At 49.6% G+C, this 57,671-nt stretch carries 40 protein-coding genes (1 of these 40 running past the window's edge); 28 read left to right on the top strand and 12 right to left on the bottom strand.

The features are described 5' to 3' along the window. Positions 1–3,200, top strand: the 3' portion of a protein-coding gene (locus Q0W37_RS10080) for a fibrobacter succinogenes major paralogous domain-containing protein (RefSeq protein WP_297701229.1). The gene continues 745 nt to the left of window position 1, outside the view; 3,200 of the gene's 3,945 nt are visible here — the last part of the coding sequence; its start codon lies beyond the left edge, outside the window; its stop codon occupies positions 3,198–3,200. A gap of 167 nt (positions 3,201–3,367) precedes the next feature. On the opposite strand, the gene Q0W37_RS10075 is transcribed toward Q0W37_RS10080, so the two are convergent. Further along, a complete protein-coding gene (locus Q0W37_RS10075) occupies positions 3,368–3,844 on the bottom strand; it encodes a hypothetical protein (protein WP_297701227.1) in 477 nt (158 codons plus the stop codon). A 96-nt stretch (positions 3,845–3,940) separates the two neighbouring features. Here Q0W37_RS10075 and Q0W37_RS10070 point away from each other — a divergent pair, with 96 nt between their 5' ends. From Q0W37_RS10070 to Q0W37_RS10055, 4 genes are all read left to right on the top strand, one after another. Next, entirely contained in the window at positions 3,941–4,696 is a 756-nt protein-coding gene (locus tag Q0W37_RS10070) for a hypothetical protein (protein WP_297701225.1), read from the top strand. Between the two features lie 57 nt (positions 4,697–4,753). Next, positions 4,754–5,563 carry an amino acid ABC transporter substrate-binding protein gene (locus Q0W37_RS10065; RefSeq protein WP_297701223.1) on the top strand — a complete coding sequence of 270 codons (810 nt, stop codon included), beginning with the start codon at positions 4,754–4,756 and terminating at the stop codon, positions 5,561–5,563. A gap of 70 nt (positions 5,564–5,633) precedes the next feature. After that, positions 5,634–6,293, top strand: a complete 660-nt coding sequence (locus tag Q0W37_RS10060) for an amino acid ABC transporter permease (protein ID WP_297701221.1) — start codon at positions 5,634–5,636, stop codon at positions 6,291–6,293. Positions 6,294–6,301: 8 nt separating this feature from the next. Further along, positions 6,302–7,090, top strand: a complete 789-nt coding sequence (locus tag Q0W37_RS10055) for an amino acid ABC transporter ATP-binding protein (RefSeq protein ID WP_297701219.1) — start codon at positions 6,302–6,304, stop codon at positions 7,088–7,090. Positions 7,091–7,186: 96 nt separating this feature from the next. Here Q0W37_RS10055 and Q0W37_RS10050 read toward each other — a convergent pair whose 3' ends face one another. Further along, positions 7,187–8,002 (bottom strand): hypothetical protein, encoded by an 816-nt coding sequence (locus Q0W37_RS10050; protein ID WP_297701217.1) that lies wholly within the window; start codon positions 8,000–8,002, stop codon positions 7,187–7,189. Between the two features lie 16 nt (positions 8,003–8,018). Next, on the bottom strand, positions 8,019–8,990 hold the full coding sequence (gene floA / locus Q0W37_RS10045) for a flotillin-like protein FloA (protein ID WP_297701215.1): 972 nt from the start codon (positions 8,988–8,990) through the stop codon (positions 8,019–8,021). A gap of 149 nt (positions 8,991–9,139) precedes the next feature. Here floA and Q0W37_RS10040 point away from each other — a divergent pair, with 149 nt between their 5' ends. Continuing rightward, on the top strand, positions 9,140–10,486 hold the full coding sequence (locus Q0W37_RS10040) for a hypothetical protein (RefSeq protein ID WP_297701213.1): 1,347 nt from the start codon (positions 9,140–9,142) through the stop codon (positions 10,484–10,486). 2 nt (positions 10,487–10,488) lie between these two features. Here Q0W37_RS10040 and Q0W37_RS10035 read toward each other — a convergent pair whose 3' ends face one another. Together Q0W37_RS10035 and Q0W37_RS10030 are read right to left on the bottom strand one after the other, a co-directional pair. Further along, on the bottom strand, positions 10,489–12,045 hold the full coding sequence (locus Q0W37_RS10035) for a nodulation protein NfeD (RefSeq protein WP_297701211.1): 1,557 nt from the start codon (positions 12,043–12,045) through the stop codon (positions 10,489–10,491). Positions 12,046–12,140: 95 nt separating this feature from the next. Next, the gene (locus Q0W37_RS10030; RefSeq protein WP_297701209.1) at positions 12,141–12,881 is read right to left on the bottom strand and encodes an RDD family protein; all 741 of its coding nucleotides are present in this window, start codon (positions 12,879–12,881) and stop codon (positions 12,141–12,143) included. Between the two features lie 81 nt (positions 12,882–12,962). Between Q0W37_RS10030 and rapA the strand changes: the two genes are divergently transcribed. Together rapA and proB are read left to right on the top strand one after the other, a co-directional pair. Further along, a complete protein-coding gene (rapA, locus tag Q0W37_RS10025; RefSeq protein ID WP_297701206.1) occupies positions 12,963–15,944 on the top strand; it encodes an RNA polymerase-associated protein RapA in 2,982 nt (993 codons plus the stop codon). 3 nt (positions 15,945–15,947) lie between these two features. Further along, entirely contained in the window at positions 15,948–17,087 is a 1,140-nt protein-coding gene (gene proB / locus Q0W37_RS10020) for a glutamate 5-kinase (RefSeq protein ID WP_297701205.1), read from the top strand. A 56-nt stretch (positions 17,088–17,143) separates the two neighbouring features. Here the strand turns inward: proB and Q0W37_RS10015 are convergent, their stop codons facing one another. After that, positions 17,144–18,292, bottom strand: a complete 1,149-nt coding sequence (locus tag Q0W37_RS10015; protein ID WP_297701203.1) for an ATP-binding protein — start codon at positions 18,290–18,292, stop codon at positions 17,144–17,146. A 229-nt stretch (positions 18,293–18,521) separates the two neighbouring features. Between Q0W37_RS10015 and Q0W37_RS10010 the strand changes: the two genes are divergently transcribed. Together Q0W37_RS10010 and Q0W37_RS10005 are read left to right on the top strand one after the other, a co-directional pair. Further along, positions 18,522–22,532, top strand: coding sequence for an InlB B-repeat-containing protein (locus Q0W37_RS10010; RefSeq protein ID WP_297701201.1), 4,011 nt, complete (start codon positions 18,522–18,524; stop codon positions 22,530–22,532). Between the two features lie 42 nt (positions 22,533–22,574). Beyond that, the gene (locus Q0W37_RS10005) at positions 22,575–22,871 is read left to right on the top strand and encodes an SMC-Scp complex subunit ScpB (protein ID WP_297701199.1); all 297 of its coding nucleotides are present in this window, start codon (positions 22,575–22,577) and stop codon (positions 22,869–22,871) included. 104 nt (positions 22,872–22,975) lie between these two features. Here Q0W37_RS10005 and Q0W37_RS10000 read toward each other — a convergent pair whose 3' ends face one another. Beyond that, positions 22,976–24,772 (bottom strand): FISUMP domain-containing protein, encoded by a 1,797-nt coding sequence (locus Q0W37_RS10000; RefSeq protein ID WP_297701197.1) that lies wholly within the window; start codon positions 24,770–24,772, stop codon positions 22,976–22,978. Beyond that, positions 24,769–25,587 (bottom strand): TIGR02147 family protein, encoded by an 819-nt coding sequence (locus Q0W37_RS09995; RefSeq protein ID WP_297701195.1) that lies wholly within the window; start codon positions 25,585–25,587, stop codon positions 24,769–24,771. The genes Q0W37_RS10000 and Q0W37_RS09995 overlap by 4 nt, the downstream gene beginning before the upstream one ends. Positions 25,588–25,832: 245 nt before the next feature. On the opposite strand from Q0W37_RS09995, the gene Q0W37_RS09990 reads away from it, so the two are divergent. The 8 genes from Q0W37_RS09990 (at position 25,833) to Q0W37_RS09955 (ending at position 36,492) form a co-directional block, all read left to right on the top strand. Continuing rightward, positions 25,833–26,981, top strand: coding sequence for a fibrobacter succinogenes major paralogous domain-containing protein (locus Q0W37_RS09990; protein WP_297701193.1), 1,149 nt, complete (start codon positions 25,833–25,835; stop codon positions 26,979–26,981). A gap of 18 nt (positions 26,982–26,999) precedes the next feature. Continuing rightward, positions 27,000–28,826, top strand: a complete 1,827-nt coding sequence (locus Q0W37_RS09985; RefSeq protein ID WP_297701191.1) for an FISUMP domain-containing protein — start codon at positions 27,000–27,002, stop codon at positions 28,824–28,826. A gap of 32 nt (positions 28,827–28,858) precedes the next feature. After that, positions 28,859–30,019 (top strand): fibrobacter succinogenes major paralogous domain-containing protein, encoded by a 1,161-nt coding sequence (locus tag Q0W37_RS09980; RefSeq protein WP_297701189.1) that lies wholly within the window; start codon positions 28,859–28,861, stop codon positions 30,017–30,019. Positions 30,020–30,037: 18 nt separating this feature from the next. Then, the gene (locus Q0W37_RS09975; protein WP_297701187.1) at positions 30,038–31,300 is read left to right on the top strand and encodes a fibrobacter succinogenes major paralogous domain-containing protein; all 1,263 of its coding nucleotides are present in this window, start codon (positions 30,038–30,040) and stop codon (positions 31,298–31,300) included. A 159-nt stretch (positions 31,301–31,459) separates the two neighbouring features. Beyond that, a complete protein-coding gene (locus Q0W37_RS09970) occupies positions 31,460–32,890 on the top strand; it encodes an ATP-binding protein (RefSeq protein WP_297701185.1) in 1,431 nt (476 codons plus the stop codon). 206 nt (positions 32,891–33,096) lie between these two features. Beyond that, on the top strand, positions 33,097–34,224 hold the full coding sequence (locus tag Q0W37_RS09965) for a fibrobacter succinogenes major paralogous domain-containing protein (RefSeq protein WP_297701183.1): 1,128 nt from the start codon (positions 33,097–33,099) through the stop codon (positions 34,222–34,224). Positions 34,225–34,308: 84 nt separating this feature from the next. Beyond that, the gene (locus tag Q0W37_RS09960) at positions 34,309–35,478 is read left to right on the top strand and encodes a fibrobacter succinogenes major paralogous domain-containing protein (RefSeq protein WP_297701181.1); all 1,170 of its coding nucleotides are present in this window, start codon (positions 34,309–34,311) and stop codon (positions 35,476–35,478) included. 18 nt (positions 35,479–35,496) lie between these two features. After that, on the top strand, positions 35,497–36,492 hold the full coding sequence (locus tag Q0W37_RS09955) for a fibrobacter succinogenes major paralogous domain-containing protein (protein WP_297701179.1): 996 nt from the start codon (positions 35,497–35,499) through the stop codon (positions 36,490–36,492). A 41-nt stretch (positions 36,493–36,533) separates the two neighbouring features. On the opposite strand, the gene rhuM is transcribed toward Q0W37_RS09955, so the two are convergent. Next, the gene (gene rhuM / locus Q0W37_RS09950) at positions 36,534–37,922 is read right to left on the bottom strand and encodes a RhuM family protein (RefSeq protein WP_297701177.1); all 1,389 of its coding nucleotides are present in this window, start codon (positions 37,920–37,922) and stop codon (positions 36,534–36,536) included. 318 nt (positions 37,923–38,240) lie between these two features. On the opposite strand from rhuM, the gene Q0W37_RS09945 reads away from it, so the two are divergent. After that, positions 38,241–38,867 (top strand): hypothetical protein, encoded by a 627-nt coding sequence (locus Q0W37_RS09945; protein WP_297701175.1) that lies wholly within the window; start codon positions 38,241–38,243, stop codon positions 38,865–38,867. A 112-nt stretch (positions 38,868–38,979) separates the two neighbouring features. On the opposite strand, the gene Q0W37_RS09940 is transcribed toward Q0W37_RS09945, so the two are convergent. Then, positions 38,980–40,572: an FISUMP domain-containing protein gene (locus Q0W37_RS09940; protein WP_297701173.1), complete on the bottom strand. Its 1,593-nt coding sequence runs from the start codon at positions 40,570–40,572 to the stop codon at positions 38,980–38,982. Between the two features lie 258 nt (positions 40,573–40,830). Here Q0W37_RS09940 and Q0W37_RS09935 point away from each other — a divergent pair, with 258 nt between their 5' ends. The 7 genes from Q0W37_RS09935 (at position 40,831) to Q0W37_RS09905 (ending at position 52,963) form a co-directional block, all read left to right on the top strand. Next, positions 40,831–42,483, top strand: coding sequence for a fibrobacter succinogenes major paralogous domain-containing protein (locus tag Q0W37_RS09935; RefSeq protein ID WP_297701171.1), 1,653 nt, complete (start codon positions 40,831–40,833; stop codon positions 42,481–42,483). A 379-nt stretch (positions 42,484–42,862) separates the two neighbouring features. Beyond that, the gene (locus Q0W37_RS09930; RefSeq protein WP_297701169.1) at positions 42,863–44,287 is read left to right on the top strand and encodes an ATP-binding protein; all 1,425 of its coding nucleotides are present in this window, start codon (positions 42,863–42,865) and stop codon (positions 44,285–44,287) included. A 178-nt stretch (positions 44,288–44,465) separates the two neighbouring features. Next, positions 44,466–46,643: an FISUMP domain-containing protein gene (locus Q0W37_RS09925; RefSeq protein WP_297701167.1), complete on the top strand. Its 2,178-nt coding sequence runs from the start codon at positions 44,466–44,468 to the stop codon at positions 46,641–46,643. An 85-nt stretch (positions 46,644–46,728) separates the two neighbouring features. Next, positions 46,729–47,436 carry an SMC-Scp complex subunit ScpB gene (gene scpB / locus Q0W37_RS09920; protein ID WP_072797100.1) on the top strand — a complete coding sequence of 236 codons (708 nt, stop codon included), beginning with the start codon at positions 46,729–46,731 and terminating at the stop codon, positions 47,434–47,436. Beyond that, positions 47,436–50,048, top strand: coding sequence for a DNA mismatch repair protein MutS (gene mutS, locus Q0W37_RS09915; RefSeq protein WP_297701165.1), 2,613 nt, complete (start codon positions 47,436–47,438; stop codon positions 50,046–50,048). Before scpB ends, mutS begins: the two co-directional genes overlap by 1 nt. A 153-nt stretch (positions 50,049–50,201) precedes the next feature. After that, a complete protein-coding gene (locus tag Q0W37_RS09910; protein WP_297701164.1) occupies positions 50,202–50,705 on the top strand; it encodes a hypothetical protein in 504 nt (167 codons plus the stop codon). 47 nt (positions 50,706–50,752) lie between these two features. Further along, on the top strand, positions 50,753–52,963 hold the full coding sequence (locus Q0W37_RS09905) for a hypothetical protein (RefSeq protein ID WP_297701162.1): 2,211 nt from the start codon (positions 50,753–50,755) through the stop codon (positions 52,961–52,963). Between the two features lie 3 nt (positions 52,964–52,966). On the opposite strand, the gene Q0W37_RS09900 is transcribed toward Q0W37_RS09905, so the two are convergent. Both Q0W37_RS09900 and Q0W37_RS09895 read right to left on the bottom strand, forming a co-directional pair. Continuing rightward, positions 52,967–53,473: a RidA family protein gene (locus tag Q0W37_RS09900; RefSeq protein ID WP_297701160.1), complete on the bottom strand. Its 507-nt coding sequence runs from the start codon at positions 53,471–53,473 to the stop codon at positions 52,967–52,969. A gap of 140 nt (positions 53,474–53,613) precedes the next feature. After that, positions 53,614–56,466: a glycoside hydrolase family 2 protein gene (locus tag Q0W37_RS09895; RefSeq protein WP_297701158.1), complete on the bottom strand. Its 2,853-nt coding sequence runs from the start codon at positions 56,464–56,466 to the stop codon at positions 53,614–53,616. 222 nt (positions 56,467–56,688) lie between these two features. On the opposite strand from Q0W37_RS09895, the gene rplU reads away from it, so the two are divergent. Then, positions 56,689–57,174, top strand: coding sequence for a 50S ribosomal protein L21 (gene rplU, locus Q0W37_RS09890; protein WP_072978219.1), 486 nt, complete (start codon positions 56,689–56,691; stop codon positions 57,172–57,174). Between the two features lie 3 nt (positions 57,175–57,177). Next, positions 57,178–57,438, top strand: coding sequence for a 50S ribosomal protein L27 (gene rpmA / locus Q0W37_RS09885; protein ID WP_297701156.1), 261 nt, complete (start codon positions 57,178–57,180; stop codon positions 57,436–57,438). The last annotated feature ends 233 nt before the right edge of the window (positions 57,439–57,671 follow it).

Here is a 57,671-nt window from a genome sequence, read left to right as displayed (position 1 = left end):
CACAGAAGGGACCGTTCAAGTTCAACTCTCCGCTACAACTCCGCGAAGTCCTTCTGCGCAACGATTCCCTCGTGTATTCTGGTCGCGTGTACAATGACGAAATTTCCAGCAACAAGGGCGACTTTGTGATTCCAAAGGTGAATCTTGTTTATCCTTACGCGGTGCTTGAAGTTCGTGGACTGTGGCGCAACGAAGTCAGTGGCGAATATTCCAAGGATTCCATGACGCTCCGTGTGCTGACCGATTTGAGCAAACGAACGGAAGTGAATATCAATCTGCTTACACACTTGGAATATGATCGCGCCGCAAAGCTTGTCAACGATGGCTATAGCGTTTTTGCGGCCAAGAAACAGGCCGACTTTGAAATTATGACGGCGCTCGGTTTTGCCACTTCGGTGGAGTATTCTGAGGACTTGAAGACATTCGTGCCTTCTACCAGCGAAAGTTATGGGGAGAACGCCACCCTGATGGCGATTTCGTTGCTTTTCATTGGCGACAGGACTGAAACCGAAATCCAAAATGCGATTGGCAGTTTCAAGAGCGATTTGGCTGAGGACGGAGAATGGAACAACGGGCAGATGAAAGCGGACATGGCGGACTGGGCGGAAGGCTTTGACGGCGGTTCGATCCGTGCGAACGTGAAGAGTTGGAACATTCTTGACATTCCTGCCTACGAAAACTACCTGACTATTTACTGGAACAATGCCTACGAACTGGGCGGCTGCTCTTCGACAAGGTCCGGCGTAATTGCGCAAAACAAGAACTCAAAGAGCAAGAACTACAATGTCCACTACATCTGTAAGGGAACCAGCTGGCAGAAGGCAACGGATATCGAAAAGGATACCTACCAGTGGAAAGACGGTAAAGAAGGCGATGTCAAGAAAGGCGATGTGACGGCTACGTATTATGTGTTTGAAGATGGCAAGTGGACTGTCGCGAAGAACGAGACTGCCTTGGGACTCTGCACCTCAAAACGTACAGGGGAGATTGCAAAAATTGATACGACGTACTTTATCTGCGAAGACAATAGCTGGCGTACTGCGACTGTGCTTGAATACGATACCGACGGGTTCGGCAAGGGTGATGATGGCGAAGTTCGCGCGGGTAAGGTTAACAAGGATAAGTTCTATGTCTATGAAAATGGTGCCTGGCGTGCAGCCAAAAACGCCGTTGAAGAAATTCTCGGCGCCTGCGTCGAAAGCCGCGAAGGTGAAGTTGCGAAGCCCGTGACTGCCTATTACATCTGCAAATCGAACAACTGGAGAATTGCTACTGCTCTTGAATATGATACCTACGGCTGGAAGGCTGGAACCGAAGGCGAAGTGAAAGAAGGCTCCGTCACTGCAACAAACCACTACGTGTATGTAGATGGCGCATGGCGTGCTGCAGCTGACGATATGGAATATGAGTTTGGCGCATGTGTGACGAAGAAAGACGGCGAAAAGCATTTGCAAAATGGCAAGTATTACATCTGCGAAAATAAGAGCTGGAAACAGATAACCGCAGAAGAATATGGCCTTGGGTATTGCACCGCTTCAAACAAAGGGGTTGTTGAAAAGTTGAACGATGTGTATTATATCTGCAAATCTGGAAGTTGGACTGAAGCGACTGCCATTGAGTATGATACCTATGGTTGGAAAGCCGGAACCGAAGGCGAAATGAAAGAAGGGAGCGTTGTTGCAACTAACCATTATGTTTATGAAAACGGAGTATGGAGAGCAAGCGCTAATGAAATTGAGTATAATTTGGGCGTGTGTGTGACTAGTCGGGAGAATGATAAGGGTACATTTAATAGTGAGTATTATGTTTGCCGGAATAAAATTTGGAACAGCGTTGATTTGCTTGCTTATGAAACTCTAGGTTGGTCTGCCTCGGCAGATGGCGAAGTTAGAAAGGGCGAACTTGGCAATTATTATGTCTCTGTTGATGGTAAATGGCGAGCATCTGCTAGCGACATTGAAAATAATATAGGGGCATGTGTCAAAAGTCGAATTAATGTGGTTGCTAAATCAGGAGCCATTTATTATACATGTAAAGCGAAAGGATGGGTAGAATCTACAGAACAGGAGTATGATACTTACGGCTGGAGCTCCGGAAAAGATGGTGACGTGAAAAAAGGAAATGTAAATTCTGATAAGTATTATGTTTGGGAAAATAACGTGTGGCGCGCAAGTCGAGGTCGAATTGAAAATGATCTTGGAGCATGTACCCAAAAAAGATATAAAACGGTAGGGAAATCTGGTGATACGTGCTACATATGTAAGCGAAAAAGCTATTATAACCAAGGCGAGTGGGAGTATGACTACTATTGGGGTCTTGCGGATACTCTGTCTTCTGATACTTATGGTAAAGTTTGTACAAAAGATGGTGCAATTGTAGATGGAGAAGTTGTTGCCGAAAATAAGTATGTGTGTGATGCAGATACATTCAGAATTGCGAATTCTCTAGAAATATCACTTAATAAAGGATGTGTCAGCTACACAACGAGGAGTGAAATAAGAAAACACCTATCTGCGACGCAAGATTCTTTATATCTGTGTAATAATAGCTTGTGGAAAGCAAAAATTGAGTTTGTTGGTGAATATGGATCAATGATTGATGAAAGGGACCTCAAGACCTACAAAATCGTGACCATAGGGACACAAACCTGGATGGCAGAAAACCTAAACTATTCAGACAGTACAACCTACCCGAGTATGCGAAAAGGAAATTGGTGCTATAATAACGATTGGAATAATTGCACAAAATATGGTCGCCTTTATTCCTGGGCGGCAGCTATTGACTCGGTGAAGCTTGCGTCTGATGCGGACAATCCGCTAAATTGCGGTAATGGCAAAAACTGCGGCCTGACTGGTCCGGTTCAGGGCATTTGCCCCGAAGGCTGGCATTTACCAAATAAAGATGAGTGGGAAAGCCTACTCTCTGCCGTAGGAGGAAAATCAGTGGCTGGAAGAATGCTCAAATCGACAAGTGGTTGGTCCTCTACGAACGCCTCTACTAACGAAAATGCATTCGGCTTTTCCGCTTTGCCTGCTGGATACAAGGACGGTAGCTATTTCGATTACAGAGGCTACTTCGCGTTCTTTTGGAGTTCTACGGACTATAATAATTTCAACGCATACCATATGGATCTCGGCGACGGTGACTTGTCCCGCGACAGCAAGTATCGTGGGTTTTCTGTTCGCTGCGTAAAGGACTAGAATCGGTTTTTCCTAATGGGTGCTGTAAAATTGCGTTAGGGATAGTGACCCGTAGGGCGAAGACTTGCGGGCCTTTTTTATTTGACTTTTTAGGGAGCAAGGCTTCGTGAGCGAAGCGAGTATAGCCCGACCCACGAAGTGGGAAACGCCCAAAGAAAAATGCCGCGTTAGCGGTATGAATTGTACTGCTCGCCTTCTTCTACGGTGCGGGTGCGCCCGTCGGGGCAGATGTAGCCTGTGAGCGTGGTGTCTGCCTTGAGGTGCTTCATGTCGCAGGTTACCGCGATTTCGCGTGCGTTGGCGATGGCCTCGTTCCAGGCTTCGATAGTGGCGCTGGAGCTCTTGTTGAAATTGTCTTGGATGTCTTTTGCAATCACCAGCTGGTCGACGATATCTTGTTCACAGTTGGAGTAGCTTTTGTCGGATTTCTTTTGCAGGGTAAATAGAGGCTTGCACAGATAAATTTGTCCGCCGTAGCCGTCTTCACCACCGTAGGCGCAGGCGATGGCCTGTATGGCGATGGATGAAAGAGCCAGCTGAGCCCAGTATTTTCGGATAAAACGAATGGGGTTGCATGGCCTTATGTTATTGCTCCAGAAGAACGAGCAAATGAATACGGTAATGCGCCTGAACAGATTTCTCATATAAAATTCCTTGACCCTTTAATCTAAAATTAGTATAAATTCACTGAAAAGGGTATCCTGTTGCGCAAAATGATTATATTTATTGCAGGAGACGAGATGAAAAGTGTGAAAAGATATTTCTTTGTTTTGGGGCTCATGTTTGCTTTGGCCGGACATGCCTTTGCGACGCCGCAGACTGTCGAAGGGTCTCCGGCGGAAGCTTCTTCGAAATCGCTTTATTGGGGGCCCCGGTTATCCGTTTTGCTGTCGAATGCCTGGAATAACAAGCGCGTGAAAGGCGTTTTCGATTCCTATAGCAATGAAGTGTGGGAAAACTCGGTTTTACGTACCGGCTTCGGAATGGAATTCGGTGTTTGCGCCTGGTATATGTTGAACGATTATTTTGGACTTGCCGCTGAGGCCGATATGCGTTTTGTGGAACACCGGCTGAACAAGCAGGTATATTCGCGACAAGAATGGAAAGGTTATGGTACTTACGATATCGAAGAATACTATTTGTATGTTTACAGCGCCTCGTTTCCGTTGTTGATGCGCCTGAGACCTGTTCGTTATATGTATCTAGAAGCGGGCGCTCAGATTGTCTTTAATTTCGATGGCGAGATAACGGATAAGGATGGCGACGACGAGCATGAATTTGAACAAGAAAAACTCGGTTATTCCGTGTTGGGTGGTGCGGGTATCACGTTTCCCGTTTTCCGCCGGCACATGATAGGGGTTGGCTTTAGACTTACATTCGACATGACCCGCATTGAACATTCGGGCGTCGTTGAAATTAAGGAAGGAGAGACGTACAGGATGGCGACCCCTGCAAGGCTATGGAATATTCAGTTTGGAGCGTCCTATTATTTTTAGCGGATGAGTGGATTGCGGTAGAAATCTTTCTATATTCTCTGCAAAAAGGAGCTTCTTATGAAGAAAATCTTTACGATGCTTGCTGCGGTCGCTTGTGCCGCTTTTCTTTCTGCCTGTAACGAGGCGAAAAATGAATCGGCTCAGAATGAACCTGCCAAGGTTCAGGCCGATGAATCCCTGAACAAGGTGAAGGCTGCAGGCGAGTTCGTGCTCGGCCTCGACGATTCTTTCCCGCCGATGGGCTTTAGGGACAAGGACAACAATATCGTGGGTTTCGATATCGACCTTGCGACTGAAGTTTGCGCTCGCCTGGGCGTAAAGCTTAAGACGCAGCCGATTTCCTGGGACGCGAAGGAGCAGGAATTGAATACCGGCAAGATTGACTGTATCTGGAACGGTATGAGCGTGGACAGCGCACGCGCTGCTGCGATGAACTTGAGCGACCCGTACCTCAAGAACCGTATGATTTTCACCGTGAAGGACAAGTCGCTTGCGAACCTCGAATCGCTCAAGGGCAAGAAGATTGCCGTGCAGAATGGCTCTACCGCCCAGAAATTACTCGATGCTTCCGAAGCGGGTAAGGCTGCCAAGGATATCGTCCCGTTTGACGATAACCAGACGGCCCTGATGGATTTGGACAAGGGCGGTGTCGATGCCGTGTTCCTCGACGAAATTGTCGCCAAGTACTGGATTGTGACGAATGCCAAGGATTACGTGGTGCTTGAAGAAGGCCTGTCGGATGAAGTCTATGCAATCGGCTTCCGCAAGAAGGATCAGGCTCTGCGCGACGCCGTGAACTCGACTTTGGCTGCAATGAAGGCCGATGGTAAGTTCGACGAAATCTTTGCCAAGTGGTTCGGTAAATAGGTATGGGGCTCGCTCCCTACGGGAGGGAGCTTTGAGGTTTGAGGTCGGCGCAGTGCGCCTCTGAGTTAATATGTCTGATTTGAGCAATTTACTCCCGATTCTTTGGGGCGGATTTTGCACGACGCTCGCTATATTCGGGCTGACGCTTCTTTTCTCGATACCGCTTGGGCTCCTGATAGCGGTACTCAAGATGAGCAAGTGGCGCGTGGTGCGTTACCCGGTGTCGTTCTATATTTCGGTGATGCGCGGAACGCCGCTCTTGTTGCAGATTGTGGCGATTTACTTTGGTTCGTACTACCTGAGCGAATATTCGGGAATCGGATTTTCGTTTGACCGTTTCCCGGCGGTGATTGTGGCGTTCTCGATAAACTATGCGGCGTACTTTGCTGAGATTTTCCGCGGTGGAATCCAGTCTGTTCCGAAGGGACAGTACGAAGCTGCTTACATGCTCGGCATGACCCGTTCGCAGACGTTTTTCCGCATTATCCTCCCGCAGGTGGTAAAGCGTGTGGTGCCCGCGAGCGCGAACGAGGTCATCACCCTGGTAAAGGATACTTCCCTTGCGCAGGTGATTGCGGTGACGGAACTTTTTGCGCTGGCCAAGAAACAGCAGGCCGCCTACGCGAGCATTTACCCGCTGTTCGTGGCGGGCGTATTCTACTATGTGGCAAACCTTTTGCTGAGCGTTCTTTTTGCTTATCTGGAACGCAAGCTTAACTACTATAAGTGAGGCGTGGAATGGAAAATGTGAATGATACTGCGCCGATCCTGAAAGTGGAACATGTCAAGAAATCCTTTGGCGACTATAATGTGCTTAAGGATATTTCGTTTGATTTGAATGCAGGTGAGGTGCTTTCGATTATTGGCCCGAGTGGCTCCGGCAAGAGCACTTTGTTGCGCTGTATTACCCAGCTCGAAACGGTGGACGGTGGCCTGGTGCAGGTGGACGGCAAAGACATGGTGTTGCCTGGTGAAAAGGGTGCTCCCGTCAAGTATGCGTCGGCGAAGGTGCTGCGCGAAATCCGCCTTTCGACGGGGCTCGTGTTTCAGAACTTCAACTTGTTCCCGCACCTGACGGTGCTTCAGAATCTTTGCCTGGCTCCGGTGCGTGTGTTGGGAGACTCCCGTGAAGAAGCTCGCGCTATGGGGCGTTCCTTGCTCAAGCGTATGGGACTCGAAGGGAAGGAAAAGGCGTACCCTTGTGAACTTAGCGGTGGCCAGCAGCAGCGTGTGTCCATTGCTCGTGCCTTGGCGATGAACCCGAAGATTCTTTTCTTTGACGAGCCGACCTCTGCGCTGGATCCGGAGCTTACCGGCGAAGTGCTCAAGATTATCAAGAAACTTGCCGAAGATAAGATGACGATGGTTATCGTGACGCATGAAATGGCTTTTGCCCGCGATGTTGCGGACAAGGTCATCTTTATGGATGGCGGTGTTATCGTGGAACAGGGAACCCCTGATTTCGTGTTCAACCAGTCCGGAAATGAACGCCTGTCGCAATTCTTGTCGAGATTCTCTAAGAATTAAACTCTTGAGTTTTCTTGCGTCGGTGTAAAAAATCTCTTGCAACGTAAAAAGGGCCTCTTTAGAGAGGCCCTTTTCGTATATGAAGATGATTTGATTTTATCGGTACTGCGCACTCCAACGGCGCTTGAAGCGGGGTTCGTCCAGGACTTTTGCCCAGATGAACCCTTTGCGCACGTCGGCTAGGCTCCTAGCTGAAACAAGGGGCGCACGGCGCGGTGCCGGAATTCCTGCAGCGGATGCTTCGGCGGCATCCATGTTGGAAATCGCTGCGGCAGATTCGCGGGCTGTCTTGGCGCGTTCTTCGAGTGCGTTGAGTTCCCGCTGCCGGTCCAGTTCCTGGCGGCGGGCTTCAATGCGTTCGCGTTCCGCGTCGTTGTCATGTCGCTCGCGATTTGCGGATTCCCGTTCTTGCTTGGCTCGTTTCTCGTGGCTTAAGAGATTGTCGAGTTCGTCCAGGTCGTGCACGAGTACGTCGCAGTCGCCTTCGCCCATGTCGTGACCGACGATGCGGTGGTCTTGCAGGTCCATCAGCATTTCGGCGGCCGTATTTTCGTCAACGTCGAATTCTTCCATCAGAAATTCCAGGTTGATGAAATCCACCCCGATGACGACTTCGGCAATGTCGCGAAGTGTCAGCGGCTTGTTGGGATCACGCTTTTGTACGGGTGGTGTCGGCGGCTCAATGTTGCCCTGTGAAGCCTGACGCTGTGCATTTTCGAATTGACGAATCAGGTCCTGCAACGAACGCGGGGGCAGGTGTTCGGCTTCCTGCGTATCATCATCTGATTCTCCGTTTTCGCGATGCTGTTCCTGGTGGCGGGGCAACTGGTTCTGTTGCTCCTTCGTCTTTTCCAGCTTCTTCTGGATGATCGTGATGACGACCGCGATGGCTATGAAAATGAGGGTTTCCATAATGCCCTACAGTCGGTTACTTCGCCTCGGGTGCGCTGCCGATTTCCTTGCGCATCTGTGTGTCGGCTTCGATATTTTTCAGGTTGTAGTAGTCCATCACGCCGAGCTTGCCGTCGCGAAGGGCAGATGCCATTGCCATCGGAATCTGGGCTTCGGCTTCGACGAGTTTCGCCTTCATTTCCATGACCTTGGCCTTCATTTCCTGTTCGGCGGCGTATGCCATGGCGCGGCGTTCTTCGGCCTTTGCCTGAGCAATCTTCTTATCAGCTTCGGCACGGTCGGTTTCGAGGATAGCTCCGATGTTCTGGCCCACGTCCACATCTGCGATATCGATAGAAAGAATTTCGAATGCGGTACCGGCGTCAAGGCCAGAGGCAAGCACCTTCTTGGAAATCATGTTCGGGTTTTCGAGCACTTCCTTGTGGCTCTGAGCAGAACCGATGGAAGACACGATGCCTTCACCCACACGGGCGACGACCGTTTCTTCACCGGCGCCACCGACGAGCTTCTGGATGCTTGCGCGCACAGTGATACGGGTAATGGCATGCAGCTGAATACCGTCGAGAGCCACGGCGGAAACCTTCGGGGTTTCGATGACCTTCGGGTTCACGGACATCTGCACGGCTTCGAGCACGTTACGGCCGGCAAGGTCGATGGCGGCTGCTTCCTTGAAGTCGAGCTTGATGTTTGCCTTGTTGGCGGCGATCAAAGCCTGGATCACGCGGAGTACGTTACCGCGAGAAAGATAGTGGGCTTCGAGCAAGTTTGTGTCGACCGGGAGACCTGCCTTGCAGCTGAGGATTCGCGCTTCCACGATAACCTGCGGCGGCACCTTACGCAGACGCATACCGATGAGCTGGAAAATGCTCACGTTCGCCTTTGAAAACAATGCCTGAAGCCAAAGGCTAAAGAACTTGCCGATAAAGGCGAGCAAAACGATAACGGCAATCGCCGCGACGATGATTCCAGTGATCAAAAGAGTGTCCATTTGTTTTTCTCCATTAAGTTTTCTTTGCTCAATATACCATTTTTTAGCTGGAAAGGGCCGTTTCTAGGTGAAATTTGCGTTTTTTTATGGGGTTTCTTCTTTTCTCTTGAAAATGAGATTATATTGAAAAGGAGAAGGAGTTTGATTTCATGAAGTATAGAGCGAATTTGTTCGTTGCACTATTGGCTTTTTTTTCTGTATTCGTTGTTGGCTGTTCGCAGGTCGCATCGGGTTCTTCCATAGACGATGATATCTGGATGCGTGCGGATGAAATTGAGTATCGAGACGGGGACTGGAAATTTGAAAAATGGAATTCTAGTCTGAGTAGTCTTCGCGGCTATTTCGATTCGGGAAAGTATACCGTTCCAGAAGAGGGAAAATTCTCTTTTGTGCGTAATTCCAATAGACTTGTAATGGTGAATTCCTGGGAACCCGGTATCCCACAGTATGGAAATTTTTCGTTTGGTCCGGTAGAAAATTCTCAGGGATACCTAGTGTGTTTCGATAAGCCGGATAATCAAAAGTATTTGTTAGGGTTTGTTGAAGAATCTTATCTCTATGATGAAAACTCTGAATCGTTTGAGGAAGTGCAAAAGGTGATTCGCGTGATTGAGCCGATTGAAAAGGGAAATCGGCTGTATTTCCCCTTGGAATCCGACCTGTTTGAAGATGTTAATGACGGTTCGTATGATTTGAAAATGGTTCAACTGTATTATGAAAACGGCTCACTGTACAAGGGGGCGTTAAAGAATATTGTTGTCGCCAGTACAGATGGAAAAGATTATCCGCTGAGCTTTAACGTCAATTTGATTGTTGCCGGATCGTATCGGGGAACAAAAGATGACCTGTCTGAAGAAGAATTGGCTGACAAGATTCTCTTTCGCTTGAATCGTGCTATGAATCCGGGAGGAATAACCGTCAAAAAAGTGAATGTTTTATACGCGAAAGATCACCCTGTGATAGGTTCAGAATTCCCTGATTCGAAAGATGTGATTTTCAAGAGGACTTCGGGGGGCCACGGCTTGCTAGATTCGCTCGCGCATTGGCCTGGGCACGAGGGTGAAATCAATTTCGTGTTGGGTTATTACATTATCGATGAAATCGGTGGATCGGAATCGGTGGGCGGTTTTTCTCCGCTTTCTGGACATATTTATAATGGATTGGAAGAGGATCAACTTTATTTTTCGAACGACTATATATCCATGGCGACTCATGCCCTCAAGGGCGAATTTCAACATTCATCCGACATGATTGCAAGTACGGCGCTACATGAATTGGGGCATTTCTTTGGAATGAAACATACTTCGGATGAAGGCGGCTTTGATGATTACGGAGATACTCCGGAATGCATGAATTATGGGCACAATAGTGACTCGTGCCCAGACCGCCATTATGTGATGTTCCCGATAGGAGTCAACGACTGGGAATATTCGACCTTTACGCCGCAACAGATGGATGCAGCCCGCTATTACCTGACCTGGACTCCGCACAAGTAGTGCTAGGCGTCTAGTCCGACCCAGATGTGGCCTTCTTGAATAGATTCAATCTTGACTTTCTGGCCGGCTTCTATGATTTCGCCATGCGTCTGTACGTCAAACAGCTTGGTGGAGCCGTCGGGCAGCGTGAAGCTTGCCTGGCCTACGGGGCGCAGGAATGTCTTTGCGGTGCCAGTGTCGCCGACGGAGACTTCTTGCACTGCTTCGGTGGGTGAGGCGGCGGTTTCCAAATCGGTCTTGAGCATGGGCGTCCAGCCTTCGGGCAGAAGCGGAATCAGGTACTTGCTTGCCGCAATCGGGAACACGAGTGCGATGCCCGCGCAACAGAGCATGTAAAGGAGTCCGAGTAGCCAGGGGGTGGCGTCAAAGGTGGTCTCGATGGTTTCGGGAACGTATTCGGGCATTTCCGAGGGTTCGAACGAAAGCGCGAGCGCAAGGATCATGCATACGATACCGCCGATGCCGAACAGGAATGTTCCCGGCATTACAAATATTTCGACAAGGAACAGCACTACGCCTGCCACGAGCAGGATGGCGGGAATGTAGCCGTCGAGCTGCGGGGCGAACTGTCCGAGGAATACGATGCCGATGAGGATGATGCCGATGATTCCGAACAGGCCAAATCCCGGCGTCTTGAATTCGATGTAGAGTGCGCCGAAGCCGAGAATCAGGAGAATGCCCGAAATGGCGGCGATGGCGGAGGCGATGTCTTCGCCGAGGGTGGTTTCGACTTCGCTGCGGCTTTCGATGGCAAGCCTCGTTTCGAATTCTCCACGGTCCTTGAAGGTCCCCTTGGAAAATCCGAGTTCCTCGGCTTCCTTGTCGGTCATTGTCAGCAGTTCGCCTTCTTTCACGAGGATTTTCGGGGTGCCCCAGAAGGCCTTGGCGGCGCTGTCGAGGACGGCGTACTTTTCACCTTCGATAATGAGCACCGTGTCGCGTTGCGATTTCTTGCCTTTGTCGAGCGTGGCGGTGAGTTCGAGGATTTCGAGTTCCGGTGTCACGAAGGCGGAACTCAGCAGCTCCGGGTAGCCGTTGCGCTGGGCAAGGTTCCTGAATTTGGCGCGGAGCGGGGACTGGATTTTTTCGCCGACAATCTGCGGAGTGCCATCGCCACCCTGCACGATGGGGGCGCAGTCGCCGATGGTTGTCGCTTCGAGCATGTAGAGTTTCTTGCAGGCGAGAGCGATCAGGCTACCCGCGCTGATGGCTTTCTTTTTCACGAGGGCGATGGTTTCTGGCCCCTTGACGGCCATGATGGTGTCCACCAGGTCGAAGGCTGCATCGAGGCGACCGCCGAAGGTGTTGATTTCAAAGATGATGTAGTCCGGATTTTCCTGGAGCGCATCGTCGATGGCTCGGGCGCAGAAATCGTACATGGAAGGTTCCACGTCGCCTTCCAGCTTGATCCAGACGGCATGTTTTTTGCCTTCGACCGTTTTAGTGGCGGTGTCAATTGTGCTTGCAGAGGTGTCTGCTGGGGCAATCGTCGTGGTGTCGGCACTTGCGAACGCCACTAGCAATAAAAGGACAGATAAAATTCTTGCAAATAACTTCATACTACCAATATATGAAGTTTTTGGTCGAAAGGCTAAGGAATGTTAAATTTTTGACTGAAAATAGATGCCTAGATTTTGTTGCAGAAGGCCGCCCGTTACTTCTTATTGTCGTAGATGACGCGGGTTCGTGCAATGTGGTCGTGCAGGGCGCGACGCTTGGGGTCTATCATCACGATGAGGTACCCGAGTCCGTAGAACATCAGGGTGCTCTGCGTGAGGATGCTTGCAATATAACGGAGCGACGAAGTCACCCAGTTCATTTTTTCGCCATTAGCGGTTTCTACATGGATCTTCAAGAGCATTTTGCCGGGGGTGGCGTATTTGATTGTCGTGAAGGTGATAAAGTAGATGGCCTGGAGGATTCCCCAAATGATAAGGAACAGGTGTACGCCAGGAACGTCGAAAACCTTAGAAAGAGCCTCTTCGGAAGTCGGGGTTGCGACATAGGCGTTCATGGCTTCGGAGAGGGTGTTCAGGTCGATAAGCTGTAAACTGCTCATCAGCATCACGATTAAAACACCGATTGCGGATAAAATAATATTGTCGATGAGGTAGGCAATACCCCGGACAAGGAATCCGGCATAGCGCTTTCCCTTGTTGTGCTCGGCGATGATCGCTTCTAGCGCGGCCTTGATCTGTTCTTCCTCGGAAAGTAGTGTTTCCTTGGATTCTTCGGTGTCCTTCCACTGGACCCAGGCTTCCATTCCCGAGTGCCAAACCAAGGTTTCGTCTTTTATAGTCTCGTTCTTGACAAAATCCCTAATCTCGTCGATATTATAAGGACCCTTGCGTCGTTCGCCGTCTGTGACGGATTCATCTATGTAGTACCAAATCATACGAGGTAAATGTAGAAATAGACGAGAGAACGGGCTTCGCCCTACAGACGAGAGGCGAGAGAAAAACTAAATTTGGGAGGTATGATGAATTTCAAGATTGGCCAACGCTATGTAAGTCAATCGGAACCTGCACTCGGACTAGGCATTGTGACCGAGGTGCAAGACCGTATTGTTAAGATTTCTTTCCCCGCTGTAAGTGATGTCCGTTGTTACCGTTCCATGGGAGCCCCTGTGGACCGTTTCGAGCTTTCGGTGGGTGATACTGCCAAAAGTGAAAAGGGTTTGTCCTTTACCGTGGAATCGGTGAAAGAGGTGGACGGACTGCTTGTCTATTCGGGACGTGCGGGACGTTCGATGAAGGAGTCCGAACTGAGCGGAAAGATTTCGATTGCGCGCCCTGCCGACCTGTTCAAGGCGCTTATGGAAAACCGCGTGTCGAACAGCGTGCAGTTTGGTCGCCGCGAATCGGCCATGGAACTTTCTTGCAAGTGGATTTCGTCGCCGGTGCGTGGCATGATTGGCCCGCGTACTTCGATGATTCCGCATCAGTATTACCTGTGTAGCCGCGCCTGCGATAGTTCTACGCTCCCGCGCCTGATGCTGTCTGACGAAGTGGGCCTCGGTAAAACGATCGAAGCCGGTATGATTTGGCATGCGCTTAAGGCTCGCGGTCGCTTGACTCGAACCCTGATTATTGTGCCCGAAACGTTGAAGCATCAGTGGCTGGTCGAAATGAAACGCCGCTTCAACCACCTGTTTACGTTGGTGGACGAAGGCTTTATCCGAAGCATCATTCTGGATGACGACGAACGTCCGAATCCGTTCAGCCAGGCAAACGATATTATCTGCTCGATCGACTTCCTGATTAAGCAACCCGCACTGATCGAAGACTTGCTCAAGACCACCTGGGACATGGTGATTATCGACGAAGCGCATCACCTGGTTTGCGAAGATGGATTCACGAGCCATGAATATCTGCTGGCGAATGCGGTCATCCAGCGTTCCAAGGGTGTGCTGCTTTTGACGGGTACGCCGTTGCAGTTCCATCCGGAATCGCAGTTCAACCGCCTCAAGATGCTCGACCCCGTGCGCTTTGCGGACTACAACAGCTTTATCAAGGACCAGGACGCTTACCGCAAGTTGGTGAACGAACTTTCGAAACTGCCGACGGACCCCGGTGAGACCATGAGCTGGGACGACTTGAACGAATGCGTGCCGAAGAAGTCGATTATCCGTCCGTGGCTTGAACAGGAAAGCGCAAAGAGCATGCCTGCCGACGAATGGATTCGCCGCATTGTGGATGCCGTGGGTACGGGATCGGTGGTGTTCCGCAATACCCGTAAGGGCGTGGGCGGATTCCCGAAGCGTGTGCTCGACGAAATTCCGTTGGAACCGAATAAGAATTACCGCGACATGGTGAACGTGGCTGCCGAAAACGATTTGGACATGTCCACCGACATCCAGGAAAACGGCCTGCTTTGTACGAGCTATTCCGACGCCTGGGCGCTTGACGAACGCTACGTGTGGCTCAAGGGCTTCTTGAAGGAGCACGCAAACGACAAGGTGCTCCTGATTTGCGAATCGATTCAGGTGGTGCAGGCTCTTGAATCGCTCTTGAACGAATACATGGGCGAGGGCGCGTTCTCGATGTTCCACGAGAACATGACGATTATGGCCCGCGACAAGGCCGCCGCGAACTTCAGCAAGGAAAACGGCGCGAACCTGTTGATTGCCTCTGAAATCGGTTCCGAAGGTCGCAACTTCCAGTTTGCCCACCATTTGATTCTGTTCGACCTGCCGCTCGATGCGGCCCTGGTGGAACAGCGTATTGGCCGCTTGGACCGTATCGGTCAGACCGAAAACATCATTATTCACGTGCCGTATGTAAAGGGCTCCGGTCAGGAAGTCATGTTCCGCTGGTACCACAACGGCTTGAATGCCTTTGGTACTCCGATGATGAGCGGCGGCGAACTCTTCCTCAAGTACACCGACGAACTGATTGCCGCTTTGGCCGAACCGCAGGCATTGCTCCAGAACTTTATGGATACGGTGATTCCGCAGGTCAAGAAAGACTGCGATACCATGCGCAAGAATATTGAAAAGGGCCGCGACCGCCTGCTGGAATTCAATTCCCGCAACCCGGCGAAGGCTAAAGAAATCACCGATGCCATCTTGAAGATTGATGCCGACAAGGATTTGGAAACGCTGGTGTTCTCGTCGCTGATGGACCGTGGCCTTGAAATCGAAAAGAGTAAGATTAAGGGCTGCTACATCATTAGCATGGGCACGCAGGTGGAATCGGGCTCGATTCCTGGCATGCCCGAAAGCGTTGGCATGGCGGGCGCCGGTGGCGGTGGCCGCGTGGAGCAGGCCGTTGGATCTTTTGCCGATAGCTCGGATGCCGGTGACGAAGATGCCCGCTTCTGCGATACGTCTAGCTTGACTGTGACCTTTGACCGCAACGTGGCCATGGTGCATGACGAAGTGGACTTTGTGAGCTTGGAACACCCGCTTTCGCAGGGCGTGATTGACTTTGAAACTTCGCTCGATAACGGGGCAGTGGCTTGCAACATCTGGCAGAATTCCGGAATGCGCGGCCTTGTGATGCAGTACAATTTTGCGGTCGATTTCTCCATTTCTGAGGAATGGGGCGTATCGGACCTCGCTGGCCCGCGCTACATTAGCGTGCTCGTGAACCCGACAGGCGAAGACTTGACCGAAAAGGTTGCGGAACTGAAAAACGCGAGCTTCAAGGATGTGCCTGTTCCGCAGGGCAATGCCGCCGTGAACATGACGCTCAAGTATTTCGGCAAGGAAGGTCTTGCGATTGCTCGCCGCATTGTGTCTGCCAAGGCGAAAGAAATTGCCGAAGTGGCGGCCGCAGCGGTGGAAGCACGAGCTGAACAGGAATACCAGCGTATGAACCATTTGCTCAGCATGCGAGGCAAGGCGGGCAACAACGCCCAGCTGCAACAGCTCCGCAAGAATGCCCAGGAATGGAAAAAGGTGATTTCGAACCCGCAACTCCGCCTCGATGCAATTCGGTTGCTTGTTTGTAGGTAATCTATGAGTGAATTAAGAAAGAATATTCTCGATGAATCCCGCCGCATTGTGGTGAAGATTGGCTCACGTATTTTGGTCGACTCCGAAAAGGGCGGCGTTCGCACCCGCTACATCCAGAAACTTGCCGACTCGGTCGCTCGCCTGATGGAAGCGGGTAAGGAAGTCGTGGTTGTGACTAGTGGTGCCGTGGGTACCGGCATGAGCCAGCTCGGCTACAAGGAAAAGCCGACTGTGCTTGCCGAAAAGCAGGCCTGTGCTGCCGTGGGTCAGATTGACTTGATGTACGCCTACCGCGAAATGTTCCGCTGGATGCAGCTTTCTGTGGGTCAGATTCTTCTGTCTGCCGAAGACTTCCGCGACCGTAACCGCTACAAGAATTTGCAGAACACCATCAAGGCGATGCTTGCCCGTAAGATTGTTCCGATTATCAACGAGAACGACTCTCTCGCCGTCGCCGAAATCAAGGTGGGCGACAACGACAAGCTTTCGAGTGACGTGGCGCTCTTCCTCGATGCTGACTTGCTCCTGATTTTCACGGACGAAGACGGCCTCTTCGATGACAATCCGAAGAAGAACCCGAACGCGCGACTCCTCCGCTTTGTGCCGGAAATTACGCCTGCCGTTTTGGCGCTTGCAGGTAAGCCCGGCGAAACGGGCTCTGCCGTGAGTACCGGCGGTATGCGCAGCAAGCTCGAAGCCATCCGCAACGTGACGAAGAGCGGTTGCAATGCCTTCCTCGCAAGTGGCATGAAGGTGTTGCCGCATCAGGTAATCTTTGAAAATGCCGAAGGTACGCTTTTTGTGGGTTCCAAGAAGAAACTCAATAGCCGTCAGCGCTGGCTCAGCTTCGTGACGACTCCGCGCGGGGCCGTGGTGGTAGACGAAGGTGGCGTGAAGGCTCTGCGCGAAAAGCATTCTAGCCTGCTCCCCGTAGGTGTTTGCGCCGTTAAGAAGCACTTTGACAAGGGCGACCTGATCGAAGTCTTGAGTCAGGACGGCGAAGCTGTGGCACGCGGTGTTGCAAAGTTCGACAGCGAAACGCTTAAGCTTGTTCTCCGCAAGAAGACCGCCCAGGTTCACGAACTCTTGGGCAAGGATGTCGCCGACGAACTCATCCACAAGAACGACTTGGTCGTGTTCTAGTCTGCTAAATAATTTTAGTGGAAGCTATTGCCCCGCAGCGTTAGTTGTCGGGGCTTTTATATTTCTTTCCAGCTGATGAATTTCTGATTTTCCCCGCGGTAAGAATCGTCTCCGCCATAGACAACTCTTGTGTTCGATAGCGGAATGTCTGCGACTTCGGCGAATTTTTTCAATCCGTCGTAGAATTTCTGGTTCTTTGTTTCGCCAGATTTGATTTCGATGGCGCTCAGTTCACCATCGGTTTCGCAAAGCAAGTCGACTTCATTCTGGTTCGTGTCGCGCCAAAAATAAAGCTGCGGTTCTTCGCCTTTAAACAGTGCTTTTTTCATGTATTCAGTAACCACGAAATTTTCGAAGATTGCTCCGCGCAATCCACTTTTTTGCAATTGTTCCTGGTTGAAAATGTTCAACAGATTGCAAAGTAGTCCCGTGTCGCAGAAATAAATTTTAGGCGATTTGATGACTCTTTTCGAAAAATTCTTATAGTATGGAGGCAGCCGAAGAAGTATAAAACTTGCTTCAAGAATTGAAATCCAGGCGTTTGCTGTTATGACGGAGATTCCCGCATCTTTGGCAAGCGAGGCTACGTTCAAAATGGATCCGACGTTTGCCGCGCATAGTTTGAGAAATCTTTTGAATGCCGCCATGTCGGTTATGTTTCGCAATAAGCGGACATCTCTTTCTACATACGTTTGTAGGTAAGATGTAAAATATTCCTTTGCCGAAACTTTCTTGTCATAGAGTCTAGGGTAACAACCTTTGAGCAAAATTTTATCAAGATCATTTGGAAGTTTGTCAACAGCCCTTAATTCTTTGGCGGAAAATGGGAAAAGTTTGAGGATGCTTGTGCGCCCGGCGAGGCTTTGCGAAATACGTTCCATCAACAAGAAATTGTGCGAACCGGACAAAATAAACTGTCCGCATTCGTCGCGAGAATCCACGATAGTCTGTAGATAGGAAAATAAGTCCGGAACGCGTTGCGCCTCGTCTATAATACATTTTAATCCACAGTCCTTTAGGAAACCGCGGGGGTCGTTTTCGGCGAGTTGGCGAATATCGGGGTCTTCTAGCGAAATGTATTTATAGTCCGCAAAGCATGATTTCAGCAAGGTGGATTTGCCACTTTGCCTAGGCCCCGTCAGCGTTACTACGGGAAAATTCTTTGCCATGTCTATAATTGTCTTGGAAATTGACCTTTCAATCATAATTATGCCTTTTTTGTTTAAATATAGCTAAATTTTTATGAAAAACAAATAGTTTTATTTATGAAAATCGTATAATCTGTTTTATGAAAATCATATATAATGCTTTGCGTTGATAATAAAAGAATCTGAAACTTGCTTTAGCTCACGTTGCATACGTAATTGTTTTTTTTTTTCTTTACTTTTTGGTTGTTTTTAGCTATATTTACTCCGATAGCACAACGAGGACTCTATGCTCAAAAAACTAATTGCAGCCCTTTTATTTGTATGCCCACTGGTTTTTGCCAACTGGGACGGTTCCGTCAAGAAACCCGCCATTCGCGAAATTGATGGCAAGGAGTTCTACGAAATTGCGACCCCCGAGAACCTCGCGTGGTTCGCTGTCAACGTGGGCAAGGGAAATTTGGATTATAATGCTATTCTCACGAACGATATTGTGGTTTGGGAAGATTCGGTCGGCAGCGAGACTATCGAATGGACTCCGATTGCATATAATGATTCTTCTGACACGGTAGGCTATAAGGGAATATTTGATGGCAATGGTCATAAAATTTCTGGTGTTTACGTTCCTCCTAAAAAGTATGACCGTAGCGGATTTTTCGCAATCATCGGTAGGGGCGGCGTTGTCAAGAACCTGACTATTGAAAACGCCTGGATTCAGGGGTTGTTAAAGTCGAACAGTATAACGGGCGGTATTGTCGGATATTTTTATGGTGATTCTATTGTGAACTGTGAATTTCACGGAACCGTCAAGGATGTCTATGTAGGTGGTATTGCGGGATGGTTCGAAAAACCCTATATAGGAAGTAGGCGTGAGAATGGATCGTATGTTCCTATGTATGCCGGTGGAACCATTAGAAATAGCCGAAATTATGGAAAAGTGGTTGCTTTGAATTTTGGCGGGGGAATTGCTAGTGTCGCCGATAACGGGGGTACCATTGTTGGGTCGGAAAACTTTGGACAGGTGACTGGAGCGTATTGTGGGGGTATTTTAGGGAATGCCGAATATCTGGGAAGTGCAAATGCTCAGGGTGGGGATCATATCGTCATTGATAGCAGTGTCAATCATGCTTCTGTTTCGACAACGGCGAAGTATGGCTCGTCGGGAGGTATCATTTCAGTCGTGCTTGCTGGGTCGACGGTACATATTCGCAATACTGTCAATGAGGGAAATGTGTATTCGGGGCTTGATTCTACGGGTATCGTGGATACCGATTCTGCAAATGGCTTTGTTGCAGGGGGTTTTGTTTCTATAAGCGAGGGCGTACTGACTATAGAAAATAGTGAAAATAAGGGCGATGTGACCCGTTACGGTTCAAAACTGAGAGGGTGTGCCGGTGGATTTCTTGGTTATGTAGGAACGGAAGGTGTTTATGTGTCTCAGCCGTCGAAGGTAACAATTTCGGGAAGTGTTAATAGGGGGCACGTCGAGGCGTATCGGCTGAGTGGCGGTTTTGTGGGCAAGCAGATTCGGGGAACAATCAATATCACCTCCAGCATAAACGAAGGAAAAATCGGGAGCGACTCTGCTTTGTATGTTCATAATGCGGGCTTTATCGCTTATACGGATGGGTCGGTTGTTCTAGATGGTGTTGTCAATAAGCGTGATTTGCAGGGATTCTATGTGGGGGGCTTAATTGCCGAGGCGGCGAGTACCTATAAAATATACAATTCCGTGAACGAGGGAAATATTTATCCCAATGGTTTCTACAAGTTTAGCGACCGTGATGCCTATAGACTGGGGGGCCTAGTGGGCTATGGCAGTTCGTCTTCGAATAAACTTTTCAATGTGGTGAACCGTGGGAATGTTTACTACAATGCCCGTAATTCGGCGTACATCGGTGGGCTGGTTGGCCATTCTCGCAAAGACTCAGTTTATAAAGCCTTCAATTATGGACGTATTGACGTTGCGGTGGATTCAGCGTTAGGCGATTGGAATTCAAGTAAGGGAGCTTTTTTCTTTGCAGGTGGAATTCTCGGTACGGGTTCGAATTCATCTGTTGTGAGTAGTGCGAATTATGCAGACGTGAACTATGTCAATAAGAAGTCGCTGAAAACGAAAGTCCGTGTCGCAGGCGTTGTCGGGTCTGGTTCAAACGGAAGTATTGCGCAAACCGTAAATTATGGAAATGTCTATGCCAGGGTCCCGGTGAGTGCCGAAGAAGTTGTTGTTGCGGGGATTGTGACGGATTCCAAAAAGGTGAATAACTGTATAAATGAAGGACGTGTTGAATTGAATGGTAATGATGAAATTACAAAAGCTTTTGTTGCGGGTATTGCTTATTCGGGAACGGTTACGAATAACATCAACAAAGGATCATTGATTCATTTTGGTGCGTTAAATGATACTTTGATTGCGGCGATTCATCCGCTTTCGTCGAAGGCAAGTGGTAATTATAGTATAGCGGACTCCGTAGTGATTAATGGGGTGATGACGAGCGGGGTTCATGTAAAGGGGTGCGATTATGCGGACCGTTCGAGGCTTGGGTTGAGTGATGCAGCCGATTCCCATGTTCTGACCACCGAGGAAATGCAGAATGAAAAGTTCGCATGGCGTATGAATACTTGCGATGGCACTGTAGAAAATAGCGGTTCTTGGAGTCAAGGTGGCAAAAATTATCCTGTCTTTGCTGATGAATCCCATTTCGCAATTTATCGGCTTATATTCCGGGATTCGTCGAAAGTCATTCGTGTAAAGACCTATACGATAGATTCTAGCTATACGAACATGGCAGGACACATTATCGATATGCCTAAGGACCCTGATCCAAGTGATGCTGACGAAGACTTGCAGTTCGGTTATTGGGGTGTCAAGGGAGAGGCTGTATTTTCGAAATCTATCATTCGTTCGGATGATAGCTTGTATGCGTTCTATATTAATAGGGGGACAGAGCCGTCGGCTGTTTCGTTTGAGGTGGATGGGGTAATTGTAGTGGCCTATGCGATAAGCGGCTCTAGTGTGACTCTTACTTTGCCGGATGCGCAACGGACTGGACGTTCGTTCCTGGGATGGTATGATGGCGAAACTTTGGTGGGAAATGCAGGGGCAAGCAAGATGTTTACTACTGCGACAACTTTGGTTGCTAGGTATGAAAGCTTGTATTACGCCGTGAAATTCCTTGATCAGGGAAATGTTTTGCAGAATGATAGCCTTGCTTATGGCAGTATGCCTGTATTCAAAGGGGATAAGCCTTCCTATAGTGATTATGAATTTGTGGGGTGGACTCCGAAGATTGCCTCTGTGTCAGGTGATGTTTCGTATTTTTCGACGTATTTCAATCCGCATTCCAGTTCTTCTTCTGTAGAATCTTCTAGTAGTTCTGTGGATTATGGCGCCGATTGGATTGGCGATGCTCTTGAGGGCCATGGAAACTTTATTAAGAATTGCCATGCGCAGGGCTGGACTTTGAATCCTAGGTATAGCGAAGATAGGGGAAATTCGAAACTGGTTGAAAACAATGATGAACAGGTTGTTCTTCAGTTATGGTCCAATTATAGAGAGAATTCGCTGGATAGAGTTCAGGCGAAGTATCCTATTAATATGCAGAAAGGTCATTCGTACAAGATTGTTGGAAGCGGTTACGTCTACGAAAATAGTTCAGAACACATGTATATGGGCTTTATGCAGGAATCTGCAACGAGTGACGTTCTCTATGAATATCATTTCCAGATGGATCGCACCTTTGAGTCGGATGTTTATGAGTATTGCGACGAAAGCCAACCGGCCTCGTTCTATATCAATGGGGGTGCGCGTAAGGGTGGTTTTGCCATAGAGTATGTATTCGTTGAGGAGCGTAAAATTCACTGCCCTGGAATGGAAGAAGAATCGAGTAGTTCTGAAATGAGTTCTTCGAGTGATGAGTCCAGCTCGTCGGTTGAATCTAGTAGTAGCTCCGGGATTGAGTCCAATTCGTCGAGTTCTGCGGGCGGGAAGATGAGCTCTTCAAGTTTGACGGAGTCATCGTCTTCAGAGGAAAGTTCATCTTCGGAGGCGGAAAGCAGTTCTTCTGAAGAAACGACAGTCACTTGGAACGCTAATCGGCCCATGTTCAACCTTGCGGTGAACGGCATGACGCTTACGCTTTCTAATACGCAGGGTGGCGTTGTTCGCATTTTCGATGCCCTCGGCCATTTGGTTGCAAAGAAGCTGCTTTCCAATGCAATGACGAACATTACCTTACGCGCGCCGGGCAACTACATCGTCCGTGTGAACGGGATAAGCAAGACTGTGACGCTGAAATAGCCTTATTGCCCTGTATCGTTGGTTTTATATTGAAATCCTGGTGTGTCGTCGGTGGATGGCCCGATTCGTAACTTGCTTGACAAGGGCTTTATTGCGCTGGGTAGCCGTGCCGATACGGTGGGTAACCCCTATACCTACGTGACGACGCAGGAATTCATGAAGTATTTCGGCATCAACCGCATTCCCGAAGACTTGCCGAGACTCCGCGAGTTCAGTGAACTTTTGGAAGCGGGCGCCTTGGTGCCGCAGTATGCGAAACCCGAATCGGTTAGCCCCGAAGAACCGGTGCAGCCCGAAGAAAATCCGGACCAGGTTGAATTGTCGATGGGAGACATGTAATCCGAATAGGAATGTGCCGCATCCCATGAAATGTTTTTTCTCGGTGCCCTATTGACTTTGGCAGCCCTTTTTGTATATAATTATGTTATGATTTCCTCGCTTCGTCAATCCTTTAGGCAGCGGACATTCAGGTAGTTGTCCGATGTCATGGACGTTGCCGGGTAACCGACATTGAGTCCGTCAAAAACGAGCGTCCCGAATTCGCTTTCCGTGTCCGTCCATAGGTAGGCCGCCACTCCCATTTGCACGAATTTCAGGGTGTTTCCGATGATGCTGTAACGTCCTGCCGGGTAAAGGCTGAATCCGTAAAGATCGCTTCCGTTTCCGCTTTCCCAGCCTTCGGTCGTCCTGAGAGCAGTCATGTCCTTCCCGGTGTTATCCTCCAGGTCTACAAAGTCCTGGGCGGACGGCAGCCGCCAACCCTCCGGGCAGGCCGTCTTGGCGTCGTCGGGAGAATACATCCTGCCGTATTTTTCGCAGTTCTCGTCGTCGTTTTCGTAGCAGTAACTCGTGAAATCCCCCTTGTATTTCAGGTTCTCGGCAAGCCATGTCTGCGAGCCTATCGTCGTGATGGCGTAAGTCCGCCCGTCGCGCTCGTCCGTGAAGGTCCCGGCGACAACATCTGCCGGGTCCACGGCCCCCTCTGAATTTTCCGTCGCCGCACCCTTTATGCAGCGGAGCGATTCGAATGCGTATGACGAAGCCAATTCGACATTCGAGCTGGTATCGCCGAAAAGGAGTCTCCAATGCTGCGGGATTCCCATGTTCGTCGAAGCCATGATAAAGAAGGCCCCGTAGCCGTAATACTTTTCCTGCCTTTCCGTTTCGGGCGGCAGAACGGAATAACCCGGGAACAGTGCCGTAAACCCGTAATCGTCCGTTCCCATGAACTCTTCTGCCGCCGCCTTTTTCCCGGCGACGTCGCGCCCGCCCATTTCTTCTTCGAGAGTTTCGAAGTCGTCAAGGTTCGGTACACGCCAGCCGTCTGGGCATATCCCTTGGACATTGTTGCCTATATCGCAGGGGTCGTCGGTGCAGCCCACCGCCGCGGCCCAGGTGTAGAGCCGTCCGTATTTTTCGCAGTTGGCGGGATTTCCTTCCGGGCAGTAACTGAGGGAATCCATGGTTTCCGAAGAAGCCCGATAGGCGTAGTTCAGGTTCTCCGCCATCCACACCTGTTCGCCGATTTTTACCGTCCTGTACACTTGACCGTCCCGCTTGTCCACAAGGAGCGTGGAATCGGCTTCAGCGTCTTCTCCCGGGGCGTAGAACTCGGCAATGCAGATATCCTTCATTCTCTTGGCCGTAGCCTGCAAGTATTCATCGGCGGCAACTTTCGGCGTGAACTTCATGACGCATGTCAAGTGAAGTACGCTGCAACGGTCCAGTTTGAAAAGGTCCGTCACGGCCCCGCCGTATTCGGCACAGTAGTCTGCGAAGGCCGTAGAATCCGCCCGGCAACTTGCTGTGGCGCTGTCGCCGTAAGAATTGTCCAGGTGATCCTCCACTACAGCGTCCAGCGAATCCCGATTCAAAAATTCCGTATAGATGTTCTTCTTGTAGGTGCGAGTCAAGTTCATGCGGACGCCGTTCTGTTCGGCATACAGGTTCACGGTGCAGGCTTCATCGACGGTTTCGACAGCATGCTCGTAGTAGGGCGTTGCATCGGTCGTAAACTCTACATCGTACCAGGAAAGTCCTAGATTCTTGTCTTCGACCTTCGCGAGTCTCAGGGCGACTTTGGGCTCCCACGTCTGCAGCATCGCGTAGGCGGCGCTATCTAGGCTAGCGTTCTGCTCTTCGGTATAGCCGTTGGCGACTTCCTTTTCCGAATCGCCACAGGCGGCAAGGAATAGCAGCGCAAGGTAGGGGATGAATAAAAGTTTCAGAAGGGTTTTCATTTCTCGATCTCTTTTGTCAACGGGAACAACTGTAGGTTCACCCTGTAAATTCGGTCACAACTCTCCGTGGCAGAAACGATTGCGGCTATCTTCTTGCGGCAGAGATCCAGTTCGCTTACGATCTGCGCGTATGCCGCCCGGTTTACGGCGACCGTCATTCCCGAAAAGTTGCGCTCCGTTACGGGAAATGCCTCGACGGCCTTCTCCGCAAGCCTTGCCATCTGCCTGTGCATGCCGCGGATGGCCCGCGGAATCTTCTCGGACGAGCCAAGGATTGCCTTGTCGGATTGGACATACCTGTTGCGCCGCTCCTTCAGAAATCCCGCCTGGACCAGGAAATTCAGGGATTTCTTCACGTTCTCGGGAGTCACGCTTTCGTGGAGCATATTCGCGATTTTTGACGGCGTGGCATTGGCGACCCTGGGGGCAAGTTCCCGGAGCACCGGGTTCCACCAGTTCTTGAAGTATTCGTAGCCGTCGCCCCCTACGACCCTGACCCTGTCGTCCTTTGCCAGGGTGTGCATCTGTTCAAGGGCGGCCTGCCTTTTCTTTTCTACGGGGGAATTGCAGTAGGTGACAAGTGCCAAGAAGTAGGACGTCTGGATTTTGGAGAGCCCCATGAGTTTTGCCAGGCGACTTGCGCCGACACTGCTCAGCTTTGACTTTCCGTCGCAGACAAGTTTCAAGAATCTCGTGTTGGCGTATCCCGCCATCTTGTTGAAGCCGCGCCAGGACAGGCCCGTCATCAGCTTGCGTTCTTCGTAGTAATCCCTGATAAAAAGGCGGTAGTCGTTGTAGTCGGATATCGGTTTCATGGGCTTTTCAAATTTACCTTATTGGGTTGGAATTTGCAATTTTTACGGAACGGAAAATTTCGATAAGATGTGCTTTTTATCACGTACTCTTCAAGAAAATTCTCCATATGTCGCAACGTGAGACATATAGAAATTTTTCGGCCCGACGCGGCATAAAAAGTTCGTTTTTCTGCGCATTGAAGGCTTGCGATGCACGGGGGTGCTTTGTTATTTTTAGGAGGTAAATTATCATAATGGATGTTTTTATGAAAAATGTCATTGCTACAAGGCCCCTGAGCTTGCCGAAGGGCCGACTCTTAACCGTCTTTATATTCGCGGCGTTCTTCGCCCTTTCCGCTTGCGACGACTCTTCATCGGCGGGTGACGATGACAATAACGTCATTCTGAGCGGCGATAGCCGCGAAGAATCCAGTGATTCTCGTTCCAACGATAAGGACGAAGCAATCTCCAGCAGTGCCAAGGTCACTGATAAGGATAGCGACGCCAAGTCCAGCGACAGCAAGTCCGTCGAACCAGCCGAAGTGACCGATAACTCCAGCAGTTCCGCGAAAGAAACAAGGAACTCGTCCGACTCTAAGAGTTCCAGTTCTGTAAAGTCCGATGACTCATCCAGCAGCAACAAGGATAAGTCTAGTTCATCGGTGAAATCATCTTCAAGTGAAAAGCGAAGTAGCAGTTCCATGAGCAAGGAAGAATCCTCATCGAGTGTCATCATTCCTTCATCGAGTTCGGGGAACTTTGATTGGAGTGTTCCGAAAGAAGCCTATCTCAATCCTGAAATTCAGTATGATTCGATAATTGATGAACGCGATGGTCAGGTCTATAAGACTGTAAAGATTGGCGAACAGGTTTGGATGGCTCAGAATCTGAACTATGCTGACAGTATAGCGACTCCGAGTCTTCTTGGCAAAAGTCGGTGCTACGACAATGTGACGGCTAACTGCGAGGTGACTGGGCGTTTCTATAAATGGAGTGCGGCTATGGATTCCATAAAAACTGGCTGTGGACATGGTGCGATATGCTCGCCGACCTTGCCTGTTCAAGGTATTTGCCCAAGCGGTTGGCATTTGCCTGATAGTTCTGAATGGAATGCTTTGTTTAATGCGGTTGGCGGAAAATCTACGGCTGGAACAAAGCTAAAGTCGCAGAATGGCTGGTTTGGTGCCAATGGCAACCGTAGTGATGCCTATGGATTTTCAGCGTTGCCTGCTGGACAAAATATCTATGGAACTTTCGACAAAGTCGGCTCCAAGACTGGCTTTTGGAGTTCTACCAAGTGGAATGTCAATCTTGTTTACAGCGCGATGCTATACTGGAGCGATAGTAGGGCGTACTTGTACGAATTTGAAGGATACAACGGCTTCTCCGTCCGTTGCGTCAAGGACTCTGACTAAATTTCAAAAGATTTCCCTATGAAAAACACATTCGCGAAAATGTTTACGGTCTGCGCCCTTGCGGGGGTGCTCGGTGTCGCCCTTTCCGCCTGCGGAAGCGATTCCTCTAGTTCTCCCTACGAAACATCTGCCAAGGATGCCAACGAACCCTTTTCTGGAGATGTTTCGGGATATGCACAAGTGGGGCCCTTTGCCAAAGGAAGCGACATTGTCATTCAAGGGTTAGATTCAACCTTCATTATGGTCTTTGAGGAATTCACCGGTGAGGTTGCCGACAATGATGGGGCATATTCCATAAAGGAAGTCTCCTCGGAAACCAACTATGGTTATGCAAAGGTAACTGGTAAATTTTACAATATCGTTACAGGCTCCATTTCTTCATCGGAATCATCGCTAAAGGGCGTCATAAACCTAAAGCAAAAAAACAGTGCGAATATCAATGTTGCAACATCCTTGGTTTATAGCCGTATCGAAGAGTTGGTGGATTATGGAGCGTCTATCTATGATGCCAAAAAGCAGGCCGAACAGGAACTTTTCAAGACCTTTGGCTTTGAAGGAAACTTTGACGAATTGAACAAACTGAACGTTTACTCCGATACCGATGGGGGAGCGGCACTGCTGGCTATGACGATCCTTATGCTGAATGAATCGGAAACTGGTTTTGATTATCGCCTACAGATGTTCGCTCTTGACTTTAAAAAGGACGGAGAATGGAACGATTTGGATAATCGTGCGGATGCGGCAGACTTTGCAGTGGACCTGGATTTCGTACAAGTGCGAAAGAATATCCAGGAAAGTGGTGGCGTTGAAAAAATCCCAGACTTTGAATCCTACATAAACTCCTTTGTTGCCGCAGAGTACAAACTGGGCGAGTGTTCTGACAACTTCGATAAGAAGATTGTTGCTGCCCGAAATACTTACAGTAAAAATGATGGGGTCTACTTTATTTGCGATAATGGAATGTGGCGAAAGGCGACAGCCTTGGAGCAGAACACCCATGGCCTCAAGTGCGACGCTGACGGAAGTGTTTTAGCGGGTGCTGTCGATACGAGTTCTTTTTATGTATGCGAATCCGGAGCATTTAGGGAAGCCTCCTCATCTGAAATAGAACTTAAAAAGGGGTGTGGTTCATATAATGAAGGGGAGTCCGTAACACAATCCGTCAGTAAGTTTTGGGTATTGTTGTATACATGCACGGAAAAGGAATGGATGGCCGACGGGGTAAAGCAAAATATGGATGCCTATGAAATCTTGACAGACTCAAGGGACGGGAAAAAATATCCGATTACAACCATAGGCGACCAGACATGGATGGCAAAAAATCTGGAATATGGTTGTACATCGAATGGTACGTATGGTTGCTACTATTCCTGGTTAAGTGCGGTTGTTGATTCTACAGATTTAGGCGAACCTGTCCGCGGAAAATGTCCAGATGGATGGCATATCCCAAGCCTTGCTGAATTCGAAAAACTATTTGAAACGACCGGTGTGGATGCGTCGCATTCAAGCATGTTGTTTGCACCGCCAGCATGGGATACGGAAGGATCGTTTGTCATGGGTTATTTTCAATCGAGCGGCAAGACGGATATCGAAGTAATGCAGGTCAATGGCTTTAAGGATGAATATGGATTTGCTCTTTTGCCGGGTGGAACCAGTTCTTTCACTACTGGGGTTAATAGTGGAGCCGAGGCTGTTCTTCTGACATCTTCAAGGGATGATGCAGGAATCAGTATAAATATGAGATTCGACTTGGCTTTGAAAAAAGGCACTTCTACAATGGATTCATATTCTAATGCGGTTGCTATGCAACAGAGTTCGTATAATCTCCGCTGCTTGAAAGATTGACTAAGGGGTAAAATTTTGTAATGGGTGTTTTTATGAAAAAATTTATTTTACTGTTGGCATTCTTCGTCCTTTCCGCCTGTGATGACTCGTCGTCGGCAAGTGGTGATAATGGTAGTGGCGGAAACCGTGGTGGAATTCCTGACACCGTCGAGACATTCATGGAACTGTCGGACTATGACTGCGGCAAGAGTCAGAAGTGCGTTGCCACCTACCTGACGGAATACCATGACATGGCTGTGTGCGATGGTAACAACGGCTGGGTCATCGGGACTCTCATCGAGAAGATGGACTGCGACTTCTCTTCATCGAGTGTCAACTCCAGCGACAGCAAGGATAGCCCTTCTTCGGCAGGAACATCGACCAAGTCAAGCAACTCCAATTCGTCTGGAAATGGCACAAAGTCAAGCAACAGTTCTGCGAGCAAGGTCGAGTCTTCGTTTAGTAAAGGCGAGGTTCCGAAAAGTTACGCCGAAGCAAAGGTCATGCCGTCTGGAACATACGATTGCACGAAGTATAAGTGTGTTACGACAGAATACCTGAACCAGGAATTCCTTGAAACGGGTAAGTATGGCGAAATTCTCGATGAACGCGATGGTCAGGTTTATAAGACTGCTCAGATTGGCGAGCAGATATGGATGGCACAGAATTTGAACTATGCCGACAGTATTAAAACGCCTAGTTTGTTGGAACGTAATTGGTGCTATGAATACAATGAAGAAAAATGTGCGTATGGCGGTCGGCTTTACACCTGGGCCGCGGCGATTGACTCAATCGCACTTTACGACAGCGGCAATGGAGTGGACTGTGGCAGAAAAAAGACCTGCTCTCTACCTTCAAAAGTTCAGGGCTTATGTCCGATGGGGTGGCATCTGCCTGATACAACCGAATGGAATGTTTTGATTGATGAAGTTGGCGAAACAGATGATGCGGGTAAGGCTCTCAAATCTCAGACGGGATGGACTAATAATCGTAACGGTACGGACGCATACGGTTTTGCGGCGTTGCCTGTGGGCTCGAGACCAACCGATGGTTTTGTCAATGCTGGCGATTATACAGACTTTTGGAGTTCTTCCGAAATTGATGGCTATTATGTATATGGCGTGGATATGTATTATGGACGTCCGAGTGCACTCATGGTTAATCGCAGTAAGGTCATTGCAGTGAGCGTCCGTTGTCTCAAGGATTCTGACTAAATCTCAAAAGGTTTCCCCATGAAAAACACATTCGCGAAAAAGTTTACGGTCTGCGCCCTTGCGGGGGTGCTCGGTTTCGCCCTTTCCGCCTGCGACGATTCTTCGTCAGCGGGGGGTGATAATGGTAGTGGCGGGAACCGTGGTGGAATTCCCGACACCGTCGAGACATTCATGGAACTGTCGGATTACGACTGCGGCAAGAGTCAGAAGTGCGTTGCCACCTATCTGACGGAATACCATGACATGGCTGTGTGTGATGGTAACAACGGCTGGGTCATCGGGACTCTCATCGAGAAGATGGACTGCGATTTCTCTTCATCGAGTGCCAAGTCCAGCGATAGCAAGTCCAACGATCCCGCCGAAGTGACCGACAAGTCCAGCGACAGCAAGTCCAACGATCCCGCCGAAGTGACCGACGACTCCAGCGACAGCAAGGACAATCCTTCTTCGGCAGGAACATCGACCAAGTCCAGCAATTCGAATACATCTGGAAATGACGTAAAGTCAAGCAGCTCTGCGGGCAAGGAGGTGTCTTCGTCTAGCGAAGAAATGAAAACCGCCTGGGATTACTTGAATCCGGACATTAATTATGGCGAGTTTACCGATGAACGCGATGGACAAGTCTATAAGACGGTTAAAATCGGAGATCAGATATGGATGGCCCAGAACTTGAATTACGATCCGGGCGATGTGTCCAGCTTGGGTAGGTATGCATGGAGCGGCTGCTATGGTGACGGTGCCCTTGATGAAATCAGTAAAAGAATTTTGACGGAAGAAGAGTTTGCTGCGAACTGCTCCAGGTACGGTCGCCTGTACACCTGGGAAGTTGCAATGAATAAGGTCAATTGTGGCTATCACTACAATTGCGACATTGGCAACGAAGGTACGCAGGGCGTTTGTCCCAAAGGCTGGCATTTGCCTACAAAGGAAGAGTGGAAGAAACTGGTAGAACCAATAGCGAGCGGCGTTGAAGACCTAACTACTTACTGGAGTTACCTTGGTGCTAGTGTAGAGTTGAAGACTGCGGACGGGTGGAAGGAATATTCGACTTCTACGTCGGGAACGAATGCCTCTGGTTTCTCAGCCCTCCCTGCAGGCTTTATGTACATCGGAGAATTTTTTAGGTCAAAGGGCGTTGGTACGTTCTTCTGGTCTTCTAGTGTGTACGGTAGCGACAAATCCTACTGTTTGAGATTGCAACACGACGACGATTCCGCCCTTTTGTGGGGCGAGTGGAAGAAAAACGGCTTCTCCGTCCGTTGCGTCAAGGACTCAGACTAACCCGCCGACGGATTATCAAATCCGAATGGCAATACTGCCTTAAAAACTGCGTTATCTTGCCAAATCTATCATAAAAAAGATACTTTTGGTGAATTATGCCGTATAACTTGCCAAATCCATGTGTTTTTATATATATTTGGTAAAGTATAGGGAGGTCCTATGTCCGAAAAACTGATTGTTGGCAGAAAACGCGAAATATCCCTGTTGAACAGGTTCATCGATAGTGACGAAGCTGAATTTGTCGCTGTCTATGGTCGTAGGCGAGTCGGCAAGACTTATCTCGTGAAGAGCCTTTTCCAAAAAAACTTTTCTTTTTACATGACGGGGTTGGCCAATTCCGATCTCAAAAAGCAATTGCAGAATTTTACGGATGCCTTTTCGCAATATTTTTCAAAGAAGGCAACCGTCAAAAATTGGTTTGACGCGTTCAATCTCTTGCGCGACGAACTATCGAAATTGCATAAAACCAAGAAAATCATTTTCATCGATGAATTGCCGTGGTTTGATACCGCACGGTCTGACTTTGTAAGCGCCCTGGAACATTTCTGGAATTCGTGGGCCTCCGATGACCCGACCATAAAGTTGATTGTCTGTGGTTCTGCCACGTCGTGGATGATGAACAAGCTCATCAACAACAAGGGTGGTCTGCATAACCGCGTAACGCACCAGATAAAACTTTCTCCGTTCACCCTTGGCGAATGCGAAGAATTTTTGAAGGCAAAAAATTTCACCATGGACCGTTTTGAAATCGCACAGTTCTACATGGTTTTTGGGGGGATTCCGTATTACTTGAAACTCCTGGACAAAGGCGAAAGCCTTGCACAGAATGTGGACAGACTTTTGTTCGGCGAAGATGGCGAACTCCGCAACGAATTTCACAACTTGTATCACGCGTTGTTCCGCAATTCCGAAAAATACATTGCCATCGTAGAAGTTCTTGCTCAAAAGAAAAAGGGGATAACCAGGAACACGTTAATCAAGGAACTTTCAGTCGAAAGTAGCGGGGGCGTGTCCAAGGCCTTGGACGATCTTGAAAATTGCGGATTCATTAGGCGTTATAGTCCCTTTGGCAAGAAGACCAAAGACGAACTGATTCAACTCGTCGATTTCTACACGCTTTTCTATTTCAAGTTCCTCGCGAAACGGGCGAAGGGTCGCCGCAACCAATGGCTGCAAATCCAGGGTAAGCCTGAATACAACAGTTGGTGCGGCTACGCATTCGAAATGCTGTGCCTTCAGCATTATCCGCAAATCCTGAACGCACTCGGAATCTCTGGAATAGAAAGTGCCCCTTGTAGCTGGATATATACGGGGAAAGACGGCGCACAATTCGACCTTCTGATCGACCGCATCGACAACGTCATCAACATCTGTGAAATGAAGTTTTCGACCAGCCCCTACGAAGTCACGCAGCATTACTTGACGGAACTCCTTGAAAAAGTCAAGCTGTTCAAGGAATCCTCTAAGACCCGCAAGTCACCGATGCTTACCTTCGTGACATCGCTCGGTCTAAAACCCAATTCCTGCGCCAGGCAGATTCCAAAATCAATTACTTTGGACGTCTTGTATAATTCGCCAAATCTACCATAAAATGCCTACATTTGGCAAGTTATAACTCTATATGTCTCAACTTGAGTCATATAGAAAATTTCTGATAGAAAACCTTGAAAAAGTTGTTTTTCTGCGTTATTCTGAACCTTTATCTTGTTTCTTAAAATTTACAATGGGGGGGGTATGGACTTTGGCAGGGGCATTACCTATATTTAACAAGATAAACTATAGACGGGGATGTTCTTATGAAGAAGTCTTTCCAGCGTGTCATTGCGACCCTGAACTTGTTTCAGGGGAAGCAATCTCTAATCATCTTCTTGTTGGCGGCAATCTTTGCCCTTTCCGCCTGTGACGATTCTTCGTCGGCGGGTGACGATGACAATAACGTCATTCTGAGCGGCGATAGCCGCGAAGAATCCAGTGATTCTCGTTCCAACGATAAGGACGAAGCAATCTCCAGCAGCGGCAAGGTCACTGATAAGGATAGCGACGCCAAGTCCAGCGATAGCAAGTCCAACGATCCCGCCGAAGTGACCGACGACTCCAGCGACAGCAAGGGCAATCCTTCTTCGGCAGGAACATCGACCAAGTCCAGCAATTCGAATACATCTGGAAATGACGTAAAGTCAAGCAGCTCTGCGGGCAAGGAGGTGTCTTCGTCTAGCGAAGAAATGAAAACCGCCTGGGATTACTTGAATCCGGACATCGATTATGGAGAGTTTACCGATGAACGTGATGGACAAGTCTATAAGACGGTTAAAATCGGAGATCAGGTTTGGATGGCACAGAACCTGAATTATGCCTACATCGATGTTCCCTATAACTTTTCCTATTACAATAATGTTTACATCTCCGATTCTACTAGCTGGTGCTACGACAACGACCCTGCCAACTGTGCCAAGTACGGCCGTCTATATACTTGGGCGGCGGCCATCGACTCGGTGAAACTCGCGACCGATGCGGTCAATCCGCAAGATTGTGGTTATGGCAGTATGTGTTCTGCCCTGAATGGTATTGTCAAAGGAATTTGTCCTAGCGGCTGGCACTTGCCGCAAAAAAGCGAATGGGATACTCTGTTCACGGCGGTGAGCGATGGTTCCACGGCGGTAGGGAATAAGTTTAAGTCCCGGAGCGGGTGGCTTAGCGACGGTAACGGTGATGATGACTTCGGTTTTTCCGCGTTGCCGGCAGGTCTTTATGGCAGAGGCTCCTTCGTGAGTGTTGGCAAGACGGCGTGCTTCTGGAGTTCTGTCATGTTCGATGATACTGTGTATGGCGTGCGCTTGTACCCCAATAACGTTGTGGGCTGGGACGAAGCAGGCAATTACATGTACATGGGCTTTTCTGTCCGTTGCGTTAAGGACTCTGACTAACCCGCCGATAAACAATCATTCCACATTCCATATTTCACATTGCTTGGTTTGTGGGTGGTGAAAATTTTTACAGGAGATAATGGTATGAAGTGTGTCAAGGGTCTTGGTTTCTTGTGGGTGGCGGTGCTCGCGGCATTCTTCGCCCTTTCCGCTTGTGACGATTTGTCGTCGTCGGCGGGTGGTGAGGGCGGTAGCGGCAGCACTCGTGGTGGAATTCCTGACACCATCGAGACTTTCATGGAACTGTCGGACTACGACTGCGGCAAGAGTCAGAAGTGTGTCGCCACCTACCTGACGGAATACCATGACATGGCTGTGTGCGATGGTAACAATGGCTGGGTCATCGGGACTCTCATTGAGAAGATGGACTGCGATTTCTCTTCATCGAGTGACAAGTCGAGCGATAGCAAGTCCAACGATCCCGCCGAAGTGACCGACGACTCCAGCGACAGCAAGGGCAATCCTTCTTCGGCAGGAACATCGACCAAGTCCAGCAACTCTAGTTCTTCGAGTGTCACCCCGAGCGATGTCGAGGGGTCTAGCAAAACCGCCTGGGATTACTTGAATCCGGACATTAATTATGGCGAGTTTACCGATGAACGCGATGGACAAGTCTATAAGACGGTTAAAATCGGAGATCAGATATGGATGGCCCAGAACTTGAATTATGCTTACACTGGTGTGAAGTTCAGATCAAAAGAAAATACCTCTGATTCCACCAGCTGGTGCTACGAGAACAAGGTTTCCAACTGCGACAAGTACGGTCGACTTTACACTTGGAGTGCCGTGATGGATAGTGCAGCCCAGTTCATCGAAAATGCAAGAACCACGTGCGGCTATTCCAATCTCACGGAAGGCTCCCTTGGTTCGAGATGTAACCCAAACAGTCCACACCGTGGCATTTGCCCAGAGGGCTGGCATGTACCGACGGAACAGGAGTTCAGCACCCTGCACACCTACATCGGTGGTTCCAACACTGGCGGCCTGTTGTTGAAATCCACCAGCGGATGGTACAGTGGTGGCAACGGAACCGACAAGTACGGGTTCTCTGAGCTCTCCGCCGGTTTCAGATACCACAATGGCTATTTCTACGATGAGGGCTTCAACGCCTCTTTGTGGACGGCCACTAATTTCGGTAGCGGCGAAGCGATGTGCCAAGGCGTCAACTGGGCTCTCGAAGGCCTCGGCGTGGGCTACGGAGCGAACAACAAGAGAGAAGGGTACTCCGTCCGTTGCGTCAAGGATTCTGAATAAATTCCAAAAGGTTTTGCTATGAAAAATACATTCGCGAAAATGTTTACGGTCTGTGCCCTTGCGGGGGTGCTCGGGTTCGCCCTTTCCGCTTGCGATGACTCTTCATCGGCGGGTGGTGATGACGGCGAAACAAGTGCCCTGAGCAGCAGTGCCAAGGTCACTGAGCCAGCCGAAGTGACCGACGGGTCCAGCGACAGTCGCGAGGCATCCAATGATGCTCAATCTAGCGGCAATGAAAAATCAAGTTCTTCTGTCACTCCGAAGAGTGCAAAAAGTTCTTCATCGAGTGGGGAGCCAAAATCTTCATCAAGTTCCGATATGGCCGAAACAGCATCTTCCAGCAGCGATGGCAGTATCTACGACGCGTCTGCTAACATATTGACCGACCTACGCGATGGTCGAAACTACAAGACAACCACGATTGCCCCTGTCGGAACGAATTATTCGGAAGTGTGGATGGCGGAGAATTTAAATTATAGGACAGAGAACAGTTTTTGTTATAGAGATAAATTCGAAAATTGTGATAAATATGGCCGCTTGTACCTGTGGAGTGCTGCGGTCGGAAAGACCTTGGAAGAATGCGGATACGGACACAAATGTGATCTTGGTGCAGACTTTGTTCGTGGAGCCTGTCCAAAGGGATGGCATTTACCCAGCAAGTCAGAATGGGAAAACTTGATTGTAGCCGTGGATGACTCCATTACGGAATATACCTCTGACAATAAGGCTGGAAGAATGCTCAAGTCTACTACGGATTGGACTTTTAACGGGAATGGGGATGATTCCTATTCTTTTTCAGCGCTTCCTGCGGGCAAAAGGGATATCTCCACTTATTTCTATAATGGATATTATGGTGAGGAATCCGAGTATGCGCACTTTTGGAGCTCTACAGTCAGAAATGATAACTGGGCATATCAAATGTCATTATTCTACTATCGTCACGATAATGCGACATTGAATGACAGTAGTAAAGACATGGGCTACTCCGTCCGTTGTGTGAAGGACTCTGAGTAATCCCTACCCCCTATCCCCTAAATCCTGCCCCCTAACATTGGTTATCGAGATTTTTCTATTTCAAGTTTCTTGACCACTTTGTCGAAATCAGAAAGAAATTCGCGGTCCTGAACAAGTTTGAACTTGTCATATTCCGCAAAGGCTTTTTGCTTTGCGTCTTCTGCGGATACGGTTCCGGCGTTCTGGAGAATGTCGTACTTGTAGAGCCCGAGGAATTCCTCAAGTTGCTGTCGCCAATCGTTCATGCTCATGATGATGTGGCGTTCTGCCTGGCTTTCGGCTAGGTCTAGGAATGCGGTCGAAATTCGGTTCAGCGCAGAGACTTCCTTGTCGGAAAGATAGTTCTTCGCGATAACCGTATCGGACCTTTGCACGCGACCGTCGGGCGCCTTTTTCCACGTAGTTAAACCCATGTGCGGACTTTCTGCATCGGCCCTGGAGTAGATGATTTCGGCTGCGGTCTGGTGCGTGACCGCCCAGTGCATCATGTTTTGGACAATCTTGAAGAACTGCTGCGTCGTTTCGGCTTTGGGGTCGTAGTCGGTGCTGCATTCCGCATAGATGTCGGTGATTTTCTGGTAGTACCTGCGTTCTGACGCGCGGATTTCCCGAATCCGTTCTAGCAAGTCGTCGAAGTAGTCCTTGCCAAAGTGCGTCCCCTGCTTGAGGCGCTCGTCGTCCAGCACGAACCCCTTTACAATCATTTCTTTCAGTACCGTAGTCGCCCAGATGCGGAACTGGGTCGCCTGGTAACTGTTCACTCGGTAGCCGACGGCGATAATGGCGTCGAGATTATACAGCATTTGCGGGCGGGTTACCTCTCGTTCACCTTCGTTTTGAACTATTCCAATTTTTCGAATAGTTGCCGATTCCGTGAGCTCTCCGCTAGCATAAATTTCCTTGAGATGGTAGTTTATCGTGTTGACTTCCACCCCGTACAATTCCGCCATACGCTTTTGAGGCATCCAGAACGTGTCGCTGTTGAAAATAACCTCGATGCGAGATTCCCCTTGGGCCGTCTTGTACAGCAGAATGCTTGAAAAATCGGCGCTTGCGACGGTTGGAAGGGCTTTTTCGCCTTGAGAAAAATATGTAAGGGCTATTTGCACTTGAGGCTTTTTGCGGTCGGCATTTTCAGCGACTAAAAGACATGCTTCGCGTGAAAGATGGACATTTTCAACCTCGCGGAATGCCCCTGATCCGAGCTTGACCATTTCAACCACTCGGTTAAAATGGTCTGCCAAATTCAGGCCTTTCGCCTGTGCCGACGCCATTGATTTATCCAAAATACGGCAGAATTTCTGGTAGGTGCTATAGCCCATAGCGGAAGATAGTTCCCTCGCGCTCCAGAAAATGCGCCCGTCGGCGTCGGTCCTTTTGATTTGCTCAAAATCGGACTGTAGCGGCAAAATCTCGTTTTCGTTCGGCATAAACCACCTTAATTACACATTTGTTCACTATAAATATATGTAAAAAGGGGATTGTTGTCAATCAAACTACATCCCAGAACAGATATCGATTTTGGTAAGTCAGCGAAAGCAGGAACTTTGGACTGGGTGAAGCTTTTAAACACGTTTTTTTCTCCATATGTCGCAACGTGTGACATATAGAAAATTCTACGGCTGAATGGGTCGAAAAAAAATTTTTTTTCAGGAAAAAAATCTCTTTTTCGAACAAATTTTTCCTATCTTGTTTCGCCAAGAAAACAATGTCGTTTTCTAGAACCTCTCCTTTAGGAGGACAACATCATGAAAAAACTCGCCGCGTTTCTCCTCTGCGCAGCATCCCTTACCCTCATCGGTTGCGGTGGCAAGGCCGGTCTCAAGAATATCGACCCGACTTGGACTGAACCAGCAACTGCAGTAACCGTCTTCTACACCGAACCTGTCGTGAAGAACCAGGACGACGTCGCCGACGACCTCCCGGACTACTCCAGCAACTTCTCCGGTTGGTTCACTCAGCAGATGGGCAGCGAACTGAAGAGCCAGGCTGACATCGCCGCCAACTTCACCGCCAAGGAAGTGACCGACTACACCATGACCCCGGCCAAGTTCGGCAAGAAGGACTACCTCGTTCCTTCTCCGAAGTTCGACGAAGGTGTTTCCGGCCTCATCATCTCCATGAGCAACCTCGAAGTTTCCCGCCTCTCCGAAACCAAGATGAACCCGCTCACCATGAGCGCCGAAACCAAGAGCTACCTCCAGTTCACCGGTGAATACTCCATTGCCAATGCCGACAGCAAGACTGTCGTCGCAAGCGGTACCCTCAAGGCCCGCGTCCACCTCGGATTTGCCATGGGCAAGGGCGACTGGGAAGAAAACATGAAGAACCTGGTCGAAGAAATCCTGAAGGATACCCCGCTCCAGAAGAAGTAATCGGAACCAATACTCCTTATATATGAAGACAGCCCCGCGCATTGCGCGGGGTTTTATTGTCGCCTAACCATGCGTTTCGCACATGGCGTTTCGGCACGGTTGCGGTTCGCCCCTACTCGGGAACCCGTTCGTCCCTCAGGCAACGGAGCGGAATAAACCAGTATTTTTCGGTACTGCGAAAATCCGCAATGCCGTCTTTGTCATAGACAAAGCCCAGGCTGCCTCCATTCAAGTTGTCGTTCCAGGAAGACCAAAAGGCGCTCAAAGGCCCTATCTTGCTTGCGTATGGTTGCCGTTCATAATACGTCATGATGGGAAGGGCGTCAAATGAATATTTCAAGGTGCCCGGCCTTGGCTTCCCACCTTCAAACCAATAGTCCGCCGACTTGAGATTCAGCGCAGCCGTCTTAAATCCCCCCGCGTTCACAATCAGCGTGTCGAAATCGGTATTGCTAGGAACGTGCCACCCTTGCGGGCAAAGTCCCTGGTGCATCAGCGTATCATCGAAAACCTTTTCCGCGTAAGAGGAGGGAATGTCCATGGCTGCCGTCCATCGGTAAAGCCTTCCAAAGTCCTCGCAGTACTGTGGATCGTCATTAAAGCAACGGCTCTGCTCCATGTCATCTGCATAACCGCCCGTTGTCACATACTTCAGGTTCTCCGCCATCCATACCTGCGAACCGATTACCGTCGTCCTGTAAACACGATTGTCGCGCAGGTCCGTCAACGTGTTCTCCAGACTGTCATACACGCTCCCTTGCTGCGGCCCCGCACTTTTTCCTTCGTCAAAGTCGCGGTCCTGTACGCAACGGACTGAAGCCTTTCCGCTTCTATAATACGAGCTCATCTGATCAGAGACCATTCCGGTCTTGTCAAGATGAAAACCATATCCGCCAGAACCGCCATTGGGAACGGTTGCCCAAAATATCGTTTCTGTCGTCGGGCCGCCCAGCCACGTGTCTTCTCCATATTTCACGTACCTGTCATTCTCGTTTGCCCACCCTGCGTATGCCGCCGAAAAGCCCGAGACGTTTGTCGGCTTGTCTTCGTCGGGTTCTTCGGGCCATGCACCCACGGCACTTGACTTGAGCGCCGATCCGACATGTTCCTTGCCGACTTCGGCTTCTACGGCTTTTACGAGAAGCACATATTCGATAACGGTCGGGATGTGCCATCCTTCGGGACAAATTCCCCGATGGTTTTCGTGCGCAATCAGTTTTAGCGCGTCAAACTCAAAGCTTTCCGATATGTGGGTCGAGTCCAGGCCAAGAGCCTCTGGCCACTGGTAAAGTCGCCCTATTCCATAATCACTCGGAATGCTGCGCTCAGATACGTAATTCAGGTTCTGGGCCATCCAGGTTAGGCGACCAATCTTCACGGTTCTATAGGTTTGATTGTCACGGGAATCCACTAGCACTCCGTACGAGATGTTCGGATTCAGTAGCCCGTCGGGATCGACAAGCCGTGAACTCGATGATTCCTGCGCCGTTCCGTTTCTGTAGGACGAACTGGAAATCCGTTTTCCCGTTTCCGCTTCAGAATTCTCAAAATTACTGGAAGATGAACCAACATGTTTTTGCGAAGAACTCGAATCACGCTCGATGGTCTCGGTTTCGCTTGGCTGAGGGGATGTTGAGCCGTCGCCACCGCAGGCAGCGAGCAATGCCGCAGACAGAATAGCCAAAATACTGAAAAAAGCGCTCATAGTTTTTCCTTGGCTCTTAAAATGCCTCGATAAGATTTATTTTCTAAATATACTTTTATTTATGCGGATTCGCGCGTTGTATTTAAAGAAATCCGTACATGCTCCAAGAAAATTCTCCATATGTCGCGGCGTGAGACATATAGAAATTTTTCGGCCCGACGCGGCATAAAAAGTTCGTTTTTCTGCGCATTGAAGGCTTGCAATGCATGGGGGTGCTTTATTATTTTTAGGGCGGAAAAGATAACAACGGGTTTCGCTATGAAAAATCCATTCTCTAAAAAGTTTACTGTCTGCGCCCTTGCGGGGATGCTCGGTTCTGCGTTTATCGGTTGCGGGGACGACGGGTCGTCTTCGCCGAGCGCAAAGGGACTCCCCGCCGAAGTGGCTGACAAGGCGGAACTCGAAACATACGAGTGCAGCATGGATGTCATCGGCGAGAAGGTCTATGTGACCGAACTCGAAGAGAACTACGAATGCGACGGCGAAAAGTGGTTCAAGTCCTACGACCAGACAAAGCCGAGTTCGACAGAGTCATCGAGCAGCAAGAAGTCCGACGACTCCAGCGACTCCAAGGCTGCCGACAAGGAAGGTTCTTCGGACGACGACAAGGGCGAGGCTACGTCGAGCAGTTCCGCCAAGTCCAGCAGTTCGCGGCCGACCGAAATCCTTGAACCCGAAATCACCGTGAACGAGACCTGCACCGAGGTGGGAGTCTGTGACGCCATGGTCAAGACCGACATCAGCACATGGCACTTTGTGCGCAAGGATGGCTTTGACAGGGACATGGAATACATCTATTTCGTGGAAGGCACGCAGCTTATGGTCAAGACGATCGATTACAAGGGGGTCGAAGACATCGACACGCTGAAAGTCTATAGCGACATGACCAATGAAATCAGTCAGGAATACGCCTTCAACGCTGCAAAGTCCACCTGCAAGAACGGCGGCGGGAACGACAACAAAGTAAAGAGTTGCGTAAAAGATACGGTAAAGGCGTTGCCAGAATGCAATGCGAGTAGGGAAGGATTTATCGGAAAGAAGGATTCTTCGTCCTATGTTGTCTGTAAAAATGGTTCGTGGGAAAAGGCCAAGGAAATTGACATGGATACTTATGGCAAAACGTGCACCAACGCAGAAGTGGGGACGAGAACAAATGGCGTTGTGACCGAAACTAACAAGTATTATTGCACGGCAAATGGTTGGGTCTCTCTAATGAGTTGGAACTGGGATGTGCCAAAGGAAGCCTACTTTAATCCGGATATTACTTACGGCTCCATGACCGATGAACGCGACGGCAAGGTTTACAGGACGGTGCAGATAGGTGACCAGATATGGATGGCGGAGAACCTGAACTACGCTGACAGCGTCAAGACACCGAGTCTGTTGGAACGCAGTTGGTGCTACGACAATAAAACCGAGAACTGCGACGTGGCGGGTCGCCTTTACACCTGGGCGGCGGCAATAGATTACGTTGCACTCTGTGATAATGGCAATGGTGTGAATTGTGGTGATGGCGTGCCTACTAAAAAAGTGCGGGGCATTTGTCCTTCAGGCTGGCACTTGCCTAGATATGCAGGTGATGATGATGAATTCTATATCTTGTATATTGCAGCGGGCGAAAAAACGGCAGGCAAGGCTCTCAAGTCGCAGATAGGATGGGAATATTATAGTAATGAATATATCGGCACCGACACCTTCGGTTTTTCAGGGATTCCTGCTGGTTACAGGACCAGCTCCGGCAATTTCACCGCTGCCGGACATTTTGCTTATTTCCATACTACCGCGGGTTCAACTGACGGTTTGAGTTTTACCCATCCTGAGTATTTGTATTATGGATCCGATGGAATGGGCATGGAAAGGCTTAACACGAGTGCCGCCTACTCCGTCCGCTGCATCAAGGACTCCGATTAACCCGCCGGCGGATTTTCAATTTCACATTCCACACCCCACACTTCACATTTCACACTAGAATCGCGTTAGGCCTCCAGCCACTTGCAGTTTTACTGCTTAGTGGCTATGGTCCCCTTTAGGGGAGGGCGTCGCACCGCCGTGCGGTGGCGAGACTTGCCGTGGGCCCTGTAGAGCGGCAAGGCTCGATGAGCCGAGCGGGCTCGGCGAGCAGCACCCGACCCGGCCCCCCTTCGGCAGGCTCAGGGACCGGGCCGGGGAACGCCCAATAGTGGGCTAAACTTGTTGGTTTTTGTGAACTTTAGCCCGATAATGTGCTATTTGTGGGCTGAAAGTTGGATTTTGTGTTGACTTTAGCCCGGTAATAATGTATTTTAACGGTATGGATATCATTGGTAGAAACAAGGAAATCAAGGAACTGAACGATATCTACGGGTCTGGCAAGCCGGAGTTCATCGCCCTGTACGGCCGACGTAGGGTCGGCAAGACGTATCTGATAGACCAAAAATACGGCAATGAATTTTCTTTCAAGGTGACAGGAATTCTGGAAGGTTCTTTGCACGAGCAGATGGCCGCTTTTGTGCTCGCCTTGCGCGAGATCGGCTATCAGGGGTCTATGCCATCCACGTGGCTTGATGCGTTTTCTAGGCTTCAGGAACTTTTGAATTTTAAACTCAAAAAGGGAAAGCGCAGCATTATCTTTATCGATGAACTCCCTTGTTTTGACACGCACAAATCTGGCTTCATAAAAGCGTTGGGGCATTTTTGGAACAACTGGTGTTCCGTCCATCCCGAAGTCTTGCTGATTGTCTGCGGCAGCGCCACGACATGGATGATAAGGAACCTTATCGACTCGCATGGGGGCTTGCACAATCGCATTACGCATGAATTCCACATCCGTCCGTTCACCTTGTCCGAGACGGAAAAATATCTCAAAGCCAAGGGAATCCTGTGGGACAGGCTTTCCATTTTGCAAATCTACATGGCGTTGGGCGGCATCCCTTACTATCTGGATTTACTGCAAGCCCGCGAAAGTTGTGCGCAGGGCATTGATAGGCTGTTTTTTTCGCCAGATGCTAAATTGCGGAACGAATTCAAGCGCCTTTTCAGTTCTCTCTTTAGAAATCCCGAAGGGCATGTTTCCATTATAAACGCCCTTTGCAAAAAGAAATCGGGACTGACCCGCGAAGAGATTGCAAATGAGTTGGGCGTTCAGAATAACGGGCACTTGAGCAAAATTCTTGACGACCTGGTTCAATGCGATTTCGTGCGTTATTACCGGACACGGGGGGACAAGATAAAGAAAAACGGCGGCATCTACCAACTGGTGGATTTTTTCGTGATGTTTCAAAACCAGTTCGTCGGCCGGACGACCGACCCCCATTTCTGGAGCCACCACCTGAATACGCCTCCCGTAAATAACTGGATGGGGCTTGCCTTTGAGCGGGTTTGCTATTCACACATTGAACAGGTCAAGGTTGCTCTTGGAATAGATAAAATCGCGACGGAATATTATTGCTGGCGGCATCAGGAAGATGGGAGCGGGGTGCAGGTCGATTTGATTATCGAACGCGCCGACAGGGTGTTCAATGTTTGCGAAATCAAATACTGCGACCACGAATACTCCTTACAAAAGGGGGAAGATTTGAAGGTTAGGAACAGGGTCGGGATGTTCAAGGAACTGGTTGCCAAACGACGAACCGTGATGCCGACGCTTATAACGACCTTTGGGCTAAAGGACAATTCATACGCTTCGGCCATTCCCGTTACGGTCTGCCTAGACGAACTGTTCGTTGACCGGCCATAGGGATAGTTGACGACGTTGACATCCTATCAAAAATCTCCTATATGTCTCAGGTTGAGTCATATAGAAAATTTCTGATAGAAAATCTTGAAAAAAGTTGTTTTTCCGTGCGCTGAAGGCTTGCGATGCACGGGGGTGCTTTGTTATTTTTAGGGCGGAAAAGATAACAACGGGTTTCGCTATGAAAAATCCATTCTCTAAAAAGTTTACTGTCTGCGCCCTTGCGGGGATGCTCGGTTCTGCGTTTATCGGTTGCGGGGACGACGGGTCGTCTTCGCCGAGCGCAAAGGGACTCCCCGCCGAAGTGGCTGACAAGGCGGAACTCGAAACATACGAGTGCAGCATGGATGTCATCGGCGAGAAGGTCTATGTGACCGAACTCGAAGAGAACTACGAATGCGACGGCGAAAAGTGGTTCAAGTCCTACGACCAGACAAAGCCGAGTTCTACAAAGTCGTCAAGCAGCAAGAATCCCGACGGGTCCAGCGACTCCAAGACTGCCGACAAGGAAGGTTTGTCGAGTAGCGCTACCGGCGGGGCAGCCTCAAATCACGATACCGTTGATGTAAAAATCGTTTCTTCGGGGACTTACGACTGTTCAAAATACAAATGTGTCACAACGGAATTCCTTAATCAGGATTTGTTAAAATCTGGCAAATATGGCGAATTTTTGGATGAAAGGGATGGAAAAGTCTACAAAACAATTGTCATTGGTGTCGGGGAACGAACTCAGACCTGGATGGCGCAAAATATGAATTTTAGCGATTCGGTTGTGAAATCTCACTGCTATGATAAGTTGGAAACGAATTGCGAAAAATATGGTGCCCTATATATTTATGAAAATGCAAAAGGAGCATGTCCTGCCGGTTGGCATTTACCTTCGTCGGGTGAATACGAAATTTTAAGCGAAAACGCGGGGGGACATAATGGTCTGAAATCTCAATACGAATGGGAAGAATCTCAATTAGACCGGTTTGGCTTTTCGGCATTACCTGCAGGTTTTTATAAAGAGTCTGCATACAAAGATAATGGTGATGAAACTCGGCTTTGGACATCATCTCTCCATCCGAAACGAGATCATTGGGTTCAACAGTGTGATACATACCGCTTGTCAGATGTTGATATGTGGAGTGGCATTCAATCGTGGTTCGTTGATGAGAGTTATTCAGTCCGTTGTATTAAGGATGTTTCTGAAAAGAATCCCGCCGATACAATTGTTATAAAGGGGTATGAAGGTTCGTATGGAACTTTGAAGGATGAACGAGACGGAAAAGAATATAAAACCGTTAAGATTGGACCTCGTGAATGGATGGCTGAAAATCTTGATTACGACACTTTGAATGCATCCAGTACTTCGTACGGAGGAAAATATTATACAGCGAATCAAGCCCGTGCTGTGTGCCCCCAGGGATGGCATCTGCCCTATATGAGCGAATGGGATTCGCTGGTAGCCTATGTGGATCGCAATAGGGAAAATATCTCGATTGCATCTGCGCTAAAATCAACAGACGGATGGAATTACCATCCTGATATTGAACCGGGTAGGGATGTCTTTGGATTTTCGGGAACTCCTTCTGGATATATTTCAGGAACATTTCGTAGTGGCGAGTTAAATGGAAACGGAACTTCGGGTTGGTTCTGGGCTAGGGATATTTTAGGCAGCAGAGATGCACAGTATATATTTGAGTTAGAAGATGCCGATTCTGAGTATGAGGGATTTGTTGACTATGCAACGCAGATTCCTGTTCGCTGTATAAAAAATTTGCATTCTGATTATGAATATGGAACATTGATTGATGCTAGGGACGGAAAGAAGTATAATACGACCAAAATCGGTGACCAAAATTGGATGGCCGAAAATTTAGATTACGCTTATCTAGAATCAAATGAAGAAAAAGATTCATTGAGTTTTTGTCTTCAAAATGAACCTGATAGCTGTGCAAAGTATGGTCGCCTTTATGCATACGAGACTATTATGGATAGTAGTGTCCGTTTATGTCCCTCCGGTTGGCATATCCCGAACTATACTGAATGGAATCAGCTCTTTTCGTATATAAAAGATGAAATCCCTCAGCAGGCTATATTTTGTCCTAATGGGCTTATGTTACGTTCTGAAAATGGTTGGAAAGCAGATGAAAATGGATTGAATTTCTATGGTTTTTCGATTCTTCCTTCGGGGTATCTATCGCAAGATTACTATATAAATGGAGTTGCGTACCTAGCTTATGCATCGGACTCGAAATATAAAGCGGGGTATTTGAATTTTAATTATAACGCAAGCCGATTCCTGTACGAATTCCCGACTGCTACAAGCAGAAATTTTGCCGCTTATGGAATTAGATGTGTTCAGGATGAATAGAATTTTGACCCGGACTCGCCTAAAAGAGTGAAATCCTTGGTGGGCGCTTTACTTGCCTCTGTGAAATTTTTTATTTTGCGGGTGTATGGAAGAAAATCAGAATTTGGACGATTTGGCCGAAGAATCGGCGGAACTCCCGAAAGTCGAGAGCCAAGAGGATTTGGCCCGCATTATCCAGGCGCTCGTGTTTGCGTCTCCTGATATTGTGACGCTCAAGAAACTGCGTGAAATTCTGGGCGACTTTTTGGATGCGCGCTTGGTGTCCGATGCTTTGATTGCGGCGAACGATTCGCTGAACAAGATTAATTCCCCGTTCGAAATTGTGGAACAGGCGGGCGGTTACCGCTTTAGGACCCGCGCCAAGTACTACCCGTGGGTGCGCAAGCTGTTCCCCGAGGCAAATGCCCGCAGGCTCAGCCAGGCTGCGCTTGAAACCTTGGCGGTCATCGCTTACCAGCAGCCGATTACCAAGGCGGCGATTGAACAGGTGCGTGGCGTGTCGTCGGTGGATGGCCCGATTCGTAACTTGCTCGACAAGGGCTTCATTGCTCTCGGTTCCCGTGCCGATACGGTCGGAAACCCCTATACCTACGTGACGACGCAGGAATTCATGAAGTATTTCGGCATCAACCGCATTCCCGAAGACTTGCCGAGACTCCGCGAGTTCAGTGAACTTTTGGAAGCGGGCGCCTTGGTGCCGCAGTATGCGAAACCCGAATCGGTTAGCCCCGAAGAACCGGTGCAGCCCGAAGAAAATCCGGACCAGGTTGAATTGTCGATGGGAGATGCCTAATGGCTGTAACCCCGTTAATGCAGCAGTATTACGAGATTAAGAAACAGAATCCCGGCTGCATCTTGTTTTTTAGAATGGGCGACTTCTTCGAACTTTTCGAAGACGATGCTGTGGTTGCCTCGAAGATTTTAGGACTCACGCTCACGAGCCGCAACAACGGCGCCTCGGGTGCGACCCCTTTGTGCGGGTTCCCGCACCATGCCGCGGACCGCTACGTGCCCAAGATGGTGGCGGCGGGTTACCGCATCGCCATTTGCGAACAGGTAGAAGACCCGAAACTTGCAAAGGGTATCGTCAAGCGCGACATTGTAGAAATCATCAGTGCCGGCACCGCAATGGACGAGTCGAACCTGAATGCGAAAGAGGCGAATTACCTTTGCGCGTTCATTCCCGAAAAGGACTCGGTCTCGTTTGCGATTGCCGACGTGACGACCGGCTATCTGGCTGCCTGCAAGAGCTCGGTGCAGGCTTTTGAATGTGAATTCTGCCGCCGCATGCCGAAAGAAGTCGTGGTGCCCGAAGGAACCGTAATTCCTAGCGGCGTGATGGACTTGATTCGTTCCGAAAACATTCTGGTGACGGAACTTCCGGCATTCCTGTTCGGCGAAGATTCCGCGAAGGATGTGCTGTTTACGCACTTTAAGGTCGAGGCTTTGGACGGTCTCGGTCTCGATGGGCGAGTGGTCGAAACCCAGGTGACGGGAGCGCTTCTCCAGTACCTGATGGACCAGAAGAAGTCCGAACTTTCGCATTTTACGACGCTCGAGATTCTGAATCTTGACGATTACATGACGCTTGATCCGAGTACGCTGCGTAACCTGGAACTGGTGCGTCCGTTGAATGCTGACGATATCAGCAGTACGCTTTGCTATGTGCTCGACTTTACGGTGACCGCGATGGGCGGGCGCAATCTGAAGGAGTGGGTGAGCCACCCGCTGATTTCGGTGGAACGCATCAAGGAACGTGAAGACGCAGTCGAGGAACTGGTGAATAATCCGGTCGCGCTTGACGAACTGAAGGAATCGCTGACTTCGATTCTCGATATGGAACGCCTGATGGGCCGTGTGGGTTCTGGCCGCGCGAATGCCCGCGACTTGGCGGGCATGGGCCGTTCGCTTTCGCAGGCGTCCAAGGTGGCTGATGTACTAGAAGGTTTGAATTCGCCGATTTTTGAACCGATGCGAGCGGCCCTCATTGCCGCCCGTGGCCGTGGCGAAGAGCTCCTTTCGCAATTTAACGACGACTTGCCGCTGACCGTTCGTGAGGGCGGCATGATTCGCGCGGGCGCTAACGCGGAACTCGATGCCATGAACGAAGACATCAAGGAACGCCGCGAATGGATAGCCTCTTTGGAAGTTCGTGAACGTGAACGCTTGGGAATTCCGAGCCTTAAGGTTGGCTACAACCGCGTTTTCGGTTACTATATCGAAATTACCAAGGCGCAGATGGCGAAGGCGACCGCTCCGATTCCCGACGAATACATCCGCAAGCAGACGACGGTGAACGGCGAACGCTACATTACGCCCGAGATGAAGGAATGCGAATCCATCATCAGCAACGCCGAAGTCAACATTCACGCGCTGGAATACAAGATTTTCTGCGAACTCCGCGAACGCGTGAACAGCTGGCGCGCCGAACTGCAAGAAATCGCGAATGCGATTGCGCACGTGGATACGCTTTACAGCTTTGCCCGCGCCGCCCGCAAGTACAATTACGTTTGCCCCGAAGTCTTCGAAGGCTCGGGTATCGAAATCAAGGGTGGTTTCCATCCGGTGATTGTCGCGGTCAATTCGGACCTGGACTTTATCCCGAACGATGTGAACCTTTCGCCCGAAGCGACTCGCTTGATGCTCATTACGGGCCCGAACATGGCCGGTAAATCGACTTACCTGCGCCAGACGGGACTCATTGTGCTTATGGCGCAAATCGGCTGCTTTGTACCGGCGGAAAGTGCCCGCATCGGCGTGGTGGACCGCATCTTTACCCGCGTGGGTGCCAGCGACCGCCTGAGCCGCGGCCTTTCGACGTTCATGGTCGAAATGATCGAAACGGCGAACATCTTGCGCAATGCGACGTCCCACAGCCTGGTGCTCCTCGACGAAATCGGTCGCGGAACCAGCACCTTTGATGGCCTCTCGATTGCGTGGGCGATTGTAGAAACGCTGCACGATGAACCCGCCCGTGCCGCCATCACGCTGTTTGCAACGCACTACCACGAGCTCACGGGCCTTGTGGAAAGCCTTGAACACGCCGGAAACTTCCAGGTGGGCGTTCAAGAAAAGGGCGATAAGCTCATCTTCTTGCACAAGATTCTCGAAGGTGCTTGCGATTCCAGCTACGGTATTCACGTGGCCGAAATGGCGGGCCTCCCGAACAACGTGCTGCGCCGCGCCCGCAAGATTCTTTTGCGCCTCGAAAAACAGAAGATTGACCCGAGCGATGGTGCCACCCACAAGAAGCTTATGGAAAAGCCGCAGGTCGACCTGTTCGCTCCTCCTGACGAATCTACGCAGCTCCTGAAGGAAGAAATCCGTCGCCTGAAACCCGAAGAAATGACTCCGATTCAGGCGCTCCAATGCCTGATGGACCTGAAGGAACACTACGGAAAATAGGTCGGTGCTCCGCACCTCTGAGCAGTGAGGTCGCGGCGGGTCGTCGCTTTGAGCTATGAGATGTTTGCCATGAAATGTTTTTTATATCTTATTACAAGAAGCCTCGAAGGTCACCGTAGGTGACCGCGCTCATACCTCATTGCTCATACCTCTATGATCGACTTTGCCGCTTTACAAGAGTTTGTCTATAGCAACCGAATCGTGGATTCGACGATTCATGGGCTTGCTCATTGGCGGCAGGTGGAATTCAACGGCTTGCTCCTCGCGCCCATTACGGGTGCCGACGTGACAGTTGTGCGACTGTTCGCTCTCTTTCACGATTGCAAGCGCGAAGATGACGGCTACGATGGTGAACATGGCGAGCGCAGCGCGGCTTTTGCCAAGGAATGTTTCGAAAAGGGACTCCTCGATATTACGCAGGAACAGTTCGACCAACTGTATCACGCCTGCTTTTACCACACCAAGGAACATCAGACCGATGATCCGACCATCAACACCTGCTACGACGCCGACCGCCTAGACCTCGGTCGCGTGGGCATGCATCTGGACCCGAAAAAGATGGCGACAATGCCGGGTGCAAGAATCGCCCACAAGTCCTTGCAGGCGAATGTCGATGTTTACGCGATGCGCGAATGGCTGAAGACGGTTTGTCTGTAATTTTTTAAATTTATAATAAAAGTTTTGTTGGGAATAGGAGTTCTGATATGAAACGACATATCTTATTGTTCTTGATGTTCATTCTGATGAACGCTTCGCTTGCCATGGCGGAGTGGACTGGCGATACGCTGGAACCCAAGCTAGAGGGGGGCTGCTATCAGATTGGTTCGCCCGAAGAACTTGTGTGGGTCGGTCCTCATGTGGGGCCACATTCATCGTTTCACTGCGTTAAACTTGTTGCAGACATTGTATTTGGCAAGGACAAGAAAACGGTAAATAGGGAACACCCTTTGAAAGCGATTGAGACCGCTTACGCTAATCTTGATTTTAACGGCTATACTGTCTATGGCGCATATACGGAAGATGATAATTTGTTAGTTTGTTCGTATGGTAGCGCCAAAGATATAAGTTTCAAAAATTTTGAAATGAATGTAAAGAGCCGTTATTTCTCAGCCGTATCCCCGGTTATGATAAGAGACTCGTCGGAGGGTAATGTAATTACGGAGGGCGTTATCAAGGTTTCTGGGGATACCGTTAATGTCAGGGTTGAAGCGGGAAGCTTTATAGATGGAGTCTTGGAAAATAGAACCCCCATTATTGTGGAAAGTCCTTTTATAGAAAGGCTTTGGATAAGAGGAACCAGTAGCTTTGAAACGTTGGGAATAGACAGTTCTCTTGTTCATGAAGCTGTTAATTATGCCGATATCACGGTTAAAGCGGATTCGGCTTATTCAATAACTGTTGGAGGGGTATGCAGGGAGAATTCTTATAATGGCTTGAGGGATTTTTGTATACTGAATTCCCATTTGTATAAACTTTCGAATTATGGAAATATAAACATTGATGTTAAGAATATTCGTGAAGTAATCGCTTCTGGTGTTGGCTTCGTTGTCTTTGCTTCGGATACTTTGTCAGAAATAGATATCTTGCCTGAAATCTATAATGAGGGTAATATCTTTATAAACGCTGACTCATTAGAAGATTTTGATGTGGGCGGAATATCTAGTTCTATTGTAGATTATGCGAGTGATGATATTAAAAAATTTTCCAAAGCTCTGAATCGAGGAAATATTACTGTTTTGGCGAATTATGCGGATGATGATGGCTCTGTTGGTGGATGTTCTGCTCATTGCGGAAATTCAGAAAATCTAGTAAACGAAGGAAATGTCGAATTTCGAATAAAAAAACAGGTCTCGGGGGGACGTCATGACATTGGAGGTGTGTGTGGGACGGGAGGTTCAGTGAAGAATGTTGTAAATTTTGGAAAAGTCCATGTCTCGTATGATGAGGTTTGGCGTACTGATTATGTCTCAGTAACACCACCTTCAGTGATTGGTGGTCTTGTTGCAGCGATTTATGATAAAATAGAACGTTCTGTCAATTTTGGAACGGTTGATGTCGAAGGAGGGACTCATGTTGGCGGTGCAGTTGGTCTGCTTGATAAGGCTGATGCTTCGCAGGTTATGAATTTTGGTGCTGTGACGGCTAAACATTGCTCTTATATAGGGGGCGTTGCCGCGGCTCTGGATGGTTCGTGTATGATGAGAGAAGGAAAATGCTTGCGTGATCCGCAATACTTGAATGATTTGGCTAATTTTGCAGATGTCGTTTCGTATGATTCCCTTGAAAAAAGTGTAGGTGGAATTTTGGGCGAGTCTTATGAGGATATCCACAATTCCTACAATGCGGGGAGAGCGTTTAGAATCGTCAGTGCGGACTCTACGAATTTGGGTCATCCGCTTTCATATGTAACTACGGGTAGAGGCCCTTCTAATATAAATTTCTATAACACCTTCTATGATTGGAACGTTTTCTATGGAACGAAAACTCAGCCAGAATGGATTTGGTATGAAAAAAAAGCCCGCACAACATCTCAAATGCAGTCGAAAGATTTCGTAAAGGAATTGAACTATGTCGATTCGACAAATACGAATTCGAAGGTGTGGACTTTAAGCAAGTTGTATCCGTATCCGATTATTGCCGATATGGAAGGGATTCTCAAGGAAAATCAGGAGCGTTTGCCAATTATCCCGGTGCGTAAGAATAAATCTGTTGCTTCGTTTGGCTTGAACGCAGAAGGGATGAACCTCCTTGTTTCGGGGGCTCGCGTCGGAACTCCGTATGCGGTGTTTAGCCTGCTGGGAAAATCGATCGCCCGTGGCAGGATTTCCAGCCAAAATCAAAAGATTCCCGTTGCAAGCACGGGAACCTATATCGTTAAAGTGGGAAAATCTTCACGTTCGATTGTCGTGAAGTAGTCGCTATCCTTCGATCCAGCCGTAGCGGCCGGTGAACTTGGCTTCGGCCTTGATGACCTGGAAGGTGCAGCTGATTTCGATGGCGACATTTTTCGGCAAGTTCGAAACGCCTACTGCGGTTCGGGCGTGCTTTCCGTTTTCGCCGAAAATCTTGACGGCAAGTTCGCTTGCTCCGTTTAAAACGGCAGGCTGTTCGTGGAAGCCTTCGGCAGACTGCACAAAGCCCTGCATCTGTACGAGTCGGAGCGTTTCGTCATCTTGCAGCTGGGTAAGAGCTGCCGCGACGTTGTTCATGAGGCAGATGGCAGCCCCTTCGGCCGCCTTTTCTACAGAAACTTCGTTAGGAACCGTACCGCAAAAAGCCGAAAAATCCCCATTGACAGACGGGAGCTGTCCCGAGACGAAAATGACATCGCCACAGCGGGTGGCAGGGACGTATGCCGCGAGCGGTGTCGGGCATTGGGGGAGCGTAAGCCCCAGTTCTTCAACTTTCTTGACGATTTGTTCCATACAATTCTCCTTATGGTTCTTCTCCTGTGTTACTAATATACAAATATTATTTGAAAAAAGGTCAGCCTATTTGAATATTATTTTATATAAAAAAGCGCGGTTGCCCGCGCTTGATGATATTCGTTTCGTTTTCGGCTCGATTAGAGCAATCCGACGATCGTTGCAAACAGCTTGTCGGCGAGGGCGTTCGTTTCGAGGCCTTCGAAGACGTTGAACTGGTTGAACATGATCTTTCCGTTACCGAACGGGTAGAGCTGCAAGTCGGAACCGACCTTGACGTCTCCGTCCTTCAGGGTGACGGAGCGTGCAAATACGGTTGCACCCGGCAGTTCGTTCAAGGAAATGCTCGGCATGACGGCTGCGGCATTGTGGTCGAGGACGGCCGCCTCTCCAAAGACGGAGGCGAGCGCAGAACCCTTGGGCAGGTAGTGCAGGCTGAGTTCGTTTGCACCCGTGCTCCAGTGCGATTCGATGTTGCAGTCGAATTGGTGGCTCTGGTTCAGGTAGTCGATATCGTCCTGGGTGAGGTCGGAGAGAAGCAAGGTCTTTCCGCCATTCTTCACTACGTCCACGAGCTTGTCCAGAATTTCGTCGGGCCAGGAGCTGAGGTTTGCGGTAAAGATGACCTGTTCCGGTCCCGAAAGAGCGGCGAGGGCGTCGCTCGATTCTTCGCTGTCGTCCAGAGAGCAGACCTTCTTCATGGCGGCCTTCACGTCGGCCTGGGCGATTACGATCAGGTCTTCGACAGAAGAGTGGATTTCCTTGCCGTCGTTCTTGAGCGTCACCTTGAGCTGGTACTTGCCTTCGTTGCGGGGAGCCATCGTGGTGTAGATGCCCATCTGCGTAAGGCTTGTCTTACCGGCCTGTTCTTCGGGGGTCACGGTGTCGCAAGAAATTTCCTTGCCCTTTTCGTCGATGATGCGTACCTCGACGGCGACATCTTCGTAGCGGCTGTTGTTCAGGAGCGTGAGCTGGAAGCTGATTTCGCTCTGCGGGGCGACTACGTGTTCCAGTTCGCTGATAAGGGCACGGCTCGGGGTCGTGATTTCCTGGATGAATTCGTCAAAACCCTTGCTGACGCGGTTTTCGTCGCAAAGCCCGCAGAACTCGGTGTTGTAGTCGGCCCACTGGTCCAGGAAGAAACCCGCGATTTGCGGATTGCTCTGAAGGGCGGTAATCTGGTCGAGCTTGCTCTTGAGGGCGATGCGGTTTGCATCGGCGATAAAGCTCTTGTAATCTTTCCAGACGGACATGTCGCTTTCGACGAAGGTCTCGATCTGCTTGATGTAGGTCTTGATGTTCTTTTGAACCTTGGCGCTGCGCGGACCTGTGATGTTGGTTGCGGTCGCGGGCAACAGCGTGTGGTTTTTCAGCGTCACGAGCATCTTGTTGTTGATGTCGTTTGCCACGTTTTCTTCTTCGTCCTGGAAGTGGCTGTCGCCAAGACCCGTATCGGGTACGGACAGCGGTTCTTCGGCATCGCGGTCGAAGCTGTGGGCGAGGTAGTGGCTATAGGCTGCGTTCGGCGTCATACGCGGGTTCATGCGGAGCGTGGCGTATGTCGAAATCTTGTCGATCGAAACCGGCAGAAGCTTGCCGGTATCCTTGCGGAAGTTGCCTTCGTTGTCGAGGTAGATGCTGTTCAGGTTGCTGATGACCGGACGCGTCATGTCGACGGGGCTGATGGCGTTCAGGAGCTTGTTACCGTTCTGCAACAGGAGCGTTCCGTTTTCGGCGCCCATGACCCAGATGCCGATACAGGGGTGGTGGTGCTGTTCTTCGACGATGTCGTTGATCAGCTTTTTCACGATTTCAAGACCCTTCGGGGTAGACCTCATGGTATGGATCGGAAATTCTTGGAATACAATCAAGCCGAGCTTGTCGCAAATATCGAGGGCTGCTTCGGGAAGCGGGGCGCCGCAGCTGCGGATGGCGTTGAAACCAGCCTTCTTGACGGCGAGCAGGTCTTTTTCGAGCTTGGGATTGTTGATGGTCCAGAGGCCACCTTCGCTCCACTGCTGGTTGTAGGTGATGCCCTGGATTTTCAGGATCTGGTCGTTCAGGTAGTAGTCGCCCTTGAGGCAGTCGAACTTGCGGAAACCGAAGGTGCGGACCACGGGGAAAGCGTATTCGGGGCGCTTGATTTCCTTGCCGTCCTTTTCCTTACCGGCCTTGATTTCGAGCTGGAACTCGATGGCGTAAAGGTTCGGGTGTTCCAGGCTCCACTGGAACTTGTGGCGCTGCTGTTCCTTGACTTCGAACACAAAGCGCTGCGTCATGTTTTCCTTGTCGAGCTTGATGTTGTCCACGAAATGTTCGTAGACGTCTCCGTCGGGGTTCCTCATGAGAACGCGGAGTCTGGTCTGGTAGTTGCGTGGGTTGTTGAAACTGATTTCGCAGGCGACACGCTGGGTGTCGGCATCGGGTTCGAGCTTGACGTCGGAGATAAAGGCTGCGGTGCCGAGAATCAGGTCGACGTGTCCGAAAATGCCGCCGAACGGGTACTGGTTCCACGGAAGACCGACCGGAAGTTCACCGGGGTGGGCGTAGCGGTCGTCGGCGCCGTCGGCGCTTTCGCGGCCGAAGTCGATGCGGCCATTGGCGGCGCCCATGTTGGCGACGCGGACGCAAAGGATGTTTTCTTCGCCGAGCTTTAAGGCCTTTTGCGGTTCAATGATAAAGGGCGTGTAGGCACCGAAGTGGGTGCCCAGGAGCTTTCCGTTGAGCCAGACGGTTGCATGGGAGGCGATTCGCTCAAAACGCAGGAAAATGCGCTTGGCGACCTGTTTTTCGTCTTCGACGGTGAAACGCTTAAAATAGAAGGCGCAATCCTGCGACATCAGGAGCTTGTCGAAGGCCCTTTCCCAAATATGGGGAACCTGGACCGTTTCTGTGTCTTGGGGATTTGTGGCGTACCAACGAGTAGAAATACCGGCATCTTCAGTGTCCCACTTCATCTGCCAGTCGCCATCGAGGCTCATAATTTTGCTCATTCGAGTGTCCTTTATGAAATTTTGGGTGAAAAGATAGAAAAAGTGGTTAGTGGTTAGTGGTTAGTGGTTAGAAAAGCTCGCCAATTTGCGGAGCAGGCTGAGTCGGGGCTGAAACGAGGGGAAATTTCCCCTTTTTAGGCAAATATTTTGCATTTCCCTTTACAGGTCCTTGAATTTTTCTATATTTTGGGCCCCAATAGCAACCAAAAAAGGATTACAAAAATGTATTCTATTGTTGAAACAGGTGGTTTCCAGTATAAAGTCGAGCTGGGCAAGGCCTACAAGGTCCCCACTCTTGACGCCGCTGTTGGTTCCGAACTGGAGCTCAAGTCCGTTCTTCTTTTCGCAGGAAAAGAAGTGCAAATCGGCACCCCTGTCCTGAACGACGCCTCCGTGAAGGTCGAAGTGCTTGCTCACGGCAAGTATGACACCGTCATCGTTTACAAGAAGAAGCGCCGTACCCGTTACGAACGTCGTAACGGTCATCGTCAGGGCTATACCGAGGTGCTGGTTACGGAACTTCGCTCCGGCGCAGAATCCGCAAAGGTCGACTCCAAGGTTATCGAACGCAACCGCGCTCGCGTGGCTGCCCTCGCCAAGCAGAAGGTGCAGTCTGTGCCTCTGACTCGCAAGGAAAAGATTGCCCAGGGTCTCCCGAAGCCCGCCAAGGTCAAGAAGAACTCTCTGCGTAAGGCTAAGGAGGTATAATCCATGGCTCATAAGAAAGGTCAAGGTTCAGTACGTAACGGCCGCGACAGTAACGCCAAGTACCTTGGTGTTAAGAAGTATGCGGGCGAAACCGTCAAGGCTGGCAACATCATCGTTCGTCAGCGTGGTTCTCACTTCCACCAGGGCACCAACGTGGGCATGGGCAGGGATTTCACTCTGTTCTCCCTCGTCGATGGCAAGGTGAAGTTTGAACGCCTCGATGCAAAGCGTCAGAAGGTTTCTGTCTACCCGGAAGAAAACTAATCGGTTTTGAATCGTTTAGAGCCGACGGTACCACAAGTACCGCCGGTTTTTTGTTTGTTGATCACTATCGGACTTCGTTCTACAGATTAGTATTTACTATCTTTGGCGCGTCAGGGCCTATCATCCAGGTAGGTTCCTAGTCCGGCACGCAAAAGAGCCTGCCGATAAAGGATTATATAATGGCAAAGAAAGTTCAGGATGCCCTCAAGGACATCATCTCCCTCTGCAAGCGC

This window comes from uncultured Fibrobacter sp. (assembly GCF_947166265.1).
Taxonomy (GTDB): domain Bacteria; phylum Fibrobacterota; class Fibrobacteria; order Fibrobacterales; family Fibrobacteraceae; genus Fibrobacter.
This window is presented reverse-complemented; position numbering and strand designations above follow the sequence as displayed.

Excerpts from the sequence above, each read along its gene's own strand:
- Q0W37_RS10075 (WP_297701227.1), bottom strand. The coding sequence starts at position 3,844 with ATGAGAAATCTGTTCAGGCGCATTACCGTATTCATTTGCTCGTTCTTC.
- Q0W37_RS10070 (WP_297701225.1), top strand. The coding sequence starts at position 3,941 with ATGAAAAGTGTGAAAAGATATTTCTTTGTTTTGGGGCTCATGTTTGCT.
- Q0W37_RS10065 (WP_297701223.1), top strand. The coding sequence starts at position 4,754 with ATGAAGAAAATCTTTACGATGCTTGCTGCGGTCGCTTGTGCCGCTTTT.
- Q0W37_RS10060 (WP_297701221.1), top strand. The coding sequence starts at position 5,634 with ATGTCTGATTTGAGCAATTTACTCCCGATTCTTTGGGGCGGATTTTGC.
- Q0W37_RS10055 (WP_297701219.1), top strand. The coding sequence starts at position 6,302 with ATGGAAAATGTGAATGATACTGCGCCGATCCTGAAAGTGGAACATGTC.
- Q0W37_RS10050 (WP_297701217.1), bottom strand. The coding sequence starts at position 8,002 with ATGGAAACCCTCATTTTCATAGCCATCGCGGTCGTCATCACGATCATC.
- floA (WP_297701215.1), bottom strand. The coding sequence starts at position 8,990 with ATGGACACTCTTTTGATCACTGGAATCATCGTCGCGGCGATTGCCGTT.
- Q0W37_RS10040 (WP_297701213.1), top strand. The coding sequence starts at position 9,140 with ATGAAGTATAGAGCGAATTTGTTCGTTGCACTATTGGCTTTTTTTTCT.
- Q0W37_RS10035 (WP_297701211.1), bottom strand. The coding sequence starts at position 12,045 with ATGAAGTTATTTGCAAGAATTTTATCTGTCCTTTTATTGCTAGTGGCG.
- Q0W37_RS10030 (WP_297701209.1), bottom strand. The coding sequence starts at position 12,881 with ATGATTTGGTACTACATAGATGAATCCGTCACAGACGGCGAACGACGC.
- rapA (WP_297701206.1), top strand. The coding sequence starts at position 12,963 with ATGATGAATTTCAAGATTGGCCAACGCTATGTAAGTCAATCGGAACCT.
- proB (WP_297701205.1), top strand. The coding sequence starts at position 15,948 with ATGAGTGAATTAAGAAAGAATATTCTCGATGAATCCCGCCGCATTGTG.
- Q0W37_RS10015 (WP_297701203.1), bottom strand. The coding sequence starts at position 18,292 with ATGATTGAAAGGTCAATTTCCAAGACAATTATAGACATGGCAAAGAAT.
- Q0W37_RS10010 (WP_297701201.1), top strand. The coding sequence starts at position 18,522 with ATGCTCAAAAAACTAATTGCAGCCCTTTTATTTGTATGCCCACTGGTT.
- Q0W37_RS10000 (WP_297701197.1), bottom strand. The coding sequence starts at position 24,772 with ATGAAAACCCTTCTGAAACTTTTATTCATCCCCTACCTTGCGCTGCTA.
- Q0W37_RS09995 (WP_297701195.1), bottom strand. The coding sequence starts at position 25,587 with ATGAAACCGATATCCGACTACAACGACTACCGCCTTTTTATCAGGGAT.
- Q0W37_RS09990 (WP_297701193.1), top strand. The coding sequence starts at position 25,833 with ATGAAAAATGTCATTGCTACAAGGCCCCTGAGCTTGCCGAAGGGCCGA.
- Q0W37_RS09985 (WP_297701191.1), top strand. The coding sequence starts at position 27,000 with ATGAAAAACACATTCGCGAAAATGTTTACGGTCTGCGCCCTTGCGGGG.
- Q0W37_RS09980 (WP_297701189.1), top strand. The coding sequence starts at position 28,859 with ATGAAAAAATTTATTTTACTGTTGGCATTCTTCGTCCTTTCCGCCTGT.
- Q0W37_RS09975 (WP_297701187.1), top strand. The coding sequence starts at position 30,038 with ATGAAAAACACATTCGCGAAAAAGTTTACGGTCTGCGCCCTTGCGGGG.
- Q0W37_RS09970 (WP_297701185.1), top strand. The coding sequence starts at position 31,460 with ATGTCCGAAAAACTGATTGTTGGCAGAAAACGCGAAATATCCCTGTTG.
- Q0W37_RS09965 (WP_297701183.1), top strand. The coding sequence starts at position 33,097 with ATGAAGAAGTCTTTCCAGCGTGTCATTGCGACCCTGAACTTGTTTCAG.
- Q0W37_RS09960 (WP_297701181.1), top strand. The coding sequence starts at position 34,309 with ATGAAGTGTGTCAAGGGTCTTGGTTTCTTGTGGGTGGCGGTGCTCGCG.
- Q0W37_RS09955 (WP_297701179.1), top strand. The coding sequence starts at position 35,497 with ATGAAAAATACATTCGCGAAAATGTTTACGGTCTGTGCCCTTGCGGGG.
- rhuM (WP_297701177.1), bottom strand. The coding sequence starts at position 37,922 with ATGCCGAACGAAAACGAGATTTTGCCGCTACAGTCCGATTTTGAGCAA.
- Q0W37_RS09945 (WP_297701175.1), top strand. The coding sequence starts at position 38,241 with ATGAAAAAACTCGCCGCGTTTCTCCTCTGCGCAGCATCCCTTACCCTC.
- Q0W37_RS09940 (WP_297701173.1), bottom strand. The coding sequence starts at position 40,572 with ATGAGCGCTTTTTTCAGTATTTTGGCTATTCTGTCTGCGGCATTGCTC.
- Q0W37_RS09935 (WP_297701171.1), top strand. The coding sequence starts at position 40,831 with ATGAAAAATCCATTCTCTAAAAAGTTTACTGTCTGCGCCCTTGCGGGG.
- Q0W37_RS09930 (WP_297701169.1), top strand. The coding sequence starts at position 42,863 with ATGGATATCATTGGTAGAAACAAGGAAATCAAGGAACTGAACGATATC.
- Q0W37_RS09925 (WP_297701167.1), top strand. The coding sequence starts at position 44,466 with ATGAAAAATCCATTCTCTAAAAAGTTTACTGTCTGCGCCCTTGCGGGG.
- scpB (WP_072797100.1), top strand. The coding sequence starts at position 46,729 with ATGGAAGAAAATCAGAATTTGGACGATTTGGCCGAAGAATCGGCGGAA.
- mutS (WP_297701165.1), top strand. The coding sequence starts at position 47,436 with ATGGCTGTAACCCCGTTAATGCAGCAGTATTACGAGATTAAGAAACAG.
- Q0W37_RS09910 (WP_297701164.1), top strand. The coding sequence starts at position 50,202 with ATGATCGACTTTGCCGCTTTACAAGAGTTTGTCTATAGCAACCGAATC.
- Q0W37_RS09905 (WP_297701162.1), top strand. The coding sequence starts at position 50,753 with ATGAAACGACATATCTTATTGTTCTTGATGTTCATTCTGATGAACGCT.
- Q0W37_RS09900 (WP_297701160.1), bottom strand. The coding sequence starts at position 53,473 with ATGGAACAAATCGTCAAGAAAGTTGAAGAACTGGGGCTTACGCTCCCC.
- Q0W37_RS09895 (WP_297701158.1), bottom strand. The coding sequence starts at position 56,466 with ATGAGCAAAATTATGAGCCTCGATGGCGACTGGCAGATGAAGTGGGAC.
- rplU (WP_072978219.1), top strand. The coding sequence starts at position 56,689 with ATGTATTCTATTGTTGAAACAGGTGGTTTCCAGTATAAAGTCGAGCTG.
- rpmA (WP_297701156.1), top strand. The coding sequence starts at position 57,178 with ATGGCTCATAAGAAAGGTCAAGGTTCAGTACGTAACGGCCGCGACAGT.